We start from the raw sequence: 56,592 nt of genomic DNA, 5'->3' as shown, positions 1-56,592 counted from the left end.
CTGCCGCGGCTGGAACGTGGAACAGGTCAAGGAGATCGTCGCGGAGACCCTGCACGACCTGATCGACCCGATCATCTACGACGAGGCGGCCTCCCTCATCGAGGAGCACCACACCGCGGGCCGCGACGTCGTCATCGTCTCCACGTCGGGCGCCGAGGTGGTCGAGCCGATCGGTGAACTCCTGGGCGCGGACCGGGTGGTGGCGACGCGGATGGTGGTCGGCGACGACGGGTGCTTCACGGGCGAGGTGGAGTACTACGCGTACGGCCCCACGAAGGCGGAGGCGATCCGGGAGCTCGCCGAGTCCGAGGGGTACGACCTGGAGCGCTGCTTCGCCTACAGCGACTCGGCCACGGACGTGCCCATGCTCGAGTCCGTCGGCCACCCCTACGCCGTCAACCCGGACCGGGCGCTGCGCCGTGAGGCCCTCGCGCGCGGGTGGCCGATTCTCGATTTCCACCGCCCGGTGCGGCTCAAGCAGCGGCTGCCCGCACCCCGCCGTCCCGCGCTCGTCGCGGCGGCCGCGGTCGGCGCCGCGGCGGCCACCGCGGGCCTCGTGTGGTTCGCCAGCCGTCGGCGTGCGGCGGCGGGCTGACCTCCTACGACGGGGGCGCGCGCCCCCGCGCTCGGGTGCGCCGCGAGGGGCGGCCGGAAACCTGCGCCCGATTCACCCTTGTTTGAACCTAAAAGTAAAGAAGTGCAGCCAGGGCTTCCGCTTCCTCCAGGACAGGAGTACAAAGGAGTCAACGGCCCGCGAGACCAAGGACATCCGAGAGGATTACCTTTAACCGCATTGTTTGGCCCCACGGACCGAAGCATGGTCATCGAGCACCCACGCGACGTCGACCCGTCGATTACGGGCCAGCCGCACCAGGTGACGGGCAAAGTTCCGACCTGATGGGCAAACTTTCGAGGACGCTTGGTAACCCGGTGGACATGCCAGCGGCGGTACGAATTCTCGTACCGCCGCATCTCTGTTCAGGGCCTCTCGAAGCTCAGGGCCCCATGAAGGTCCCGGCTAGGCCGCCCCGCGCTGCAGCGCCTCGCACACCGCCGTCGACTCCCTGACGCCCAGCTCAACCGCCTTGCCGCAGTGGGCGATCCAGGCAGCCATCCCCTCCGGAGTGCCGGACACGTACGCCTCCAGGGCGCCCACATAGGCGGCGCGCCCCAGCTCCGCGTGACCCGCCTCGGCCGGGCAGATGGACTTCGGGTCGAGGCCGCTGCCCACCAGGACGATGCGCTCGGCCGCGCGCGCCACCAGGCCGTTGCACGAGCCGAAGGGCCGCAGCGCCGCGAGTTCACCGTGCACCACGGCCGCCGTCACCAGGGCCGGCGCCGAACCACCCGCGATGATCAGCTGCGCGAGGCCTTCGAGCCGCCCCGCCACCTCGTCCGCGTCCGGCAACTCCAGCTCGATCAACGGCTCGTCGACCGGTTCACCGGCAAGCCGCGGACGGCCCGCGGCCTCGTCCGCGTCGGCTGCGGCGACCAGGTGCAGCCGCGCGAGGACCCGCATCGGCGACTGCCGCCAGATGGACAGGAGCTGCCCCGCCTCGGCGGTCAGCCGCAGCGCGGCACCCATCACACGCGCGTCGCCCTCGCCGCCGAAGTCGGTGCGCCTGCGCACCTCCTCCAGGGCCCACTCGGCGCCGGACAGCGCCGCGGACCCGCGCGCGCCGCGCAGCGCGGCCTCAGCGGTGATCTCATTGCTGCGGCGCCGCATGACCCGGTGGCCGTACACCCGGTCCACGGCCTTGCGCACGGAGTCCACGGAGTCGGCGACACCGGGCAGCGCGCCCAGGGCCGCCAGCGGATCGGCTTTCGTACTCATGAGTACGACCCTACGCACCAGGGGCCCGCCCGCCACGAAGGAGTGGTCTTCTTCACGCGATCCGGCCCCTCCTGGGGCGAACAGGGCCCGGCGCCAGGGCGCGCGGCTACGCTACATGAACATGAAGATCGCTTTCGTGGGGAAGGGCGGCAGCGGCAAGACCACGCTGTCCTCGCTCTTCATCCGACACCTCGCCGCCACCGGCGCGCCGGTCATCGCGGTGGACGCCGACATCAACCAGCACCTGGGCGCCGCCCTCGGCCTCGACGAGGAGCAGGCCGCCGGGCTGCCCGCGATGGGCGGACGACTGCCGCTGATCAAGGACTATCTGCGCGGCACCAACCCGCGCATCGCCAGCGCCGAGAAAATGATCAAGACGACCCCGCCCGGCGACGGCTCACGGCTGCTGCGGGTCTGCGAGGACAACCCGGTGTACGAGGCGTGTGCGCGGGCCGTGGAACTCGACGGCGGCGCCGTGCGTTTGATGGTCACCGGGCAGTTCACCGAAGCCGACCTCGGTGTCGCCTGCTACCACTCCAAGACGGGAGCGGTCGAACTGCTCCTGAACCACCTGGTCGACGGCCGCGACGAGTACGCGGTGGTCGACATGACCGCGGGCTCCGACTCCTTCGCCTCCGGGATGTTCACCCGCTTCGACATGACGTTCCTCGTCGCCGAGCCGACCCGGAAGGGGGTCTCCGTCTATCGCCAGTACAAGGAGTACGCACACGACTTCGGCGTCGACCTCAAGGTGGTCGGCAACAAGGTCCAGGGCCAGGACGACATCGACTTCCTGCGCGAGCAGGTCGGCGACGACCTCCTGGTGACCGTCGGGCACTCCGACTGGGTGCGCTCCATGGAGAAGGGCCGTCCACCCCGGTTCGAACTCCTGGAGGAGAGCAACCACTTGGCGCTGAAGACGCTCCAGGCAGCGGCCGACTCCGCCTACGACCGCCGCGACTGGGAGCGCTACACCCGCCAGATGGTCCACTTCCACCTGAAGAACGCCCAGAGTTGGGGCAACGAGCGGACCGGTGTCGACCTGGCCGCCCAGGTCGACCCCGACTTCGTCCTGCGGGAGCACGCGCCGGCCACGGCCTAGCCCCGGACCGGCCACCGCCCGGGCCGGACCGGCCACCACCCGCGCCGGGCGGTGGCCGCCACCGGCCCGGGACGGGCTACCGCTTGGCCGGCTCCGCGCCCGGAACGCCCTTGGGCGCCGGGGCGGGCCGGGCGGACAGGAAGGCGGGCCAGCCCTCCTTCGGTGCCTTGCCGACGCCGAGCCGGGTCAGCTTCGCGAGCACCTGCGGGTCCTGCGCGTCCAGCCAGTCGGCGAGCTGCCGGAAGGACACACAGCGCACCTCGCGCTTGGTGCAGACGCGCTCGATCGTCTCCTCGATGGCGCGCATGTACGTGCCGCCGTTCCACGACTCGAAGTGGTTGCCGATGATCAAGGGGGCGCGGTTGCCGTGATAGGCGCGGTCGAAGCCCTTGATCAGGCCGTCTCGCATCTGGTCGCCCCAGTACTCGTGCTTGTCCGGGTCACCGTTCGAGGTCGAACCTGACTGGTTCACCATGAAGTTGTAGTCCATGGTGAGCGTCTCGAAGCCGCGCCCGGGGACCGGGACGAGCTGCATCGACAGGTCCCACAGGCCCTCCTTCTTCTTGGGCCAGAGCTGGTTGTTCACGCCGCTGGTGTCGTAGCGGAAGCCGAGGTCGCGGGCCGCGCGCATGAAGTTGGTGCGGCCTTCGAGGCAGGGCGTGCGGGCGCCGATGAGCTCGCGGTCGTAGTCGAAGGGCAGCGGCTGCGCCTTCCCCATGCCGGTGTTGGTCTTCCAGGCCTTCACGAAGGACTTGGCCTGGTTGATCTCGCTCTTCCAGTCGGCGACGGACCACTCGCCGACGCCACGGCCGGTGCCGCAGAAGTGGCCGTTGAAGTGGGTGCCGATCTCATTGCCCTCGAGCCAGGCGCCGCGGAGCTGGTCCACGGTGTCCTTGATCCCCGCGCGGTCGTTGAAGCCGATGTCCGAGCTGCCGGCGAGATGCTGCGGCGGCTTGTAGAGCCTGCGCTTCTCCTCGGGGAGCATGTACACCCCGCTGAGGAAGTACGTCATCGTGGCGTTGTTGCGCTTGGCGACCTTGCGGAAGTGGGAGAACAGCTTCTGGCCGTCCTCACCCGCGCCGTCCCAGGAGAACACCACGAACTGCGGGGGCTTCTGGCCCGGTTTCAGGCGCTCGGGTCTGGGGAGCAGCGGCTGCTGACCGGTGAACGCGGTCGAGCCGTCGCCGATCAGGCGCACCGCGGCCTTGGGCGCCGGGGCACCGGCGGGCTTCCTCGCGCCGTGCGCGGCCCCGGGCGCTCCCTCCTTCGTGCCGGACGAGTCGTCGGCGCACCCGGCCAGGGCCGCCGTGCAGACCATGAGCGCGGCGAGGCCCGCGGCCGTCCGCCGCACCCCCGCGCGCGTGCTTGGGTTGGCGGCCATCTCCGCCCACCTTCTTCCGTGCAAGTCGGGACAGAACGGCAGCAACTTCGCACGGGGGCTCGAGTGGCGGATTACGACAAGCCGATCAGTATTTTTATTCACTCATTAGAGTGGTCACTTACCCCATTTGCCCTGATGATCCAGCTAAGACCTTTACACTGCATTACGATTCGTTTACCGAGAGTTGAGTCATCCCGCCGCTGCAACGCCGTGACCCACGGCCGCGACCCGCCCTCCGGCCCCCGCCGGAGGACCCCCTGTTCCGCGACCGCGCCGCCCCGGAGGAGACGGGAAACATGTCTGCCTGCGTCCCCACAAGCGCCGCCGACTCGGCGCACGGCCCACGCCCCCAGCAGCCCCACGCGCCACCGCCCCGCAAGAAGTTCCGCATCGCCGGCGCCGACGTGTCCGCGTCCATCGCCGTCTTCCTGATCGCCCTGCCGCTGTCCCTGGGCATCGCCCTCGCCACCGGCGCCCCGCTCCAGGCGGGCCTCGTCGCCGCCGCCGTCGGCGGCCTCGTCGCCGGACGCTTCGGCGGCGCCCCGCTCCAGGTCAGCGGCCCCGCCGCCGGACTGACCGTCGTCACCGCCGACCTCATCCAGCGCTACGGCTGGCGGACGACCTGCGCCATCACCGTCCTCGCCGGACTCGCCCAGATCGGCCTCGGCTGTCTGCGCGTGGCCCGCACCGCGCTCGCCGTGAGCCCCGCCGTCGTACACGGCATGCTCGCCGGAATCGGCGTCACCATCGCCGCCGCCCAACTGCACATCGTGCTCGGCGGCACCCCCCAGAGCTCCGTCACCGCCAACCTCGGTGCACTGCCCGCCCAGTTGGCCGACCTGCACCCGGCCGCGCTGTCCGTGAGCGCGCTCACCATCGGCGTGCTGGTCCTCTGGCCCCGCATCCCCGGCCGCGCCGGACGCGCCGCACGGGCCATCCCCGCGCCCCTCGTCGCCGTCACGGCGGCCACCGCGCTCTCCGGCCTCGCCGCGCTGACCGTCGCCAAGGTCGACCTGCCCTCCTGGCGCACGCACGCCCTCGCCGGACTGCCCGAAGGCCCCGCGCTCGGCCTGGTCGCCGCCGTGCTCACGGTCACCCTGGTGTGCGGCGTGCAGTCGCTGCTCGGGGCGGTCGCCATCGACAAGCTCACCGCCACGCGCACCGGCAGCGAGGAGCGGGTGGGCCGCTCCGACCTCGACCGCGAGCTGCGCGGCCAGGGCATGGCGAACATGGTGTCCGGAGCACTCGGCGGACTGCCCGTCGCGGGCGTGGCCGTGCGCAGCGTGGCGAATGTGCGCGCCGGTGCCGTCAGCAGGAACTCCTCGATGCTGCACGGCGTTTGGGTAGTAGCGGCATCGCTGCTGCTCGTGCCGGTCCTGGAGATGATCCCGCTCGCCTCCCTGGCCGCGCTCGTCATGGTCGTCGGCGCCCAGATGGTCAGCATCAACCACATCCGTACGGTCACCCGCCACCGCGAAGTGCTCGTGTACGCGGCCACCACCCTGGCCGTGGTGTTCCTCGGCGTCCTGGAGGGCGTGGCCATGGGTGTCGCCGTGGCGGTGGCCGTCGCCCTGCACCGCCTCGCCCGCACCCGCATCACCTGCGAGGAGGACTCGGAAGGCGTTCACCATGTGCACGTGCGGGGCCAGTTGACGTTCCTCGCGGTGCCCCGGCTCAGCCGCTGCCTGCACCACATTCCGCAGCGGGCGCACGCCGTCGTGGAGCTGGACGGCTCCTTCATGGACCACGCGGCGTACGAGACACTGCACAGCTGGCTCGACGCGCACGCCGCGCAGGGCGGCAGCGCCGAGGTCACCGGCCGCGGCGGCCAGCGCATCACGGAGCCCGCGGCCACCGCCCACTGCGGCTGCCGCCCCTGGACGCCCTGGCGCAACCACCAGTGCGACGCCCCGCAGGAACCCCCGCGCACCGACCGCCCCGAGCAGCACCAACTGGCCAAGGGAATCAGCGCGTTCCAGCAGAACACGGCACCGCGGGTGCGGGGCGAGCTGGCCCGCCTCGCACGCGAGGGACAGCGGCCCGCACAGCTCTTCCTGACATGCGCCGACTCCCGCGTCGTCACATCGATGATCACGTCGAGCGGCCCCGGCGACCTCTTCGTCGTCCGCAACGTCGGCAATCTGGTGCCGCTGCCCGGCGCCGAGAGCGGCGACGACTCGGTGGCCGCCGCGATCGAGTACGCGGTGGACGTGCTGAAGGTCAAGTCCATCACCGTGTGCGGGCATTCGGGCTGCGGAGCCATGCAGGCCCTCCTGAACACGCCGCCGACCGGAGCGCAGACACCGCTCAAGCGCTGGCTGCGGCACGGCCTGCCGAGCCTGGAGCGGATGGCGGAGCAGACCGCGGAGGCGGCCGAGCAGGGCCTCGGGACGGCGGCCGGGCAGAGCCTCGGGACGGCGGCCGGGCAGAGCCCCGGCGCAGCGCCCGCGCCGAACCGCACGGCGGCCGTCCGCCCCCTGGGCGCGGCGACCGACCACCCCCTCGGCACCGCCAACCACCCCCTCAACGCCGCCAACCAGACCCTCAACGCCCCCGACCACCCCCTCGACGCCGCCGACCAGACCCTGCGCGGGATGCCCCGCCTCGCGGGCCGCGCCCCCGCCGACGCCGTCGAGCAGCTCTGCCTCACCAACGTCGTCCAGCAGTTGGAGCACCTGCGGGCCCACGAGGCGGTGGCAAGGCGGCTCGCCGAAGGGAGCCTGGAACTGCACGGGATGTACTTCCACGTGGGCGAGGCCCAGGCATATCTGCTGGCCGAAGGCGTGGCGGCGGCGGAGGAAGGGAGAGAGGCGGGTGAGACGACGCGCGCGGGGCAGGCACCTGACGAGGTGTTCAGCCAGGTGCCACCCGCCCATCCGGTAGAGGTCTAAACCAATTTTCGGCAAGCCCTTGTCACCGGGGCCGAGTGTCTGATGAGCTGTGGTCTGGGACACAACGGACACCCTGGGAAAGGGAGATGTCGTGAGCAACGAAAGCCTGGCCAACCTGCTCAAGGAGGACCGCAGGTTCGCGCCACCGGCCGAGCTGGCGGCGCACGCCAACGTAAAGGCGGAGGCGTATGAACAGGCCAAGGCTGACAGGCTCGGCTTCTGGGCCGAGCAGGCCCGTCGGCTGACCTGGGCCACCGAACCGACCGAGACGCTCGACTGGTCGAACCCGCCGTTCGCGAAGTGGTTCGCCGACGGCAAGCTCAACGTCGCGTACAACTGCGTCGACCGCCACGTCGAAGCGGGCAACGGCGACCGCGTGGCCATCCACTTCGAGGGTGAGCCCGGCGACAGCCGGTCCCTCACCTACGCGGAGCTGAAGGACGAGGTCAGCCGCGCGGCCAACGCCCTGACCGAGCTGGGGATCAGCGCGGGGGACCGGGTCGCGGTCTATCTGCCGATGATCCCCGAGGCGGTCGTGGCGATGCTGGCGTGCGCCCGCATCGGCGCCGCGCACTCCGTGGTGTTCGGCGGCTTCTCCGCCGACGCCATCGCCGCGCGCATCAAGGACGCCGACGCCAAGCTCGTCATCACCGCCGACGGCGGCTACCGCCGGGGCAAGCCGTCCGCGCTCAAGCCCGCGGTCGACGAGGCCGTCGGCCGCGTGGAGGGCGTCGAGAAGGTGCTCGTCGTCCAGCGCACCAAGCAGGACGTGGCCTGGACCGAGGGCCGCGACCTGTGGTGGCACGACGTCGTCGGCAAGCAGTCGCCGGAGCACACGCCCGAGGCGTTCGACGCCGAGCAGCCGCTGTTCATCCTCTACACCTCCGGGACGACGGGGAAGCCGAAGGGCATCCTGCACACGTCCGGCGGCTACCTGACGCAGACGTCGTACACCCACAACGCCGTCTTCGACCTCAAGCCGGAGACCGACGTCTACTGGTGCACGGCCGACATCGGCTGGGTCACCGGACACTCGTACATCACCTACGGACCGCTCTCGAACGGCGCGACCCAGGTGATCTACGAGGGCACGCCGGACACCCCGCACCAGGGCCGGTTCTGGGAGATCGTGCAGAAGTACGGGGTCACGATCCTGTACACGGCGCCGACGGCGATCCGTACGTTCATGAAGTGGGGCGACGACATCCCCGCCAAGTTCGACCTCAGCAGCCTGCGGGTGCTCGGGTCGGTGGGCGAGCCGATCAACCCCGAGGCGTGGATCTGGTACCGCAAGCACATCGGCGCCGACAGCTGCCCGATCGTGGACACCTGGTGGCAGACCGAGACCGGCGCCATGATGATCTCGCCGCTGCCCGGCGTGACCGAGACCAAGCCGGGCTCCGCGCAGCGGGCGCTGCCGGGGATCGCCGCGACCGTCGTGGACGACGAGGCGAACGAGGTGCCGGACGGTGGCGGCGGCTATCTGGTGCTCACCGAGCCGTGGCCGTCGATGCTGCGCACCATCTGGGGTGACGACCAGCGGTTCATCGACACGTACTGGTCGCGCTTCGAGGGCAAGTACTTCGCCGGGGACGGCGCGAAGAAGGACGACGACGGGGACATCTGGCTGCTCGGCCGGGTGGACGACGTGATGCTCGTCTCCGGGCACAACATCTCCACCACCGAGGTCGAGTCGGCGCTCGTGTCGCACCCGTCCGTCGCGGAGGCCGCCGTCGTCGGCGCCGCCGACGAGACGACGGGCCAGGCCATCGTCGCCTTCGTGATCCTGCGGGGCACGGCGAACGCGGAGGACGCGGAGCTGGTGGGTCAGCTGCGCAACCACGTGGGGACGACACTCGGCCCCATCGCCAAGCCCAAGCGGATCCTGCCGGTGGCGGAGCTGCCGAAGACGCGGTCCGGGAAGATCATGCGGCGGCTCCTCCGGGACGTCGCGGAGAACCGTCAGCTCGGTGACGTGACCACGCTCACGGACTCGTCCGTGATGGACCTGATCCAGTCCAAGCTGCCGGCTGCGCCCAGCGAGGACTGAGGCCCGCGGGGGGCGGCCGCCCCGCTCTGAGAAGCCTCTGAGAAGCCTCCGAGAAGGCTCTGAGAAGGCATCGAGAGGCACTGAGAAGCACTGAGAAGCACTGAGAGGCACCCTGCGCCACCCGCGCCGGGTGCCTCTTTTGTGCTTAAGGTGATTTTCGCCGGATAAGTCCAGGTGCACGGTTAGGTAAGCTAAGGATCAACGTCAACAACGCGACAAGAAACACCTAGGTGCGCCGGGAAGTCTGGTCGGCATGTGCACAGCCCTGCCTACCGACCGGAGGTCGACTCTCGTGGCCGCGCCCAACAGCAGCACCCGCAAAGTACTCGGACGCCTCTCCCTGCCCGAGCGGAACTTCGTCGCGGAGGCGCTGCGCACCGAGACCGTCGGTGGCGTACTCCTGCTCATCGCCGCCATCACGGCACTGATCTGGGCGAACACCCCGATCAAGGAGAGCTACGAGAGCGTCAGGGACTTCCATCTCGGACCCGCCTCGCTCGGCCTCGACCTGTCCATTCAGCACTGGGCGGCCGACGGACTGCTCGCCGTCTTCTTCTTCGTCGCCGGGATCGAGCTCAAGCGCGAGCTGGTCGCCGGCGATCTGCGCGAGCCCAAGGCCGCCGCGCTGCCCGTGATCGCCGCGATCTGCGGCATGGCCGTGCCGGCGCTCGTCTACGTGCTGGTGAACACCTTCGGCAGCGGCTCGACGGACGGCTGGGCCGTGCCGACCGCGACCGACATCGCCTTCGCGCTCGCCGTCCTCGCGGTCATCGGCACCTCGCTGCCGTCGGCGCTGCGGGCCTTCCTGCTGACCCTCGCCGTCGTCGACGACCTCTTCGCGATCATGATCATCGCGATCTTCTTCACCAGCGACCTGAACTTCGCGGCGCTCGGCGGCGCGATCCTCGGCCTCGCGGTCTTCTGGCTCCTTCTCCGCAAGGGCGTGCGCGGCTGGTACATCTACGTTCCGCTGGCCCTGGTCATCTGGGGCCTGATGTACAACAGCGGCGTCCACGCCACCATCGCCGGTGTCGCCATGGGCCTGATGCTGCGCTGCCACAAGGAGGAGGGCGAGCGGCACTCCCCCGGTGAGCACATCGAGCATCTGGTACGCCCCCTCTCGGCGGGGCTCGCCGTGCCGCTGTTCGCGCTGTTCAGCGCCGGTGTCGCGGTGTCCGGCGGGGCGCTCGGCGACGTCTTCACCAAGCCGGAGACCCTCGGCGTGGTGCTCGGCCTCGTCGTCGGCAAGGCCCTCGGCATCTTCGGCGGCACCTGGCTCGCGGCCCGCTTCACCAAGGCCGAGCTGAACGAGGACCTGGCCTGGCCCGATGTGTTCGCGGTGGCCTCGCTCGCCGGAATCGGCTTCACGGTCTCGCTGCTCATCGGGGAACTCGCCTTCAGCGAGGACCCGTTGCTCACCGACGAGATCAAGGCCGCGGTGCTGGTCGGCTCGCTGATAGCGGCCGTGATCTCCGGAGTCCTGCTGAAGCTCCGCGACCGGAAGTACCGCAAGCTGTGGGAGGACGAGGAGCGCGACGAGGACCAGAGCGGCATCCCCGACATCTACGAACAGGACGATCCGGACTACCACCTGCGGATGGCGGAGATCTACGAGAAGAAGGCCGCCGAGCACCGCAGACTTGCTCGACTGTCAGCCGGATCGAGCGACAGGCACGATGGTCCGGCATGATCTGATCTGACCAGAAGGCCCAGAAGAAGTCAGAGGAATGAGGAGCAAGCGATGAGCGCACCCGACGGTCCCGTCGGCACCGAACGCAGCCTCGGTCAGCTCGTCTCCGCGGCGAGCAAAGAGATGTCGGAGCTGGTGCACGATGAGATCGCGCTGGTCAAAGCCCAGCTGACGCAGGACGTCAAGCGCGGTGCGATCGGCAGTGCCGCGTTCATCGCGGCCACCGCCGTCCTCATCTTCTCGCTGCCGATGCTGAGCTTCGCCCTGGCCTACGGCATCCGCACCTGGAGCGGGTGGAACATGGCCATCTGCTTCGTGCTCTCGTTCGCGGCGAATGTCCTGGTGGCCGGAGTGCTCGCGTGGATCGGCGTGATCTTCGCGAAGAAGGCCGCGAAGGGCAAGGGCCCCCAGAAGGCCGCGGCCGCCGCCAAGGAGACCGCCGCCGTCCTCGGGAACGTCAAGCCGCATCCCCGCCCCGTGGCCCCTGCGGGCGCCCTTGAGCTGGAGTCCGGTGGGCGGGCCGACGCTGTGGCACGCTCGACTGCATGACGGACCAAGGCCCACCCCCGGACAGGACCACCGCGGCGACCCCCTCGACCGTACGGATCGAGGGCCCCTGGACGCACCGGGACGTCGCAGCCAACGGCGCCCGCTTCCACATCGCGGAGGCCGGTGAGGGCCCGCTGGTGCTGCTCCTGCACGGCTTCCCGCAGTTCTGGTGGGCCTGGCGGCACCAGCTCGTCGCGCTCGCCGACGCGGGCTTCCGGGCGGTGGCGATGGACCTGCGCGGGGTCGGTGGCAGCGACCGCACCCCGCGCGGCTACGACCCCGCGAACCTCGCCCTGGACATCACGGGCGTCGTACGGTCCCTCGGCGAGCCCGACGCCGCGCTCGTCGGGCACGACCTGGGCGGGTACCTCGCCTGGACGGCCGCCGTGATGCGGCCCAAGCTGGTGCGCCGCCTCGCCGTCTCCTCGATGCCGCACCCGCGGCGCTGGCGCTCGGCGATGCTGCGGGACCGCAGGCAGACGGCCGCCGGGTCGTACGTGTGGGGCTTCCAGCGGCCGTGGCTGCCGGAGCGTCAGCTGGTCGCGGACGACGGGGCCCTGGTGGGGCGTCTGATCCGGGACTGGTCGGGGCCGAGCCTGCCGGACGACGAGGCCGTGGAGACGTACCGCCGCGCCATGTGCATCCCCTCGACGGCGCACTGCTCGATCGAGCCGTACCGCTGGATGGTGCGCTCCCTCGCCCGGCCCGACGGGATCCAGTTCAACCGGCGCATGAAGCGGCCGGTGCGGGTGCCGACGCTGCATCTGCACGGCTCCCTGGACCCGGTGATGCGGACCCGCAGCGCGGCGGGCTCCGGCGAGTACGTCGAAGCGCCCTACCGCTGGCGGCTGTTCGACGGCCTCGGGCACTTCCCGCACGAGGAGGACCCGGTGGCGTTCTCCAACGAACTGGTGGCGTGGCTCAAGGACCCCGAGCCGGACCGGTAACCCGTTCGTCACGGTTCGTCACCCCCACAGGGAACTACTGTCCTACGAACGCCAATTGCCTGCCGCATAGGCCAATTGAGGCCCTTGGGCGCGGTTACCGACCTTGAGGCACGGGCACACGTCCGGGTATGGGCTGGACGCACGACTACAGTGACGTAGCACGCAAGCGCCGGACGGCCACCGTGGTGAACGGCCACGAGAGGGGCGGCCCGCACGATCCGGGACGCCCCGGTGAGGCGGCTGCCGCCGAGGCCATCGGCATCCCCCGCATTCTTCGCCGCCGGGCCCGCTGGATGTCCGCGCGGCTGCGGCACACCCGCGACTGACCCGCACCCGCTCCCACACCCGCGCGGCGGATCCTCCCTGGGGGGGATCCTCCCAGGGGCGCGCCTAGAGCGCGCACCCCTGGCTGTCGACCTCCTGGTTGGCGGTGCGGCCGCGCTCGATGTCCTCGCGCACCTCGTCCACCGTCAGGGCGTACCCGGTGTCGGGGTCGTCGAGCGACTTGGCGAACACCACGCCGTAGACCTTGCCGTCCGGGGTGAGCAGCGGGCCGCCGGAGTTGCCCTGGCGGACCGTGGCGTACAGCGAGTACACATCGCGGCGGACCGTGCCCCGGTGGTAGATGTCGGGGCCCTTGGCCGTGATGCGGCCGCGCACGCGCGCGGAGCGCACGTCGTAGGGGCCGTCCTCGGGGAAGCCCGCCACGATCGCGCTGTCGCCGCTCTGGGCGTCGCGCGAGGTGAACTGCAGGGGCGGGGCAGGCAGCGTCGGCACGTCCAGTACGGCGATGTCGCGCTCCCAGTCGTAGAGCACGACCTTGGCGTCGTACTTCTCGGCCTCGCCCCCTATCTGCACCTTGGGCTCGTCGACGCCGCCGACGACGTGGGCGTTGGTCATCACGCGGCGCGGCGCGAACACGAAGCCGGTGCCTTCGAGGGCCTTGCCGCAGCTGTGCGCGTCACCGCTGATCTTCACGATGGAGCGCTTGGCGTCGGCCGCGACCTTGCTGCCCACGAGCTTGGGGTCCGGGGGCTGGACGTCCTTGATGGGCTCGTTCGAGAACGGGCTGAAGACCTGCGGGAAGCCGTTCTGCGCGAGGACGGAGGAGAAGTCGGCGAACCAGGTGTCGGCCTGGTTCGGCAGGGTGCGGGAGACGCCGTGCAGCACCGTGGAGTTGCGCACCTCCTTGCCGAGCGTCGGCAGCGTGGTGCCCGCGAGGGCGGAGCCGATCAGCCAGGCGACGAGCAGCATGGCGACGACGTTGACCAGCGCGCCGCCGGTGGCGTCCAGGGCCCTGGCGGGCTGCCAGGTGATGTACCGGCGCAGCTTGTTGCCCAGGTGGGTGGTGAAGGCCTGGCCGACGGAGGCGCAGACGATGACGACGACCACGGCGACGACGGCCGCGGTCGTGCTGACCCGCGCGCCCTCGTCGGTGAAGGCGTCCCAGATGACCGGCAGCAGATACACCGCGACGAGGCCGCCGCCGAGGAAGCCGATCACCGAGAGGATGCCGACGACGAAACCCTGGCGGTAGCCGACGATCGCGAACCACACGGCGGCGAGCAGCAGCAGGATGTCCAGCACGTTCACGGAATTCAGTCCTCGCCTCGCATCATTCCCCGCCTCGCCTCGCGGTCTTCGCGCGTCACTGCCCTCGCGCCCGCCCCGCGAGCGGTACGCACCCTCACGGGCCCCGGTCGGCCCGGTCCCCGCAACCTTGTCATGAGCCCCAGTCGAGCGGGACCTCGCGGCCGCGGTCCCAGGGGCGCTCCCAGCCCGCGTAGTGCAGCAGTCTGTCGATGAGCCCGGCCGTAAAACCCCAGACCAGCGCGGACTCGACGAGGAACGCCGGGCCGCGGTGGCCGCTCGGGTGGACCGTCGTCGCGCGGTTCGCCGGGTCCGTGAGATCGGACACGGGGACCGTGAACACCCGGGCCGTCTCGGCCGGGTCGACCACGCCGACGGGGCTCGGCGCGCGCCACCAGCCGAGCACCGGCGTCACGACGAAGTCGCTCACCGGGATGAACAGGCTCGGCAGCACGCCGAAGAGCTGCACGCCGCTCGGGTCGAGGCCGGTCTCCTCCTCGGCCTCGCGCAGCGCGGCCCGCAGCGGGCCCGCCACGCGCGGGTCGCCGTCCTCCGGGTCGAGGGCGCCGCCGGGGAACGACGGCTGGCCCGCGTGCGAGCGCAGCGAGCTGGCCCGCTCCATGAGCAGCAGCTCGGGGCCCTGGGCGCCCTCGCCGAAGAGGATGAGGACGGCGGACTGCCGCCCCGCGCCGTTCGCCGGCGGCAGGAAGCGGCTGAGCTGGTCGGGGCGGACGCTCTCGACGGCGCGCAGCACGGGGGTCAGCCACGCGGGCAGTCCTTCGGCGGAGAGCAGGCCCTCGGCGGTGAGGGCGTGGTGGCCGTTGCGGCGCGCGGGGGCGTGGGCGGAGTCGTGGGCGCGCGCGGCGTCGGGCGCGGGGCCCTGGGGGCGTGCCGGGTCCTGGTCCTGGCCGTCGCTCATGTCCGTCTCGCCTGAGTGCGTATCGCTCTCGCCTGTGTGCGTATCGCTCGCGTGCGTCATCGGCACCCCCGTCCGTCTCTGCACAACGCCTGTCGGCCCGCTGATGGTTCCTCGTCCCGGGGACCGTCCGGGCGCGCTCCCGGCCGCCCGGTCACCCGGCGGCTCCCAGGGGCGGCGCCGCCTTGCCCGGATAGTCCGGCGGGGGGTTGAGCCGCTGGCCCGGCATGCCCCCCATCTCGTACTTCAGGAGCTTCCTTGCCTTGTCGGGGTCCGTCTCGCCCTCTCCGTACGAAGGGCAGAGGGGGGCGATCGGGCAGGCGCCGCAGGCGGGCTTGCGGGCGTGGCAGATGCGGCGGCCGTGGAAGATCACGCGGTGCGAGAGCATCGTCCAGTCGCTCTTCGGGAACAGCCCGCCGACGACGGCCTCGACCTTGTCCGGGTCGGTCTCCTCGGTCCACTTCCAGCGGCGCACCAGGCGGCCGAAGTGCGTGTCCACGGTGATGCCGGGGACTCCGAAGGCGTTGCCGAGCACGACGAAGGCGGTCTTGCGGCCCACGCCAGGCAGCTTGACCAGGTCCTCGAGGCGGCCGGGGACCTCGCCGCCGAAGTCGTCGCGCAGCGCCGCCGACAGGCCCATGATCGACCGTGTCTTGGCGCGGAAGAAGCCGGTCGGGCGGATCAGCTCCTCGACCTCCTCGGGGTTGGCCGCGGCCAGGTCCTCCGGGGTGGGGTAGCGGGAGAAGAGCGCCGGGGTCGTCTGGTTCACCCGCAGGTCCGTCGTCTGGGCCGACATGACGGTGGCGACCAGGAGCTGGAAGGGGTTCTCGAAGTCCAGCTCCGGGTGGGCGTACGGATACACGTCGGCCAGCTCGCGGTTGATGCGGCGGGCCTGGCGCACGAGGGCGGTGTGGGACTGCGGGGGTTTGGGCTTTTTGATCCGGGTGGCCGAGGCCGCCTTCTTCGCCGTCTTCGGCGCAGCCCTCGTCGTCTCTTCCGGCACCGTCCCGCCTCCGTCCCTGGAGCCTTCTGACACGCCACGTTTCGCCATGGCGCCAGCGTACGGGCCGTCACTGACACGGACGGGGGAGATGCGCAGTTGTCACGCGCCGGAGATCATCGAGCGGACCGGAAGCGACCACCACGCCCCCGGCCACCACCCCACCTCCCCCCAACCCACCGCGCCCCCATTGGCGGAAAGTCGACGCACCCGGCGGAGCACACCGAGAAGCACGCTCCGGCACGCACTCCGACACCACGCCCGGCGCGCCCCCAACACGCCGAACGAACCCCGCCCACACCTCGCCCACACCCCACCCAACGCCCGATATGTCGGGTTCCTCGGGGTAACGTAAGCGTGTTCGCCCACAGCAGAATCGCCGGAGGTGCCCGTGACCGCTGCCGCCGTGGCCTGTGCTCTCACGGGCCAGGGAGCAGGTGTCCGACCCACGTCCGGACGTCCGTATCCGTCGCCGGTCCCCCGGATCGGCCCCCAATTGGCCCCCTTCCGCATTGCCCCCGTCGCAAGTGCGGCAGACTTGAGTGACTGATCACACTGTTTGAACCGTCCGGCAAACTGGGGGCACGGTCCCCTGATGCAGGTCGACAAGGAGAGAACTCGTGGACGACGTTCTGCGGCGCGCCCCGCTCTTCGCGGCGCTCGATGACGAGCAGGCCGCGGAGCTCCGCGCCTCCATGAGTGAGGTGACGCTCGCGCGCGGGGACGCGCTTTTCCATGAGGGCGACCCCGGAGACCGCCTGTACGTGGTCACCGAGGGCAAGGTGAAGCTCCACCGCACGTCCCCCGACGGCCGCGAGAACATGCTCGCGGTGCTCGGCCCCGGCGAGCTGATCGGTGAGCTCTCGCTCTTCGACCCGGGCCCGCGCACGGCCACGGCCTCCGCCCTCACCGAGGTCAAGCTGCTCGGCCTCGGTCACGGCGACCTCCAGCCCTGGCTGAACGCCCGCCCGGAGGTGGCCGCCGCCCTGCTGCGCGCCGTCGCCCGGCGCCTGCGCAAGACCAACGACCAGATGTCGGACCTCGTGTTCTCCGACGTCCCCGGCCGCGTGGCCCGCGCCCTGCTCGACCTGTCGCGCCGCTTCGGCGTGCAGTCCGAGGAAGGCATCCACGTGGTGCACGACCTCACCCAGGAGGAGCTGGCCCAGCTGGTCGGCGCCTCCCGCGAGACGGTCAACAAGGCCCTCGCGGACTTCGCGGGCCGCGGCTGGCTGCGCCTGGAGGCCCGCGCGGTGATCCTGCTCGACGTGGAGCGCCTGGCCAAGCGGTCACGCTGACGCTGTTTCTTTCGTACGGGCCCGGCGCTCCGTACGCGTTCGGGGCCGCCCCTGGAGTCAGGGTGCGGCCCCGCCGTCGTAGTCCCTGCGGAAGTCCCCAGGGAAAGCTCTGCGGAGGTCCCCTGCGGAGGCGCCAGCACCCGAGCCCAGCCGCCCGCGCCACGCCACCAGGCGGCCTCAGGGCGGAATTTACGTGCCCCGGGGCCCGGCACGCTGCACAGTGGGCCCATGGGCACCGTCAGTCGGGGACTGGACAGTCAGGGCTACATCGAGCGTGAGGGCTCGCTGGGGCGGGTGGGCGACGCGTTCAGGCCCGTCGTCGCCGCCGCGCGCGACCGCGTCGCGGAGACCTTCGGCAAGCGCCTCGACAGCGCGTACCTGTACGGCTCCGTGCCCCGCGGCGCCGCCCGCGCGGGCCGCTCCGACCTCGACCTGCTGCTCGTCCTGCGCGCGGAGCCGACGCCGGAGGACCACGCCGACGCGGACGCCGTCGCCACCGCCGTCGACAAGGAGTTCACCGAGGTCGACGGCGTGGGCATCCTGCTCGCGAGCCGCACGGCCGTCCTGAGCGACCTGGAGACGTGCGACCTCGGCTGGTTCGTGGCCTGCCTCTGCACGCCCCTGCTCGGCGAGGACCTGGCCGAATTCCTGCCCCGCTACCGGCCCGACGGCCTCCTCGCCCGCGAGACCAACGGCGACCTCGCCCTGTTCCTGCCCCGCTGGCGCGAGCAGGCCGCCGCGGCCGCCGACGACCCCCAAGCCCTGCGCGCCCTGGTCCGCCGCGCCTCCCGGCACCTCGTCCGCACCGGCTTCACGCTCGTCATGCCGCGCTGGGGCGGCTGGACCAGCGACCTCACGGAGATGGCGGCCGCGTTCGCGCGGTACTACCCCGAGTGGGCCGACCCGATGCGGGCGGCGGCCGCCCTGGCCCTCGACCCGGTCGCCGACGCCGCCGCGCTGCGGGAGTACACCGACGTGATCGGGCCCTGGCTCGCCGAGGAGTACACGGCGGTACACGGAGCGAAGACCCCGCGCCCGCAACAGGCCGGGCCCGGGGCGCACTAGAGAGTCCTCCGGCGCGTCCGTCGGGCCGCGCACCGGGACCTGATCCCGTGCGACGCCGTACCGACGACTGACCGGACGGACCCCGGCCGACCGCCCGGCCCCACCGAACTCGCCGAACCCCCCGAACCAGCCGAACCCCCCGAACCAGCCGAACCAGCCGAACCAGCCGAACCAGCCGAACCCGCCGGACCCGCCCTAGATGAGCCCGTGCTCCCGCAAGTAGTCCAGCTGCGCCCGCACCGAAAGCTCCGCCGCGGGCCACAGCGAGCGGTCCACGTCCGCGTACACGTGCGCCACCACGTCGCCCGGCGCCACGTGCCCGTCCTCGACCGCCGTCTCCACCTGGGCCAGGCGGTGCGCCCGGTGCGCCAGATAGAACTCGACGGCGCCCTGGGCGTCCTCCAGGACCGGGCCGTGGCCCGGGAGCACCGTGTGCACGCCGTCGTCGACGGTGAGGGAGCGCAGGCGGCGCAGCGAGTCCAGGTAGTCGCCGAGGCGGCCGTCGGGGTGGGCGACGACCGTCGTGCCGCGCCCGAGGATCGTGTCGCCCGTCAGGACGGCCCGGTCGGCGGGCAGATGGAAGCAGAGGGAGTCGGCGGTGTGCCCGGGCGTCGGTACGACGCGCAGCTCCAGGCCACCCGTCGTGATCACGTCGCCCGCCGCCAGGCCCTCGTCGCCGAGGCGCAGCGCCGGGTCGAGGGCGCGGACCTTGGTGCCCGTCAGCTCCGCGAAGCGCGCGGCGCCCTCGGCGTGGTCGGGGTGGCCGTGCGTGAGCAGGGTGAGTCCGACGCGCGTGCCCTGCTCCTCTGCCGTCGCGATCACGTGGGCGAGGTGCGCCTCGTCGAGCGGGCCCGGGTCGATGACGACCGCGAGGCCGGAATCCGGCTCCGCGACGATCCAGGTGTTGGTGCCGTCCAGGGTCATCGCCGACGGGTTGGGCGCGAGGACGTTGACGGCGCGGGCGGTGGCGGGGCCGCTGAGTACGCCGCCGCGGGGCTGGCCGGGGAGGGCGGCTGCTTCGGTCATGCGGGGGTGACTCCCGTCGGTTCCGGGTGGGTGCGGTGCCGTGGGGCGGCGGCGGGTCGCCTCATGCGGTGCCGCCCACCGGGATGTGCTTGGTGAACTCGTCGTGGCCCGGCCAGGACAGGATCAGCTCGCCGTCCTCCAGGCGGGCCCTGGCCAGGACCGGGGTGAGGTCGCGGGACCCGGCGGCGGCCAGGGCGTCGGCGGCGGTGGCGCAGCCGTCGAGCTGGCGCAGCGTGGAGATGGTCGGCGGCATCATCAGGAGCTCGCCGCGGTCGTAGCGCTCGGCGGCCTGCCGGGGGCGGATCCAGACGGTGCGGTCCGCCTCCGTGGAGACGGCGCGGGTGCGCTGGCCGGCCGGGAGCACGGCGACGAAGAAGAACGTGTCGTAGCGGCGCGGTTCGAACTCCGGGGTGATCCAGCGGGCCCACGCGCCGAGCAGATCGCTGCGCAGGACCAGGCCCCTGCGGTCGAGGAACTCGGCGAAGGAGAGGTCGCGGGCCACCAGGGCGACGCGGTCCGCCTCCCAGTCGTCGCCGGTGGTGTCGTCGATGACGGTGTCCGGGGTCGGCCCGGCGAGCAGGACGCCCGCCTCCTCGTACGTCTCGCGCACGGCCGCGCACACGATGGCCTGGGCCGCCGTCTCGCCCACGCCGAGGCGGGCCGCCCACGCGGTGCGCGGCGGGCCCGCCCAGCGGACGTGGTGGTCGTCGTCGCGGGGGTCGACGCCGCCGCCGGGGTAGGCGTAGGCGCCGCCCGCGAAGGCCATCGAGGTGCTGCGGCGCAGCATGTGCACCTCGGGGCCCGCGCCGGTGTCCGGTCGGCCACCGGTGTCTCCGGTGCCTCCGGTGTCCCGGGGGTCTCCGGTGTCCCGCAGGAGCATGACCGTGGCCGCCCGGCGGGGCGCGGCAGGCGTCAGTTCGCCTGCCGCGAGGGCGCGGACGCGGTCGGGCCACTCCGGTGGGTACCACTGCCCATTTGCCATGGGCGGAGGCTATCCGGTGTGGTGCGGATGTTCGAGGGGCCTCTGGTACGCCGACCTGTACGGCGACCGCGTCGGCGCCCCCGACCCGCTACTGCGGCAGCAGCTCCACCTGGATCTCGACCTCGACCGGCGCGTCCAGCGGGAGCACCGCCACGCCCACCGCGCTGCGGGCGTGCACGCCCTTGTCGCCGAGGACCTCGCCGAGGAGTTCGCTGGCGCCGTTGAGGACGGTCGGCTGGCCGGTGAAGTCGGGGGCCGAGGCGACGAAGCCGGTGACCTTCACGACGCGCGCGATGCGGTCGAGCTCGCCCGCGACCGACTTGACCGCCGCGAGGGCGTTCAGGGCGCAGGTGCGGGCCAGGTCCTTGGCCTCCTCCGGCGTGACCTCCGCGCCGACCTTGCCGGTGACCGGCAGCTTGCCGTCCACCATGGGCAGCTGTCCTGCCGTGTACACGTACACGCCGGACTGGATCGCCGGCCGGTACGCCGCGAGCGGCGGGACGACGCCGGGCAGGGCCAGGCCCAGCTCGGCGATCCGGGCCTCGACCACGCCGCTCATGCCTGCTTCTCCCGCTTCAGGTAGGCCACCAGCTGCTCGGGGTTGTTCGGCCCGGGCACGACCTGGACGAGCTCCCAGCCGTCCTCGCCCCAGGTGTCCAGAATCTGCTTCGTGGCATGGACGAGCAGCGGCACGGTTGCGTATTCCCACTTGGTCATACGGCGACTGTAATGCCTGGCACCAGGGGCCTCGCGAACACCCGCTGTCCGGCGCCCCTAAGGGGCGGGTCAGGGGCCGGTGGGGGGCAGCCACATGCGTAGCCCGCCGGGCGACTGGTTAGGCTCGAATACGTGAGCAGGCTCCAGGTCGTCAGCGGCAAGGGCGGTACCGGCAAGACCACGGTGGCCGCGGCCCTCGCGCTCGCCCTCGCGACGGAGGGCAAACGCACCCTCCTCGTGGAGGTCGAGGGCAGACAGGGCATCGCGCAGCTCTTCGAGACAGAGGCGCTGCCCTACGAGGAGCGGAAGATCGCCGTCGCTCCGGGGGGCGGGGAGGTGTACGCCCTCGCCATCGACCCCGAACTGGCCCTTCTGGACTACCTCCAGATGTTCTACAAACTGGGCAGCGCGGGCCGCGCCCTGAAGAAGCTCGGCGCCGTCGACTTCGCGACCACCATCGCGCCCGGTCTGCGCGACGTCCTGCTGACCGGCAAGGCCTGCGAGGCGGTGCGCCGCAAGGACAAGCGGGGCCGGTACGCGTACGACTGCGTGATCATGGACGCCCCGCCGACGGGCCGCATCACGCGCTTCCTCAACGTGAACGACGAGGTGGCGGGGCTCGCCAAGATCGGGCCGATACACAATCAGGCGCAGGCCGTCATGCGGGTCCTCAAGTCCCCCGAGACGGACGTGCACTTGGTGACGCTCCTGGAGGAGATGCCCGTCCAGGAGACCGTGGACGGCATCGCCGAGCTGCGCGCCGCCGGCCTCCCGGTCGGCCGCGTCATCGTGAACATGGTGCGCCCGGCCCTCCTGGACGAGGCGGATCTTGAGCTCGGCCTGGAGCGCACGCCCCGTACGGCCATCGCCAAGACCCTGGCGGCCGCGGGGCTCGGCGGGGCCCGCGGCGCCGCGGGACGGCTCGTGGACCCGCTCCTGGCCCAGGCCGCCGAGTACGCCGAGCGGTACGCCCTGGAGGGCGCCCAGCGGGCCGTGCTCGGCGAGCACGGCCTGCCGCTGCACGAACTGCCCCTGCTGGCCGACGGGTTGGACCTCGGGGGTCTGTACGAACTCGCCACCGAACTGCGACAGCAGGGGGTTTCATGAGCCTCGACCCGGCAGGTGACCCGCTCGACGTCGACGCCCTGCTCGACGACCCGAAGACCCGCATCGTGGTGTGCTGCGGCTCCGGCGGCGTCGGCAAGACGACCACGGCGGCCGCCCTCGGCCTGCGCGCCGCCGAGCGGGGCCGCACGGTGGTGGTCCTGACGATCGACCCGGCGCGCAGGCTGGCGCAGTCCATGGGCATCGACTCGCTGGACAACGTGCCGCGGCGGGTGAAGGACGTCCAGGGCGCCGGGGAACTGCACGCCATGATGCTGGACATGAAGCGCACCTTCGACGAGATCGTCGAGGCGCACGCGGACGCGGACCGGGCCAGGGCGATCCTCTCCAACCCCTTCTACCAGTCGCTCTCGGCGGGCTTCGCGGGCACGCAGGAGTACATGGCGATGGAGAAGCTGGGGCAGCTGCGCTCCCGCGACGAGTGGGACCTGATCGTGGTGGACACCCCGCCGTCGCGCAGCGCCCTCGACTTCCTGGACGCCCCGAAGCGGCTTGGTTCTTTCCTGGACGGGAAGCTGATCCGGCTCCTGATGGCCCCGGCGAAGGTGGGCGGCCGGGCCGGGATGAAGTTCCTGAACGTCGGGATGTCGATGATGACGGGGGCGCTCGGCAAGCTGCTCGGGGGCCAGCTCCTGCGGGACGTGCAGACCTTCGTGGCCGCGATGGACACGATGTTCGGCGGCTTCCGCAAGCGGGCCGACGCGACGTACCGGCTGCTTCAGGCGCCGGGGACGGCATTCCTCGTGGTGGCGTCGCCGGAGCGGGACGCGCTGCGGGAGGCGGCGTACTTCGTGGAGCGTCTCGCTGCGGACGACATGCCGCTGGCGGGGCTCGTCCTGAACCGGGTGCACGGCAGCGGTGCCGCCGAGCTGTCGGCGGAGCGGGCGCTGGCCGCCGCGGAGGGGCTTGAGGAGGAGGTGGCGGAGAGCCGCGGGGCGAAGGCGGCGGCGGGCTCCGGGGCGGACGCCGGGGGCGCCGTCGAGGAAAATCTTGGGGCGGGCGGCATTGTGGATCAGGAGGGCGGGAATGTTGGTCTGCGTAACTCCTCAGAGTCCGAGGCTCCCAACTCCCCTGAGGCGATCGGTACTTCTCCTTCAACCAAAGACGACGACTCCGGCGCGTCCGTCGAGCAGCTGACCGCGGGCCTGCTGCGGCTGCACGCCGAGCGCATGCGGCTGCTCGCCCGCGAGCGGCACACCCGGGACCGCTTCACCGCGCTGCACCCGGAGGTGGCCGTGGCGGAGGTGGCCGCGCTGCCGGGCGACGTGCACGACCTCGACGGCCTGCGCGCGATCGGCGAGCGGCTCGCCGCGGCCACCGGTGACCACGCGTGACCGCCCGTCCAGGCGTGCGCGCACGCCCTTCGTACCTCTGCCGCACAGGACACCGCCCGTCCTGACACGCGCTGTCGAATCACCTGGCGTACAGCCCATACGTCAGGTGTCGCACAGCCCGTGTGTCAGGCTGCCCGGCGGCCCCGGTGCCGCCTGTGAACGGCGGCACTCCTGGGGGCCGGTGGTCGGCGGTGGTGCTGCGACGGATGCCGCGTGGTGCCACCTGGCATGGCGTTACGACGCGGCGTGGTGCTGCGCGACGAGGGCTCAGCCCACGGCCGCGTAACTCTCGTAGGTCTCCTCGTCGTCCAAGTCCACGGGCAGCAGGCCCGTGCCACGCTCGTACTCGGAGCGTGCTGTCTCAAGGAGCCTGCGCCACGAGGTGACCGTGGGACGCCTGCGCAGCAGTGCGCGGCGCTCCCGCTCTGTCATGCCACCCCACACGCCGAACTCGACGCGATTGTCCAGCGCGTCGGCCAGGCACTCCGTGCGCACCGGGCAGCCGGTGCACACCGCCTTGGCCCTGTTCTGCGCTGCTCCTTGTACGAACAGTTCATCCGGATCGGTAGTGCGGCAGGCGGCCTGCGCACTCCAGTCGGTTACCCAGCCCATACCGGCGCCGTCCTCTCCCGAATCGAGGCTCCCCCACGGCGGCAGCGGCATATTCACCGCCGCCAGTTGAGGACGTTACGGAAGGTGGGCACAGCGCAACACCCCCTGCGGGCCCAATCTTGAATGGCCCGAACGGACTATGCGTAAGCGGCAGATCACCCGACGGAGTGAGCTGGCGACATGCGTGACCAACCCGGCAAATGCGGGCAGTTCAGCTGGGTCACAGCGGACGCGAGGAGACGGACGAGGCGGATTCGGACATCGCTTCCGGCTGTACTCGTCCTGCGCTCGTCCCGCACTCGGCGTGGCACGAGGCTTGTTGCGCGACCGCACTGCTGTGACAGTTGAGAGCAGCTTAGGCCAAGGCATATACGCGTGTCCGGCGAATCAGAACGTAGGCTGCCCCCATGGCAAACAAGCGATCGGGCGGTGGTCTCTCCCCCGCGCAGCAGGCCGCCAAGTTCCTGGGCGTGAGCGTGCTCGCGGGCGCGGTGCTCGCCGGGATCGCGCTGCCCGCGGCGGGCGTGATCGGCCTCGCGGCCAAGGGGTCGGTCGAGGGCTTCGACGAGATCCCGGCCAACCTGAAGCAGCCGCCGCTGAGCCAGCGCACCACGATCCTGGACTCGGCGGGCGGCGCCATCGCCACGGTGTACTCGCGCGACCGCACGGTGGTGCCGCTGAAGGGCATCTCGCCGTACATGCAGAAGGCGATCGTCGCGATCGAGGACTCCCGTTTCTACGAGCACGGCGCGGTGGACCTCAAGGGCATCCTGCGCGCGGTGAACCAGAACGCGCAGAGCGGCGGCGTCGCGCAGGGCGCCTCCACGCTCACGCAGCAGTACGTGAAGAACGTCTTCGTGGAGGAGGCCGGCGACGACCCGGACAAGGTCGCCGAGGCCACCCAGCAGACCCTCGGCCGCAAGATCCGCGAGCTGAAGTACGCGATCCAGGTCGAGGAGGAGCTCGGCAAGAAGCGGATCCTCAAGAACTACCTGAACATCACGTACTTCGGTCAGCAGGCGTACGGCGTCGAGGCCGCCTCCCAGCGGTACTTCTCCAAGCCCGCCAAGGACCTCAAGCTCCAGGAGGCCGCCCTCCTCGCCGGCATCGTGCAGTCGCCGAGCCGCTACGACCCGGTGAACGACCCGGCCGAGGCCAAGCAGCGCCGCAACGTCGTGCTCCAGCGCATGGCCGAGACGCACGACATCTCGCAGCGTGAGGCCGACGAGGCGAAGCAGACCAAGCTCGGCCTGGACGTCAGCCGCCCCAAGAACGGCTGCATCACCGCCGTGAAGGGCGCCGGCTTCTTCTGCAAGTACGTCGAGAAGACCTTCCTGAACGACCCGGTCTTCGGCAAGACCAAGGAGGCCCGGGCCAAGCTGTGGAACCGCGGCGGCCTGCGCATCAGGACGACGCTCGACCCGCAGACCCAGACCTCGGTGCAGGCCTCGATCAAGGATCACGTCTACCAGACCGACGACGTGGCGACCGCCGCCACCATCGTCGAGCCCGGCACCGGCAAGATCCTCGGCATGGGCCAGTCCCGCCCGTTCGGCTACCGCAAGAACGAGACGGAGATCAACCTCTCCGTCGACGACAACATGGGCGGCGGCGCGGGCTACCAGCCCGGTTCGACGTTCAAGCCGATCGTGGCCGCGGCGGCCCTGGAGCGCGGCATGTCTCCGGGCAAGCGGTACGACTCGCCGTACGAGATGCCCTACCCCGACCGGGTCTCCGCCTGTGACGGCAAGACCTGGAAGAACTACGGCAACCAGAAGCTCACCAACGAGAACGAGTCCGAGGTCGGCCCCTACCGCATGCGGGAGGCCACCGCGAAGTCGGTCAACACCTACTTCGTGGAGATGATCGGCGACATCGGCATCTGCCCGGTGACGAAGATGGCCGACAAGATGGGCGTCCAGCGCGCCAACGGCAAGCCGATGGACCAGGCGCCGTCGATCGCGCTCGGCACCCAGGAGGTCTCGCCCCTGACGATGGCCAGCGCGTACGCGACCTTCGCGGCGCGCGGCAAGTACTGCACGCCGATCGCCATCGAGTCGATCCGCACCCTCGGGGGCAAGTCCCTGCCGGTGCCGAAGTCCACGTGCTCGCAGGCCATGTCCGAGCGGACCGCCGACACGATCAACACCCTCCTCAAGGGCGTGGTCGAGGACGGCACCGGCAAGCAGGCCGGCCTCGGCTCCCGCGACAGCGCGGGCAAGACCGGTACGACGGACTTCCGCTACGCCGCCTGGTTCGCGGGCTACACCCCGAACATGTCCGGCGCCGTCTGGGTCGGCGACCCGGCCCACGACCGCCGCATGGTCAACATCACCATCGGCGGCCGCCCCTACGGCAAGGTCTTCGGCGGCGAGGTCCCGGGACCGATCTGGCGCGACGCCATGAGCGGCGCCCTGGAGGGCAAGCCCGACCCCGACTTCGAGACGGTGCGCCTGCCCGGCGACAAGGACCGGGACCGGGACCGGGACCGCGGGGACGGCGACGGCGGCAACGGCGGCGACGACGGGAAGCCGGGCAACGGCAACGGCGGCCACAACGGTGGCGGTGGCGACGACGATGACGACAGCCCGTGGCCGGACCTGCCCGGGGTCATCGGCGGTGGGGGCGGCGGGCCCGGGGGCTGGCGGGACTAGGCCGGGCCGGGGGCCTCGGGGCCTCTGAGCACGCCGCCCCACGGGTCAACCGCATACGCATAGACAGAACAGATGGGGCGCCGCCCGAGTCGGGAAGTTCGACTCGGGCGGCGCCCCACCGACGTACGAGACGGCACCCCACGACGTACGAGACGGCACCCCGCCGACGTACGAGAGCGCGGAAACTCAGCTTCCGGCCAGGAGCTTCTTGACCGTGGCGGCGACCCGGCCGCCCTCCGCGCGCCCGGCGACCTTCGGGTTCACGATCTTCATGACCTGGCCCATGGCACGCGGCCCCTCGGCGCCCGCGCCCTTGGCCTCGGCGACGGCCGCGGCGACGATCTGCTCCAGGTCGTCGTCGGAGAGCTGCTGCGGCAGGTACTCGGCGAGCACCTCGCCCTCCGCCATCTCGCGCTCGGCCTGCTCGGGGCGGTTGCCCTGGGAGAAGGCGTCGGCGGCCTCGCGGCGCTTCTTCGCCTCGCGGGTGATCACCTTCTGCACCTCGTCGTCGGAGAGCTCGCGCTTCTCCTTGCCCGCGACCTCCTCCTTCTGCACGGCGGCGAGCGTCATCCGCAGCGTCGAGGAGCGCAGCTCGTCGCGCCCCTTGATCGCGGCGTTGAGGTCGTCCTGAAGCTTCGACTTGAGCGTGGTCATGGGGCAATTGTGGCAGGTGGACCGCGTGTGTGGCCCCCTCATTTCCGGGGGCGGCCGCCCGGGGGCCCCGGGGCGGCCGGCGGGCGTACGGGGTCTGACACGATGGAGGCATGCGCGCGCGATACGCAGTACCTCTGGGAATCACGGCGACGGCCGCGGCCGGAATCGCCTACTCGGTGGGCATCGAGGCCCGCTTCTTCCGGCTGAGGCGGGTGACGGTCCCGGTGCTCCCCGCCGGAATGCGCCCCTTGCGCGTGCTCCAGGTCTCCGACATCCACATGGTGTCCGGTCAGCGCAAGAAGCAGCGCTGGCTGCAGTCGCTCGCGGGCCTCCGCCCCGACTTCGTGATCAACACGGGCGACAACCTGTCGGACCCGCAGGGCGTGCCCGAGGTCCTGGACTCGCTCGGCCCGCTGATGTCCTTCCCCGGGGCGTACGTCTTCGGCTCGAACGACTACTACGGCCCGACGCTCCGCAACCCCGGGCGCTACTTGATCGAGAAGATGCAGGGCCGCCACGGCCTCAACGGCAACAAGCCCGTGGTCGGGGCGGTCCACAACCCGTGGGAGGACCTGCGGGACGGCTTCGACGCGGCGGGCTGGGTGAACCTCACGAACACCCGCGGCTCGCTGAAGATCGACGGCTACGACATCGCGCTGACCGGACTGGACGACCCGCACATCAAGAGGGACCGGTACGCGCGCGTGGCAGGCGGCCCGGTGGCCGACGCGGACTTCTCGATGGGCGTCGTGCACGCCCCGTACCTGCGCGCCCTCGACGCCTTCACGGCCGACGGCTATCCCCTGGTCCTCGCCGGCCACACCCACGGCGGCCAGCTGTGCATCCCCTTCTACGGGGCGCTGGTCACCAACTGCGATCTGGACACGGACCGGGTGAAGGGCCTGTCGACGCACGAGGCCGAGGGCCACACGTCCTACCTGCACGTCTCCGCGGGCTGCGGCACCAGCCGCTACACCCCCCTCCGCTTCGCGTGCCCCCCGGAGGCCACCCTCCTGACCCTCACGGAACGCTCCCCGGCCGCCTGAGCCTCACCCGCGCCCCACCCCGCAAAACCGGATTTCGTCTCCGGCCACCGGTCCGCTAAAGTAATCGATGTCGCCGCGACCTGCCCAGCAGGACCGCCGGAACAACGACATCGGGGTGTGGCGCAGCTTGGCAGCGCGCTTCGTTCGGGACGAAGAGGTCGTGGGTTCAAATCCCGCCACCCCGACAGTGAAGTACCAGTTCAGGGGCATGATCCGAGAGATCGGATCATGCCCCTGACTCGTTTCTCGAGCCTCTTGGGAGCCATGGGGGAGCCGACCTCCCTCCAGCGAGGTCAGCGACCCTCAGCTCCGACAGCGCACCGCGGATCGAGGCAATGCGGGCAGCGCCCACCAGGGCCATGGCCTGAGCTGGAGACCACGTCAGCCCTCAGCGCGGAGGCATGCGCGGGCGCGGAGCCCTCTTCCACCACGAATAATCCATGGCTAGCCCAACCAACTGTCTTGAGAAGAGTCAGGCACCATGGCGTCTCTCCAGTTCTCGCTGCTCGACCCCCCTGCGCATCCTCCGGGACAGCACCTCGTTGCCCGTGGGATATCCGCAGCAGCAGGCGATGCTCGCCACGCTCCTGCTCAGACCGGGGCGCCGCGCGCTGCGTGCCGGAGCTCACCGAGCTGACCACCGAGCATTCGTTGCGCGAGCGGCCCTACGGGCTGCTGATGACGGCCCTGTATCAGGCGGGGCGGTCGGCCGACGCCCTTGCCGTCTTCCGCGACGCCCGGCGACTGCTCATCGACGAGCTCGGGGTGGAGCCCGGGCCGGAGCTGGAGGGACTGCACCGGCGCATCCTCGAGCGCGACCCCACCCTCGTCCCCGCCTCCCCGGAGTCGCTCAGCCTCGTCGGATCCGGTGCGGAGACGGACGAGGCACCGGAACAGCCGGAGCAACCGGAGCCAGCGCCCGGCCCCCGCCAGAAGTCCACCGCGCCACTGCCGACTGCGCCGAGACCGTGATCGATCTTCTGCTGCTCGACCGCCTCATGGAGGCCAATCCGCGACTGCGGCTCACCTTGGTGCCCAAGTCCCTGCCCTGCTACACCGACGCCGACGCGCCTCTCGTGCTCCGCCTGCTCGACTCGCCGCGGCTGCGGGCACTTGGCGTCGACCGGCTGCGGGCAACGGACGTGTGCACGACTGGCCCGAGCATGGCCACGGCCAACCTGCGCAAGCTGTCCCCGGAGCTGGCCCGTGCCCTGCACGAAGCGGACTGCGTGTTCGTGAAGGGCACCAATGTCCACGAGATGTTCCAGGGCGGCATCAGCAAGGTGACGTACACCGGATTCGTGCTGGTCAGCGAGTTCAACGAAGGGGCGATGGGGGTGAACGCGGCCACGGCACCGCTGTTCCTGGTCCGCTCCGAGCCTGGTGAGTACACGAACTGAGGCTTCGAAGGACGCCGCTTCCGTACGCGGCGCTACGCCGACGGTCGGCACGTCAGGTTGTGCTGGAGCACTTTGACGGACCGTGAGCGGCGCAAGGAGTGCACCGCACCCGCCGCGCTCCGCGACGAGTGGCGTCGGCTCGACGCGCTCGCCGAACGGGTCGCACCCAGAACGCGCGTTGCGCTGGAGAGCGAGCGGGGAAGGGTGCGCAGGAGGCTGCAGCAGCTCACCGGAACACCCGTCGTCCCCACCCCTTCCTGGAGTCCCCATGCCTGACCTCGAAGCCGACTGGCTGGACGAAGTGGAACGCCTCGCCGCCGGGGCGATCGCCCGCTTCCCCCGCCACAACGAGATCTTTCACCTCGTCTCCCGCCTCGCCGAAGAGACGGGGGAAGTCGCCCAGCAGGTCAACCACTTGGAGGGCATGGGGCTCAAGCGCGACCGCCACGGCGAACCGGACGTCGGAGACCTCACCAAGGAGGTGCTCGACGTGGTGCGCTGTGCCGTGACGATCGCCATGCACTACGGCTGCGTCGACGACCTCCGGGAGCTCACGTCGCAGAAGCTGGCCTCGTACCGCCGGGAGGGGTGGGTGAACTGACGGCGCCCCGCGCCGACCGTGAGCGCCGACGACGAGCAGGCGTGAACGGCGAGCTTGTTCGCTGTGGTCAGGCCTCCGCGCGCCAGACGGTGCCCCTGCGTTCGTACTCCAGGATCATCTCGGCGAGCAGCGCGGTCTTCGGGCCGTAGAGGCGCTCGGCGAGCCAGAGGGCCAGGTCGAGGCCCGAGGTGACGCCGCCGCAAGTGATCAGGTCGCCGTCGTCCACCACCCGCCCGAACGTGAGCTTCCCGCCCTGATCGGCCAGATCCTCGCGGGCCGCGAAGTGCGTCGTGCACGGACGGCCTCGGGTGATCTTCGCCGCGGACATGAGCATGACGCCGGTGCATATCCCGCCCATGATCAGACCGGGCCGCTCGGCTCTGGCCAGGGCACGCGGGAGTACGCCGCGCTTGATCTCGTCGTCGACCCCGGACCCCTTCCCGTAGCCCCCGCCGGGCACCAGCAGGACGTCCGCGTCCTCCGGGGCCCAGGGGTCGCGTACGTCGATGTACATGCCGGAGGACGTCCGTACGGTGCGGGGGCCGTCGGCGGTGACGAAGCTCTGCGTGATCCGGCACTTGCCCGCGTCCCTGAGGATGCCGAGCACCTCGACGGGGCCCGCGAAGTCCTGCTCCTCAACGTCGTCGAACAGGACCGTGTGCACGCGCAGTTCACGGGTGCGCCCGCTCTTCCCCTCGGCGGTGGCGGCAGAGGCGGTGGCGGAGGAGGTGCCGAGGCCCAGTGCGGTCGCGGCCGTGGCCACGGCGCCCGTACGGAGAATGTGTCGTCGCTGCATGTCATGTGCTCCTTGGGTCGGTCGGGGTCGGAGGGGTGACGGCCCCGGACGACTGTCTCCTCGGGCCTGCGACGTGTGGAAGGGGATGTCCGGATGTGTGGGCTGCTGGTCCTTGAGGACCTGCTGGCCGGGTGCCGAGACTGAGGGGCATGAGGACCGAGGTCGATGTGGTCGTGGTCGTGGGGGACGGCGTGGTGCTGCTCGATGTGGCGGGGCCGGTGCAGGTGTTGCACGGGACCGGCTACCGGGTGCGGCTCGCCTCGCCCCGCGGGCGTTCCGTGGTGACCGACACGGGGATCCCGCTGGGGGTCGAACTGGCCGTGGAGGACGTCCCCGAGACCGTGGACACGGTGCTGGTGCCGGGCTATCCGACGGTGAGCGGCCACGGGCATCCGCCGGAGCTGATCGCGCACGTACGCCGCATCGGCGCGGGCGCGCGGCGCACGGCGTCCGCCTGCACCGGCGCGTATCTGCTCGCGGAGGCCGGGCTGTTGGACGGCAGGCGGGCCACGACGCACTGGGCCGAGTGCGAAACGCTGGCGAGGCTCTTCCCGCGGGTGCGGGTGGAGCCCGACTCCATCTACGTACGCGACGGGCCCGTCATCACCTCCGCCGGCGTGACGGCGGGCATCGACCTGGCGCTTGCGCTGGTCGAGGAGGACCACGGCCCCGAGGTGGCGCGCACCACCGCCAAGAACCTCGTCGTCTTCCTCCAACGCCCCGGCGGTCAGTCGCAGTTCAGCGTACGGAGCGCGGTGACCCCGCCCCGCAGCCCCGGGCTGCGGCGGGTCCTGGATGCCGTCGTGGCCGACCCCGGTGGGAACCACACCCTCGCCGCCATGGCCGAGCGGCTCGCCGTCAGCGAACGCCACGTCACCCGCCTCTTCCGCCGCGAAGTCGGCGGCACCCCCGGGCAGTACGTGGAACGCGTCCGTCTGGAGGCCGCGCAGGCGATGCTCGAATCCTGCGACGCCGGTGTGCACACCATTGCACGCGCCTGCGGGTTCGGCACGGACGAGACGATGCGGCGGGTGTTCCTGCGCGTGCTCAACGCGCCGCCCGCGGTGTATCGGGAGCGGTTCCGCGCGTCGGCCTCCTCCGCCCGTGCCTCACGTCCCGACAGACCGAGGAGAGAAGAGAACTGATGCCCGCACATCCGCCGCACCGCGATGCCCTGGCCACCGGCACCAGCAGCGACGCCGACACCGACCCCACCCAGGACCTGTCGTTCCCCGGCACGGACCTCTCCCGCAGCGCCCTCGGCCTCGTGGACGAGGCGGCGCCGCCGTACCTGCGCAATCACAGCCTGCGCGCCTTCCTGTTCGGGCGCGCCGCCGCCGCGCAGGCCGGGTGTCGGCCCGGGGAGGACTACGACGAGGAGGTGCTGTTCCTCATCTGCGCGCTGCACGACCTGGGACTGACCGAGCGGGCCGCGGACGATCGGCAGCGGTTCGAGGTCGCGGGCGCCGACCTGGCGGCGCGCTTCCTGGAGGACAACGGCATCACCGACTCCCGCGTGGACGCCGTCTGGGACGGCATCGCCCTGCACACCTCGCCCGGATTCGCGGCCTCCCCCGTCCACCGGAACCGCCGCCCGCCGGAGATCGGTGCGGCGCAGCGCGGCATCCTCCTCGACATCGAGGGCGGCCCCGACGACCTGCCGCGCGGCTACGCCTCCCGCGTGCACGCCGCCTACCCCCGCCTCGGCGGGGCCCGCGCCCTCGGCGCGGCCCTGGAGTCCCGCAGCCTCTCCGACCCGGCCACGGCCCCGCCGATGACCCTGCCGGGCGAGATCCTCCACCAGCTCCACCCCGAACTCCCCTACACCACCTGGCAGATGGTCCTCGACGCGAGCGGCTGGGGCGACTGAGCGGCGCGTCAGGCGCCGGCGAGGGGCAGCATCAGCCGGCGCTCGCGGCACTGCGGGACGCCGCGTAACCGTGCCGGGAAGCCACGCCGGCGGAACGCCGCCCCGTTCCCGTGTCAGCGGAACGCCGCCCCGTTCCGCCGCGCCCACTCCGCGTACGTGTGCGGCGCGCGGCCGAGGATCCGCTCGGCGTCGGGGCTGACGCGGGCCTCCTCGGGGGTGGGGGTGCCGAGGATCGCGAGGGTCGTGTCGGCGACGGGCTCGGGCATGAAGTGGAGCAGCTGGGCGCGGGCCTCGTCGCGGGTCTGTTCGGTGAAGCGGATCGGGGTGCCGAGGGCCGCGGCGATCGCCTCCGTCTGCTGGCGGGGGGTGATCAGGGCCGGGCCCGTGAGTTCGTAGGTCCGGCCCGCGTGAGCGGGGTCGCGCAGCGCCGTCGCGGCCACCTCCGCTATGTCGGCCGGGTCGATCACCGGCAGACCCACGTCGCCGAACGGCGCCGCGACGGTACGTGACGTACGTACCGAATCGGCCCAGGCGTAGGTGTTGGACGCGAACCCGCCGGGGCGCAGGATCGTCCGCTCGACCCCCGACCGCCGCACCGCGTCCTCGATCGACCGCATCAGCGCGCCGTGCGACGGTGAGTCCGGCCGGGTCGCCACCCCTTGCGAGGACAGCAGCACCACCCGCTCCACACCGCCCGCCCCGGCCGCGTCGAGGATGGCCCCCGGGTCGAGCAGGTGGGCGCTCGCGCCGCCGCTCTGGAGGAACAGGGCCCGCGCGCCGTCGAAGGTGGCGCGCAGACTCTCGACGTCGGCCAGGTCCGCCCGGCGCCAGTCGACCCCGTCCGGCACGTCCCGCGCCGAGATCCCCCGGGATGTCGCCCTGACCTTCTCGCCCGCCGCCGCGAGCGTCCGCACCAGCGATCGGCCCACGTTTCCCGTCGCTCCGGTCACCACGATCATGTCGTCTCCCTGCGTGATTGCGAGTTGGTTGGCTGGTTAGCCGGTTCGCTTGTTAGTTAGTTGACTAACTCATGCGGACGCTAGCACGAGCTCCGGGGCAGTTGTCTATAGTTAGTCAGGTGACTGACTCAGGGAAGCGTCGCGGCTCCGGGAAGCGGCAGCGGCTCATGGCCGCGGCCGCCCAGGTCCTGCACCAGCAGGGCGTCGAGCGCACCACCATCGCCGACATCGCGGCCGCCGCGGACGTGCCCGTCGGGAACGTCTACTACTACTTCAAGACCAAGGACGAGCTGGTCCAGGCCGCGCTCGCCGAGCACTCCGGGCATCTCGCCGCGCTCACCGCAGGGCTCGACGCGCTGCCCGATCCGCGGGAGCGGCTCAAGGCGCTGGTCGGTATGTGGGTCGAGCGGCGGGACACCGCGGCGCGGTACGGCTGCCCCACCGGCACCCTGGCCGCCGAGCTCGACAAGCGGTCCGTGGGCGGGCTCGACGAGGAGGCGGGCCGGGTCGTCCGGCAGCTGCTCGACTGGGCCGAGCGGCAGTTCCGTGAGCTGGGGCTGCCCGATCCGGGCGGGCTCGCGCTCGCCTTCGTGGGCGCGTACCAGGGCATGTCCCTGCTGGCCAACGCCCTCCGCGACCCGGAGGTGATGGTCGGCCAGGGCGCACGCCTGAACGACTGGCTCGACGGCCTCGGTGGCGTCGGCGGTCCGGGCGGCCCCGGTGGGACCGGCGGCGCCTGACCGGCCTACCGGCAAGAGCCGCCGCGTCGTATCGGTACCGGTCCCTCCCCTCGTGGGGACCGGTACCTAACGAGGCGGGCGGCGTCGACCCGCGCCGGAGCGGCGTGGATCGATGAGGTCCGGAGTCACGGTCGACGTGGCAGCGGTCCGGGTGCGACCTGTTCTCCACGTGTCTGGCGAGTCCGTGAACCGGAACCCTCGCCACCGCTTATAACTCCGGCGAAAACCAGCCAGGAGGGTGCAGCGCCATGAGTCACCTCTCCGGGCGCAGGGCCCGGTGGCCTGCCCTGACGCCTCGCGGTTGGTTCGCTACTGCGCCGCGATCCTGCCAGTTGAGGGTCCGGCTGAGGAGCTTCCGGTCTCATCCGGCCCACTTCGCCGCAGGTCAGGCGTATAAAGTGAGTTTTCCGGTCCGGATGACCAGGTGTGGCGGAGTGAAGGGGTGGAGGCCTTGGGTTCCGACTCGGGGGCGCGTACGGCCTTCGCGGAACGCCTCGCGCTGCTGTATCAGGAGGCCGGAAATCCGCCCCTCAAGCGCGTCGCCGAAGCGGTCGGGCAGCTCCAGCGCGTCGACGATCGCGGGCGGCCCGTACGGGTGTCCGCGCAGCGCATCAGCGACTGGCGGCGCGCCAGGAACGTGCCCGCCCACTTCGCCGCCCTCGCCGCGGTCCTGCACGTCCTCATACCCGAGGCCCGGCGCAAGCGGCCCACTCCGGTGTCCGCGGGACTGTACGACCTCGCCCAGTGGCAGCGCCTCTGGGAGCTCTCCGTCGCCGACCCCGCCGACCGGGCCGCGGCCGCCGGTGAGGACGAGGAGCGGCCCCCCGCCGACGCCCCGGCCGTGCCCGCCGTGTGCCCCTACCGCGGGCTCGCCCCGTACCGCGAGCAGGACGCGCAGTGGTTCTTCGGCCGGGAGCGCGGCGTCGACGCCCTCGTCGCCCAGCTCCGCGCGGCCGAGCGGTCCGGCGGCCTCGTCGTGCTCGTGGGCGCCTCGGGGGCGGGGAAGTCCTCCCTGCTCAACGCCGGTCTTGTGCCCACCTTGCAGGGCGGCGCCCCGGGTGCGGGGTACGGCCCGGTGGTGCAGCTGGTGCCGGGCGCCGAGCCCGTCGGTGAGCTGACCGGTCGCATACCGGGGCTCGCCGACGCCGTCGCGGACGGGGACGCCGATACGCCCCGGTTCGCCGCCGCCGTACGGGCGTCGCTCACCGCATGGGCCGAGGGGCAGGGCGACGCCGTCGCGTCCGAGGGCCAGGACACCCCCGAGCCCGAGCCCGAGGCTCCCCCCTCCCCCCGGCCCGTCCTCATCGTCGACCAGTTCGAGGAAGCCTTCACCCTCTGCTCCGACGAGGCGGAACGGCGCACGTTCATCCAGCTCCTGCACGCCGCCTGCTCGCCCGGCGAACCAGGTGGCCAAGGTGGCCCCGGCGACCCCGACCCCGCCCTCGCCCTGGTCGTCCTCGGCATCCGCGCCGACTTCTACGAGGAGTGCCTCGGCTACCCCGAGCTGGCCGACGCGCTCCAGCACCGGCACATGGTGCTCGGCCCCCTGACCACCACGGAGCTGCGGACCGCGGTGACCGGACCGGCCAAGGCCGTCGGGCTCGAACTCGAACCCGGGCTCGCGGAGCTGATCGTGCGGGAGGTGAGCACGGGCGGGCCGCGCGGCGCGCACGACGCGGGCGTCCTGCCGCTCCTCTCCCACGCCCTGCTCGCCACCTGGCAGCGGCGCAAGACGGGGAAGCTGACGCTGGCCGGGTACCGCGCGGCGGGCGGCATCCAGGGCGCGGTGGCCGCGACCGCCGAGCGCGCCTGGTCCGGCCTCGACCCGGCGGCACGCTCCGCCGCGCGGCTCCTGCTGCTCCGCCTCGTCCACCTCGGCGAGGACACCCAGGCCACCCGCAGACGAGGGACGCGGCGGCAGCTGGCGGCGGAGTCGGCGAACCCGGACAAGACCGAGGAGTCCCTGGAGGCGCTCGTCCGCGCCCGGCTCGTGACCCTCGACGCGGACACCGTGGAGATCACGCACGAGGCACTCCTGCACGCCTGGCCGCGCCTGCGCGACTGGATCGACGCGGACCGCGGCGACCATCTGCTGCGCCAGCGCCTGGAGGAGGACGGCAGGGCCTGGGAGGACTCCGGCAGGGACGCGGCGCTGCTGTACCGGGGTTCGCGCCTGGAGCGGGCCCGCGCCTGGGCGGAGTCCGCCGGTGACACCTTCCTGACCCGCGGCGCCGCTGAGTTCCTGGCCGCTTCGGCCGGTCTTCGCCGGCGCATCCTGTGGATCAGCCGGGGCGCGGTGGCGGCACTGGTCGCCCTGGCGCTGGTGGCCGTCGTGTCCGCGGTGGTCGCCTCGCAGCAGCGCAACGACGCGGTGGCGGGGCGGAACGACGCGGTCTTCGAGCAGGTGACCGCCCAGGCCGACCGCGCCCAGTCCACCGACCCGTCCCTGTCCGCCCAGCTCGACCTGGTGGCGCACCGGCTCCGGCCGGACGACGAGGGCACGAGGAACCGGCTGATCTCCATCGTCAACGCGCCCCTCGCCACCCCCTTGCTCGGCCACACCGGCGCCGTCTACCTCACCTCCTTCAGCCCGGACGGACGGCTCCTCGCCACCGCCAGCTACGACCGGACCGTCCGGCTGTGGGACGTGCGCGACCGGTCCCGCCCCAAGCCCCTCGGCAAACCCCTCACCGGCCACGGGAGCTGGGTGAGCACCGCCGTCTTCAGCCCCGACGGCACCACCCTCGCCAGCGCGTCCGACGACGGCACGATCCGGCTGTGGGACGTACGGGATCCGCACCGCCCGCGCCCGCTCGGGAAGCCCGTGACCGGGCACGGCGGCACGATCTACCTGCTCGCGTTCAGCCCGGACGGGCGCACCCTCGCCTCCGCGAGCGAGGACCACACCGTCGGCCTGTGGGACGTGCGCAGGCCGAGCCGTCCGAAGGCGCTCGGCTCCCTCACCGGCCACACCGCCGCCGTGCGCTCCGTGGCTTTCAGCCCCGACGGGCGGACCCTGGCGGCCGGGAGCGACAGCGGCGCCATCAGGCTGTGGGACACCGCGGACCCGCGCCGCCCGAAGCCGGTCGGGCGGGTCCTCACCGGCCACAAGGACACGGTGCACTCGGTGGCGTTCGACCACGAGGGCCGCACCCTCGCCAGCGGCGGCTCGGACAACACCGTGCGGCTCTGGAACGTCACCGACCCCCGCCGCGCGACCTCCCTCGGCCCGCCCCTGACCGGCCACACCGGACCCGTCTGGTCGGTGGCCTTCAACCCTGCAGGGACCATGCTCGCGGCCGCCAGCGCGGACAGCACAGCGAGCCTGTGGAACGTCCGCGATCCGGCGCACCCCTCGCAGGTCGGCGTGCCGCTCGCGGGCAGCGGCGGCGAGGTGTACGCCCTCGGGTTCAGCCCCGACGGCCGCACCCTCGCGACGGGCAGCGGCGACAACAAGGTCCGCCTGTGGTCGATCCCGACGTCGGACATGATCGGCCGCATCGGCTCGTTCCGCCCCGACGGGAAGGTGCTCGCCACCGCCGCGCGCGACGAGAAGGTCCGGCTGTGGGACGTACGGCGGCCCGAGCGGCCCGAGGCGCTGAGCAAACCGTTCAAGCCAGGGTCGGGGGCCGTGCGCACGCCGACGTTCTCCCCCGACGGGGACACCCTCGCCGTGCTCACCGGGGCCCGCGCGGTGCGGCTGTGGAACGTGAGCGACCCGTCCCGCCCCGTCTCCTACGGTCCCGCCGTCGAACTGCGCACCCGCTTCGCGGCCGCGATGGCCTTCAGCCCCGACGGGCGCGTCCTCGCGACGGCCTACGACGACCGCACCGTCCGGCTGTGGAACGTCAGCGACCCGGCCCGCCCCCGCCCCCTCGGCGCCCCCCTCACCGGCCACAAGGGGTACGTCAACGACCTCGCGTTCAGCCCCGACGGCCGCACCCTCGCCAGCGGCAGCTCGGACGCCACCCTCCGGCTCTGGAACGTGGCCGACCCACGCCGCGCCACCCCGCTCGGCAAGCCCCTCACCGGCCACCTCGGCCCCGTCAACACCCTCGTCCTCAGCCCGGACGGCAAGACCCTGGCCAGCGGCAGCGACGACAGCACCGTCCGGCTCTGGGACATCACCGACCCGCGCCGCGCGACCCGCCTCGGCAAGCCCCTCACCGGCCACACCGACGCGCTCGTGTCCCTGACGTTCAGCGAGGACGGCCGCACCCTGGCAAGCGGCGGAAACGACAACACGGTCCGGCTCTGGGACGTGCGCCGGCCCGCGCGGACCGCCCCGATCGGCCAGTCGATGAGCCCCAACGCCAAGACCGGAAGTTTCCTGTCGTTCAGCCCGCACGGCCACATGCTCGGAGTTTCCAGCGGCACGGATACGGTCCGGTTGTGGAACCTGGACACCGACGAGGCCATTCGCCGTATTTGCTCGACCACACAGGGTGTCCTGACGCCGGAGAATTGGCGTGAGTATCTGCCCCGGCTCTCGTACGCACCGCCGTGCGAAAGGTGACGGTTCACAGTTCTTCCACCGCGGCCGGGGGGCGTGATCCCGCTCACAACTGGCCAACTCCCGCTCATTCCTTCCCCCCACGCAAGCAGGCTTGTTACGGTTGGGCACAGCCCGATCGCTGGTGCATCCCCCGTCGCCAGCGATCGGGCCCTTCCATGCCCTCGTCGACCTGTGCGTTTACCGCGATTGCGCCCTCCGCAATGCGTCAATGTGCCGATGCCCCGACGCGCCGAATTGCAGAGCTCTTTCAATACTCGCGGCACCGGGCCGGATTACGGCAAAAGATCTGTTCCGCCTACATGCAACCCCTGTTACCCCCTGTCCGAACCCCTGTCGGCGAATATCTCGTTGAGGGGTGTACGTCACCCCTTCACCGTTCCCACGGAAAGGTGGTGCGTGCCGTGCGCAGGCGCGTCGTCATCATCACGGCAGTCCACGGCCCCTCCGCCCCGTACCTCACGGGCGCCTACGAATCGCTGCGCGCGCAGCGGCTGCCCGAGGGGTGGGAGTGGCACTGGGTGATCCAGCAGGACGGCACCGGCGACGGCGTCGCCCCGCACGTCCCGGACGACGGCCGCGTGACGTTCCGCCAGGGCCGTCGCGGTGGGCCCGGCGTCGCCCGCACGTTAGCCCTGGGCCACGCCGACGGCCCGTACGTGAAGGTCCTCGACGCCGACGACCAGCTCTCCCCCGGTGCGCTGGCCCGCGATCTGGCCGCGCTGGAGAGCGACCCGACGCTGGGGTGGGCCACGTCCCGCGTCCTCGACCTGCTGCCCGACGGCAGCACCGTCGGGTTCCCCGGGGACCCCGGGCAGGGCCCGATCGAGCGCCGGACCGTCCTCGACCACTGGGCCGCGCACGACTACCGCGCGCAGGTCCACCCGGCGACGCTCTTCGTACGCCGCGACCTGCTCGTCGCCCTCGGCGGCTGGATGGCGCTCCCCGCCTCGGAGGACACCGGTTTACTCCTCGCCCTGAACGCGGTGTCCCGCGGCTGGTTCTCCGCCGAGGTGGGCCTGCTCTACCGCAAGTGGCCCGGCCAGGCGACGAGTCAGCCCGCGCACACGGACGCCGCGGAGCGGGACGTGCGGATGGCGGTGGTGCAGGCGCGGGCGCGGGCGCTCGGGGGGTTCGAGTGGCGCTACTGAACCGGCCCGCGCCCGACCGCGCCACCGCCACCGTCTCCAACGCCGAGGTCTACGACGCCGACGCCCACGACGCCTCCGCCTACAACGTCTCCGCGTCGACCCGCGAGAAGATCAGGTCGCTCTCCTCGGCCACGGACCCCCGCAGCCGTACCGGAGCGACGGCCGGGCCGCGCAGGGCCGCCGGGTAGGTCCCGACGGCGTACTCGTTCGCGATCCGATAGGCGTGAAACCCGTGATCGCTCATGGTCCTCATCAACTCATCGACGGAATCACCGAGTTGGCGCATGCGGTCCGGGGTCACCTCCACGGTCACCTCGGCGTCGGGGCGCAGCCGGTCGAGCATCGGGGCCAGGCCCCGGACGACGCCGCCCTCGGCGCCCTCGACGTCGACCTTGACGACGCGGGCGGTGGCGATCTCCTCGTCGTCGAGCAGCTCCGGCAGCGGCCGGGCCTCGATGTCGAACGTGGACTCCGCGGGCCCGTCGTAGGGGACGATGCTGTTCGCCCCCATGTTGTGCGAGCTGGCCAGGACGAATGTCAGCGTCCGCGCCCGGTCGGACACGGCGGCGTTGAGCGCGCGGACGTTCCCGCAGCCGTTGAGCCGCACCTGCCGCAGCAGCCGCTCGTGGAACACGGGCGAGGCCTCGACCGTCACCACCCGCCCGGTCGGCCCGACGAGCCGCGAGGCGAGCACGCCGTAGTAGCCGATGTTGGCGCCGACGTCGACGAACGTGTCCCCGGGGCGGAGCCGGCCGCGCAGCCACCGCGTCATGTGGGGCTCCCACGCGCCGAACAGATAGAGGTAGCGCTGGATGAGGTCCTGGGTGTCGACGGCGAACCGCGCCTCCGGCGCGCCCTCCGCCCCGCGCGCCCCGAAGTCGACGTCCACCACCCGGCGTCGGGGATGCTCGCGCAGGCGGGCGTTGAGGTACCGGGAGGCCAGCGCCGCCTTGCCGAAGTCACCGGGCGCCCGGCGCACGTACGCCCGCGCGAGCGTGGTCAGGGCCTCCGAGGCAGGACGGCCCTCCGAGACGGGACGGCCCTCCGAGGCGGGACGGCCCTCCGCCGTGGGGCACCCCTCCGAACTTGGACGCGACATCCGGTCCGCCTGCCTCTCCGCACGGTACGGCGCGGACCGTGGCGTCAGGCCGTGGCCGCGGCCGTCCGGTCTTGGTCAAACGGCAGCTCCAGCATACGAATCGCGTTGCCGCGCAGCAGCTTGTAGGCCACGTCCTCCGGCAGGTGACCCACGTGGTCGGTCGCGACCTGCTTGGTGTGCGGCCAGGTGGAGTCGACGTGGGGGTAGTCGGTCTCGAAGGTGGCGTTGTCCACCCCGACGGTGTCGATCGCCTCGATGCCGTGCTTGTCGCGGAAGAAGCAGCAGAAGATCTGCCGGTAGTAGTACGTCGAGGGCGGCTCGGGGATCAGGTCCTTCACGCCGCCCCACGCCCGGTGCTCCTCCCAGACGTCGTCGGCGCGCTCAAGGGCGTACGGGATCCACCCCATCTGCCCTTCGCTGTACGCCAGCTTCAGCCGGGGGAACTTCACGAGCACCCCGGAGAACAGGAAGTCCATCATCGAGGCCATCGCGTTGTTGAAGGACAGCGAGGCCTGGACGGCGGGGGGCGCGTCCGGGGACGCGGCGGGCATCTGCGAGGACGAGCCGATGTGCATGTTCACGACCGTCCCGGTCTCCTCGCAGGCGGCGAAGAAGGGGTCCCAGTAGCCGGAGTGGATGGAGGGCAGCCCCAGATAGGTGGGGATCTCGCTGAAGGTCACGGCGCGCACGCCACGGGCGGCGTTCCGCCTGATCTCCGCGACGGCGAGGTCGACGTCCCACAACGGGATCAGGCACAACGGAATCAGCCGCCCCCCGCTGTCCCCGCACCACTCCTCGACCATCCAGTCGTTGTACGCGCGGACGCAGGCGAGCCCCACCTCCTTGTCCTTGGCCTCGGCGAAGGTCTGGCCGCAGAAGCGCGGGAAGGTGGGGAAGCAGAGCGAGGCCTCGACGTGGTTCATGTCCATGTCCGCGAGGCGCGCCTTGGGGTCCCAGCAGCCCCGGCGCATCTGCTCCCGGGTGATCCCGTCGAGCGTCATCTCGTCCCGGGAGAAGCCGACGGCGGCGATGATGCGCTTGTACGGGAAGATCTCGTCCTCGTACCGCCACCAGTCCGTGACCTGGCCCTCCGGGTCGGTGGTGAAGCGGTACTTCCCGCCCACGTACGCCAGTTCGCCGATGCCCGCGGTGAAGGGCTGCGGGCCCCGGTCGCGGTACTTGGCCGGGAGCCAGGTCGCGAAGAGGTGCGCGGGCTCGATGACGTGATCGTCCACGCTGATGACCTTCGGGATGTCCCTGGCGCCGCTCTCGTTGCCGCTCACGCTGTGTCCCCTCACCGCCCGCCGGATCGACCGGCCCGAATCTGACGACCCATCAGATCGAGGCTATGGCGCGAAGGGCCGCACGGCAAGCGGCAGTGCGGAGTCGGGCGCGGGGGCCTTGGGGGGGGGGCGCCTCGGGTTGCACGGGGCCTTGCGGTCTCGGCGGGCATCCGCTGAACTGACGGATCGTCAGACATGGGCGGGAGCGGGGACGGACACCGGGCGGCGGGAAGGGCACGCGATGCAGACGATCTGGCTCAGCGGCGCGGAGTGGTTCGCGATCCTCCGGATCGGGCTCGGGCTGTGGTGGCTGGAGAGCTGGCGCCACAAGGACAAGAAGACCTGGTTCACCGGCGGGGGCATCGGCTGGGCGGCCGGCATCGCCGAGAAGCACCGGTGGCCCGTCGTGCGCCGCGGCTTCGACACCGTGGTGAAGCCGCGCCCACGGCTGATGGCCTACGTCGTCGCGTACGCGGAACTGGCCCTGGGCCTCGGCCTGATCGCCGGCTTCCTCACTCCGATAGCGCTGGCCTGCGGCCTCGTCCTGAACCTGATCTACCTCGTCCTCATGATCCACGACTGGGCGGAGCAGGGTCAGAACCTGATGATGGCGCTGATCTCGGCGGTGGCGCTGCTCGCGATGAGCTGGCAGGTGTGGTCGGTGGATGAGGCGGTGGGGTGGTTCTTGTGAGGGGGCGCCGGGGGCAGCGGTCGGGGAGGGCGCGGCCGAGGGGACCTCGTGGTCGGGAAGGAGATGGGGCATGAGTGGATCCGGGTGGGATGAGGGTTCGGGCGGGATGCCTGGGGGTGGGGTGGTGCATGAGGCCGGGGGCGCGACCGGGGACGAAGTCACGGCCGGAGCCGAGGCTGGGGTCGGGGTCGAGGGCGCGGCCGGCCGGGCCCTGCGGGCGGGGCACGCTGCTCGGGCGCGGAGTGCTGCTGCGCGGGCTGCCGCGGTGAGCCGGTACATCGAGCGGGGGCGCGAGGCGGACGGTGCTACCGAAGCAGACGGAGGCGCGGACGGTACTTCCGAAGCAGACGGAGGCGCGGACGACGCTTCCGAGGCGGCCGACGTGGACGAAGGGGTCGCCTGGAAGGCGGCCCATGCGGCCCGGGTGTCCGCGCAGGCCGTCGCCGTACTGGCCGAGACCGACCCCGACCCGGCGGCGGACTCGCGCTGCGCGCGGAACGCCGCCGCGTCCGCCGCGCAGGCCGCCCGCATGGGGCAGATCCACGACGGCGACAGCGAACTCGCCGTGGCCGCCTGCGAAGCGGCTCTGAAGGCGGCGCAGTCGGCGGGGGCGGCCTCGAAGGCGGGCGAGCTGGGCGCGAACCAGGAACTGAACGCGGCGGCCGACGTGGCGGAGGCGGCGGCGGTCGCCGCGGCGGAGCGGGCCGGGTGGGTGCGCCCCGGGGAGGAGGCGCCGCGGGTGGCGACGGGGGTGCGGAGCGGGGAGTTGATGCGGATGCTGCATCTGTGAGGGGGGCGCCGGGCGCCTGGGCCGGGACGGGAAGTGAGGCCGGGGTTGGCGCCGGACCCGTGGGCCGGGACCGGGAGTGAGGCCCGGCCGGGTCCCGGGGCCGGGGGCACGGGTCAGGGCAGGAACGCGTTCACCGCCGCGCGGGTCAGGGTGCGGAAGCGTTGCTCGCCCCGGCCGTCGGGAAAGTGGCCCCCGCGTTCCAGGCTGATCACCCCGTGGGCCGCCGCCCACAGCGTGTCGGTGATCTCGTCGACGTCCGCGTCCGGACGCAGTACGCCCGCCTCGACACAGCCGCGAGCCGCCTCACGCAGGACGTCCAGACTCGCCGCAGCCGCGGCACGCGCCTCCTCGTCCGGTACGAAGCCGGGGATGCCCTCACCGTGCATGACGCTGTAGAAGTGGGGCTCCGCCAGGGCGTTGGCGCGGTAGGCACGACCCACGGCGGCCAGGTACGCGGCCGGGTCGTCGCCCCGCGGCACCTCGGCGAGGCGGCGGTGCAAGCGGGTGAACCCCTCCCGGTACAGCGCCGCGGCGATGCCCCCCTTGGCGCCGAACAGCCGGTAGAGGACCGTCGTCGAGCAACCCGCCGCCGCGGCGAGGCGACGCATGCTCAGGGCGGACGGTCCCTCGTCCGCCAACAGCCCGGCGGCGAGGTCGAGTACGGCGGAGCGGAGGGCTTCCTCGCCCTGGGCTTGAGCTTGGGCGAAGGGGGTGGAGGGCGAGGCAGGGGGCACCGGAGGCATGAAGGGCTCGATTCTCGGGGGTGTTCGGGTGGGGCGGGCTCTTGGAGGGCTTGGAGGGGAGACCGTCCGGCCTCCGCGCCGTCGGATATGCGTACCCCCGAGCATGCGTATCCTCAGGCCTTCGTACCCGCAGCACCTCGCCCCCCCCGCAGCCGGGGCAACCGCCCCCTACTGCCAGTCCGGCAGCGGCCTGTAGATCGGCACGCCCGCCTCCTCCAGCTCGGCCCGCCGGGCGAAGTACTCCTCCCCCATCGGGTCCACCCCGAGGAGCGGCATCGCGCTGCGCCACGTCGTCACGTCCTCCGGCGCGAGCTCGGCCGCCGTCGCGAAGTGCCTTTCCGCGGCGCCTCGGTGGCCGTCGCGCAGGAGCCACAGCGCCAACGCCGCTTCGGTACGGGCACGTTGGCGGTCCGGCGTGCTCGGCCCGGTCAGCTCGGCGACCGCGCTACCGCCCAGGCCCGTGTCGCCGGTCCGCACCCAACGGCGCAGCGCGTCCAGCGCCTTCGCGGAGTCCAGGCCGCTCATGGAGCGGAACAGGTCGGTCGCGAACTGGGTGTCGTTCGGGCGCGCGATGCGGCCCTCCTCGTCGATCCACACCACGGTGGGAACGTTGAGGAGCTGGTACTGGTCCGCCACGCGACCGTCGACGTCGATCAGCGCCGGGTGCGTCGGCGCGGCCTCGGCGATCCAGGGCGCCGCGTCCTCGGTCCTGCGGTCCACTGCGACGCTGAGCACCGAGAAGCCCTCACCCGCGAGCGCGGCGTGCTGGCGCTCCCACTCGGGGAGGTCGTAGCGGCAGCCGCACCAGGAGGCCCAGAAGACCAACGCCACCTTTCGGCCGCGCAGTTCGCTGAGCCGGTGCTCGGTGCCGTGGGCGTCGGGCAGCGCGAAGTCGGGGGCGGTGCCGCCGGTCAGCGTCGCGGCCCGGTCGTCGGCTGAGACGCCGAAGGCGACGACGCCCGAGCCCGCGCCGCGATCCAGTTCCATCGCGACCGGACGGTTCAGGAGAGCGGCGAAAGCGGTGACGTCCAGCGTCCCGGCGCCCGCGGTCGCCCCCGCCTCCTCGAGCGCGGCGACGACCGCTGCCGGGACACAGAGGTCGCCCCGGCACCAGCCCTGCGGCTTGCGCGTGAAGCCCAGGGCGCGCTCGACGTCGGCGAAGGCAAGCCGTACGTGCGAGGTGGCGCCGTCGACGGCGGGGCGGACCTCGGCCTCGACGCGGCTCTCGACGTGGTCGTCGAGGACCGTGAGACGAACGGTGCCCCGCTCGAACGGGACCGAAGGGCCGGGCATGGTGCCTCCTCCATCGAATGCAGTAACACCGTTTTTAAAACGTAACAGCGTTGTCGCTGCAGGACAACGGTAATCCGGCACCCCCGTCACCCCCAATGGGCCGGATGAACGACACCGAGCGACTTGTGGCGCATTCGTTCGGCTCATGCGGCTGGAAACAGCCCAACAACTCTCGGGGGTTCCGCCCCCAGCTCTCGTGAGGGATCCGCACCCGCGCCCTTGGCGGGCTTCCTCGTGTGGGCCCCCTCGCCCAACTCCCCGTATCTGAACAGGAGTACAGACGCGATCAAGCGTGCAATGGCGGCGCCGCCCTCGCCACCACAGCCGGGATGGCGGTGGCAGGGCCCACGGTCGCGGCCACCGGCCACGCACCCGCAGCCGGGGCAGCCACCTCCGCACCGGCCGACCCAGCGGACAGGCCCTAGCGCGCCTCGTTCCGCCGCCTCTGGCGAGCGTCCCGCTCCGCCGCCTCCGCGATGCGCTTGATGTCCGCGAGGCGCCGGTCCCAGTCGGCCGCGAGCGCGGCCATCCAGCGGGCCGTGACGTCCAGCGCCGCGGGCCGTACCGCGTACCGCATCTCGCGTCCGACCCGGTTGCCGGAGACCAGACCGGCGGCGTCCAGGACCGCGAGGTGCTTGACCACCGCCTGGCGGGAGACGGGGAGTTGGTCCGCGAGCTTCGTCGCGGTGGCCTCGCCCCGCGCGGCGAGCTGGTCGAGGAGGCGCCGCCGGGTCGGGTCGGCCAGCGCGGCGAGGACACCGTCCACGGTTTCGCCCCCGCCCCCGCCCCCGTCCACGGTTTCGCCCCCGGCGCTCCCGTCCACGGATTCGTCGGCGGCCGGGTCCCGTTCGGTCACGCGGTCGGCTGCTCGGCCCGCTGCTTGAGCGCGTCGAGCTCCTGGGGCCAGCCGCCGGTGTTGTCCCGTACCGCCTGGGCGCGCAGTTCCTCGGACCCGGCGAGGGCCGCGAAGCCGCTCTCCACGACGCGCAGCCGCGTCTTGTCGCCCTCCGGGGTCAGCGTGAACTCCACGAGGGTGCTGTTGTCGGCCCGCAGTTCCTCGCCCGGGAACGCGCTGGCCCAGCGGTACGCCACATACGTCTGCGGCTCGACCTTCTCCACCCGCACCGGGTAGTCCCCGTACTCCGGATTCCTCGCCAGCGTCGACTCGCCCTCCCGGGCCGTGGTCCCCGCGAGGCTCGCCTTGTCGGCCACCCAGAACCCGGGCTCGGTCACCAGGGACCAGACCCGGTCCAGGGAGGCGGCGATCAGGGCGTCGGGATCCGCCGCCCGCCGTGATGTGGATCACCTCAGGGTGGCGATGAGCCCTGAGGGCAGCGGCGGTCCCTATGGGTGAAAGAACCAACGAGCGTGCGAACGAGCACGCACGAGGCCTGGGGAGGGCGTCGAGATGTCTGCTGCCGCTGTGAAGGGGCCCGCCAGCTACTTTCCTTCGATCGAGGCGAAGTACGGGCGGCCCGTCGCCGAGTGGGTGGAGCTCATCCGGGGGTCCGAGCTGAGCAAGCACATGGAGCTCGTGAAGTGGCTCAAGGCCGAGCACGGGCTCGGGCACGGGCACGCCAACGCGCTGGTGGCCCACACCCTGGCCGGGGGGAAGTGACGCCGGGGCGGTCCGGACGTCAGGCCGCCACGCGCTCCGCGGCGCGCGCCGACGTGCGCCGCCCGAGCACGGCCGCCGCCCCCGCGAGCACCGCCGCCGCGATCGTCAGCGTCAGCGCCGCCGGATTGACGTACTCGGGCACACCCACCGAGTACGTCGTGCCGTCCGCCGCGTGGCAGCCGAAGCGCAGCGGGACGTACGTCGCGCTGTAGCGGTCGATCGTCGTCACGTCGGCCGGGTCCTCCGCCCGGACGCAGGCCGCGCCCCGCTCCGTGTCGTCGAAGGCGAGCAGGCTCAGGGCGCCCCAGGCGTAGACGGCCAGGGCGCCCGCGCCGGCCAGGGACGCCGTGGCGCGCAGGGCGTGGGGGGTACGGGGAGTCCGGGCCCGCGCGGGGTTCGCGCTCGTCGTGTGCGTGCGGCCCGTGGCCATGCGTACCAGCGTGATCGTCGCGTACGCCGTCAGGCCCACGGCCAGCACCGCCGCCACGAACACGATGCCCATGAGTGAGATGACGCTGTGGCCGTCCATCGGATCCGTGGACATGTTCCCCCGCTTGCTCGCCCTGCCTGGATCCCACCGCCTGTGTGTCCCGCGTATGCGTTCCGATTCCGGGCTGTTGTCCGAATATCGGTGGGTGGCTGGGAATCTACCAGGGCATGGAATGTCCCGAGTCGCGGCATGCGTACCGCTTCGGCGCGCGGGCGCGCGGGCGCGCGGGCGCTCGATGCGCCTGCGCGGCCGCTCCCCTGCGGCCGCGCAGGCGGGTGCGGTGGTCGCTGGACATGTACTCAGCCATGCCGCACCGGAACGGACCCGGTGCGGCGGAGTGCGGCTCCGCTGCGGCACCGGAATCCCGTGTCGAGGGTTGTTCCGGACTCAACAATGCCCGGTGCGGGGCGCGTTGCGCGAGGGCCGAGTGGCCCTCGTACGGGGCCGCTCGGCCCCTGCGTCCGGGCCCTGCCGGGCCGTTCGGCCCCTGGCAGGGAGCAAGCCCTTACCGTCACCCTCGAAGGGGCACGGTTCACCGCCCCCGTACGGACATGAATGCCCTGCCGTACGGGCACGGACACGGACACCGGCGCCCCCTCCGCGTGGCAGAGCCGCCGACCGGCAGACCGATGGACACGCCCGGGCCGACCAAGGGGTAGACATGGACAGCACTGCCGCAGCACCGGACCCTGCCCCCACCGACCCCGGCGACCCCGCCGAACCCGGCACCCCGCCACGCCCCATCCGTGTCTTCCTCCTCGACGACCACGAAGTCGTCCGGCGCGGCCTGCGCGACCTGCTCGGCGGCGAGCCCGGCATCGAGGTGGTCGGCGAGGCCGCGAGCGGGGAGCAGGCGCTGGCCAGGGGACCCGCGCTGCGGCCCGACGTCGCCGTCCTCGACGTCCGCCTGCCCGACGGGAACGGCATCACCGTCTGCCGTGAACTGCGCGCGCTCATGCCGGGGTTGGCGTGTCTGATGCTCACCTCGTTCGACGACGAGGACGCGCTGCTCGACGCCATCATGGCCGGCGCCGCGGGCTACGTACTCAAACAGATCAAGGGATCCGACCTGGTGACGGCGGTGCGGACCGTCGCGTCCGGGCAGTCGTTGCTCGACCCGGCCACGACCGCCCGGCTGATGCGGTCGCTGCGCGGCCCGGAGAGCGAACTGCCGCCCGAGGACGCCCGGCTCTCCGTCCTCAACGAGCGCGAGCGTGCCATCCTCGCGCTCATCGGGGAGGGACTCACCAATCGCCAGATCGGCGGGAAGCTGTATCTGTCCGAGAAGACCGTGAAGAACCACATCTCCCGGATGCTGGCCAAGCTGGGCGTCGAACGGCGGGTGCAGGCTGCTGTCATCGCGGCGCAGGTCGCTCCGCTGGGTGAGCGGCCCGGGGCGGGGCCGGGGGCGCCGTCGTCGCGGGGGCGGCCCGCCCGCTGAGCTCCCCCCGTCCCGCCCCTTTCCGAACGGGGGCTGCGCCCCCTGGCCCCCGCTCATCGGCGCTCCGCGCCTCGTCCTCAATCTCCCCCAAGCTCTTAAGGAGCAGGGGGGACCCCCATGACGGGCTAGAAACTTCCCCGGGGCGGGCTGGAACCTTGCCGCAGCGGCGAGATATCTAGCCCCTCCGGCGTTTGAGGAGCGGGGTCTGGGGCGGAGCCCCAGTTACGGGAAGGGGTGGGACTGGGGCGCCCCCGCGAGGACCCCCGCACCCGCGAGCCTCCCCCCGGGAATGGATCAAGGCACCCCATCGCTGTCCTGCATGAACCACTCCACCGCCCCCAAGGAGCGTCATCAGGATGTCCACTGCCCAGCCCCCCGCCGAGCGCGTGCGCGTCACCGCGGATCCCGACTGGTACGAGTCCGCGGGCATCTCGCTCGGCGTCCGCGTCGGCAACCTGGTCTTCACCTCCGGCCAGGCCCCGATCGACGCCCAGGGCGCCACCGTCGGCGCCGGGGACTTCGAGGCGCAGGCCCGGCAGGCGCTCGCGAACCTGTCGACCGTCCTCACGAACGCGGGCTCCAGCCTCGCCGACGTGGTCAAGGCCACCGTGTTCGTCACCGACATAGCCCGGCAGGACGTCTTCGCCGAGCTGCGCGCCGAGCACTTCCCCGACAAGCCGCACCTCGCGGAGTCGTTCGTGGAGGTGTCCTCGCTCGCCGACCCGGAGTGGATGATCGAGATCGAGGCGATCGGTCTCGTGCGCTGAGGGCGACCGTCCAGGGGTGACGCGGCCTGTGCGGGCGGCGGCGGGCCCGGGCCCGCCGGAAGCCGGACCCACAGGCCCCAGACCCACAGGGACCGGGGCCCTACCTCGCCCCCGACACCGCCACCGGCACCGGCACCCGCCACTCCAACCGCGTCCCCCTCCGCTCCCCCGCCCGCACCACCAGCTCGCCCCCGAGCCGCTCGGCCCGCTCGGCGAGGTTCCGCAGCCCCGCGCCCTGCTCGGCCCCGGCCTCAGCCCCGTCCCCGTCCCCAGCCCCGGACCCGGACCCGGCCCCGGCGGCCTCCCCCACCCCCGCCTCGATCCCCACCCCGTCGTCCACGACCGCCAGTTCGAGCACCCCTTTGCGTACGACCAGAGAGACCTCGGCCCGGCGGGCGCGGGCATGCCGGGCGACGTTGGAGAGGGCTTCGTTGAGGACGGCGACCACGTCGTCGGCGACCGCGCGGGGGACGTCCGTGTCGACCAGGCCCTCCATCCGCAGGGCGGGCGTGAAGCCGAGGGCGGCGGCCGCGTCCTCGATCGCGCGGACCGCGCGGACGCGCAGACCGGCCGCGCCGCCGGGCGCCTCGTGGTCGCGCAGGCCGAAGATGGTGGAGCGGATGATCTTGATGGTGGCGTCGAGGTCGTCGACGGCCCTGTGCAGCCGCTCGGCGGCGCCCGGGTGCTCCACGAACCGCTGCACGCTCTGCAGCGTCATGCCGGTCGCGAACAGCCGCTGGATCGCCAGGTCGTGCAGGTCGCGGGCGATGCGGTCGCGGTCCTCGAGGAGGCTCATCTGCTCGGCGTCGCGGCGCCGGTCGGCGAGTTCCAGGGCGAGCGCGGCCTGGCCCGCGAAGCCGATCAGGGGGGTGGTCTCGGCCTCCGAGAAGCCGGGGCGGCCGCTGCTGCGGGCGAGCAGCAGGACTCCGCGCACGTCGTCGCGCGTGCTCATCGGTACGGCGACGGCGGCGCCGAGCCCCTCCCAGCGGTCGGCCTTGAACGTCACCCGCGCGTCCTTGCGCACATCCGACGCGGACACCAGGGCCTGGGCGTCCAGCGCGGCCCCCGCGAACGAGCCCTCGCGCGGCAGGGTGGCGCCGCGGTGCGCCTCGGCGCCCAGACCGAGGGCGATCTCGACCCGCAACTCGCCCTCGCCCCGCACGAGTTCGATCACGCCGAGGTCGGCGGACGTGATCTCCCGGGCCCGCTCCACCATCAGCTCAAGGACCTGTGCCTCCGGCGCGCCCGAGAGCACCGCGCTGGTGACCTCCGCGCTCGCCTGCAGCCAGCGCTCGCGCAGCCGCGCCTCCTCGTACAGGCGGGCGTTCTCCACGGCCACCCCGGCCGCGACCGCGAGGGTGGAGAGCACCGACTCGTCCTCGGCGTCGAACTCCGCGCCGCCGTGCTTGCCGGTCAGGTAGATGTTGCCGAAGACCGTGTCCCGTACGCGGATGGGGACGCCGAGGAACGAGTGCATCGGCGGGTGGTGCGGCGGGAAGCCGGACGACGCGGGGTGGTCGGAAAGATCCGCGAGGCGCAGCGGCTGCGGGTTGCGGATCAGCTCGCCGAGCAGGCCGTGCCCGGAGGGCAGGTCGCCGATCTCGGTGCGCAGTTCCTCGCTGATGCCGACGGGCAGGAACTCGTCCAGCATGCGGCCCCGGCCGATCACGCCGAGCGCTCCGTACTCGGCGTCGACGAGGGCGACCGCCGTCTCCACGATGCGTCTGAGCACCTGGGCCAGGTCCAGTTCCCTGCCGACCGAGAGCACCGCCTCCAGGAGGCTGTGCAGGCGGTCCCGGGTGCCGCGGACGGCGCTGATCCGCGCGGCCAGCTCCTCAAGCAGTTCGTCGAGGCGCAGCCGCGTCAACTGGCCGGCGTCCGCTCGCTGTTGGCCCATCAGCCCCTCCGCCCGAGCAGACGTGCGCTCACCGCCCCGCGTCCAGACGCTCACCGTAGCCGGTGCGTGGCGCTGCGTGGAGGTTCTTCACATGCTTGGCTCCCGCACCGGAATCTTCCGGACGACGGGAACCCCATCCGCGTACCGCACGACCAACTGTCCATACCCGTACGGGAGTTGGACAAGAGCGAGGACGGCGGCGATGGCCGTGGGAGCGAGGAGGGCCGGGATGGACCGCAGGGGTCTGCTGAGGTCGACGGCCGCCGTGGGGGCGGCGGGGGCGACGGCGGGGAGCGTGGGAAGCGCTGCGGCGCGCCAGCGGCGGGACGAGGGGCGCGGGCCGGGTCCGCTGCGCGTGCACATCGTCGTCTTCGACGGCGTCGAGGAGCTGGACTTCGCCGGTCCCCTGGAGGTTTTCGGCGCCGCGCGCTCCGTCGGGCAGCGGGTCGAGACGGAACTGGTCACGAGCGGCGGCCCGGGCGGCTTCACCGGCCGCTTCGGTACGCGCGTGACGGACGTCGGCGCCTGGGACCCGGACGCGGCCGACGTGATCGTCGTGCCCGGCGGCGGCTTCGCGCAGCGGGACGGCGCCGGCATCTGGGCCGAGATCAAGAAGGGCCGCCTGACCCGCGCGCTCCGGGACGCCGTCCGTCCCGACCTCACCCTGCTCGGCGTCTGCACCGGCGTGATCGTGCTGCACGCGGCCGGCGTCATCGGCGACCGCGCCTGCACCACGCACCACCGCGCGAAGGACTACCTGCGCGAGCGGGGCGCCGACGTCCGCGACGCACGCGTCGTCGACGACGGGAACCTGGTCTGCGCGGGCGGGGTCAGCTCCGGGATCGACGGTTCGCTGTGGCTCCTGGAGCGGGCGCTCGGGACGGCGCCCGCCGGGCAGGTGGAGGCGCTGATGGAGTTCGAGCGGAGGGGGACGGTGCTGCGGACGTGAGGCGGGGGGCTGTCGGCGCCGACCCGCGTACCGATCCGGGCGCTGACCGGGGCGCTGCCTCGCGTACCGACCCGGGCGCCGACCCGCGTACCGATCCGGCCGCGTCGAGGGCCACGGCGTACGAGCCACAGCGCGCGCCCGGGCGCGAACTCGGCGCGAACTCCCCGCAGCTCGTCGTTCGCGCGTAGTTCCGCGAGCGGTCCTGTGGTGTCACCATGCGGAGTCCAGGTGCGGCGCGCGGGGCGGGGCGGCTCGGGGTCGCGGGGCACGGGGTGGGAGGCGTGGATGACTGAGGTGTTCTTGCGACGGCTGACTCGGTGGCAGGCGGAGCAGCAGCGCGAGTCGATCGCGAACGTGTACGTGGAGTGCTACGGGCCGCCGGGCGGGACCGGCGAGCCCGGCGGCGCCGACCGGAAGGCGTTCCTTGAGCGGTTCGAACGGCACGTCCAGGAGCCCGACTTCGACATGGTGACGGCCGACTCCGGTGCGGTGCTCGCCGGTTGTCTGTACGGGTTCCGGGGCACCCGGGGCAGCGCGCTCCTGGAGTCCCTGCGGGACGTCCTGCCCGCGGACGTGGCCGGGCGCGCCGCGGTGGGCCGCCTCTTCGTGCTCACGGAGCTGATGGTCCTGCCGGACTACCGTCTGGAGGGCGTGGCCACCCGACTGCGGGACCTCCTGCTGTCCCGGCACATGACCGACGTCGTCGTCGCCGCGGTGCCGCCCGGGGACGGGGTCGCCCACGAGGTGCTCCGCGCCTGGTCGTACACCAAGCTGGGCGAGTTCGGGCCGCCGCAGCGGGAGGCGTGGCTGCGGGTGGGACCGGGCTGAGCGGGCCCGTCCGGAAAGTTATCCACAGGCTGGGGGCCCTCGCGAGCGGGCGGGCGCTCCGGCCAGGCACTATGGGGCCATGAGTGACACGGGTACGCAGCCGAACGCGGGTACGCAGCCGAACGCAGGGCCGGGTGAGGGCGAGGGCACGACGTCGTCCGTGACCACGTCGTCGGGGACGGAGGCGTCGGGGGCCACGTCGTCCAGGACGGGGTCGACGCCCGACTGGGAGAAGCGCTTCCGCGCGCCCCGCGTCTCCCTGCCGGACTGGGCCGAGGACGCCCCCGACCACTGCCTGTTCGTGTCGAACGCCACAGGGACGTACGAGCTGTACGCGTGGGACCGCGCCACGGGCGAGCAGCGCCAGGTCACCGACCGTCCGAACGGCACGACGGACGGCCTGCTCGCGCCGGACGGCCGCTGGATCTGGTGGTTCAACGACAAGGACGGCGACGAGTTCGGCGTCTGGATGCGCCAGCCGTTCGACGGCGGCGGCACGGACGAGCCCGCGGTGCCTGGCCTGGAGCCGTCGTATCCGGCGGGCCTCGCCATCGGCCGCGACGGGCGCACGGTCGTCGTGGGCCGGTCCACGGACGAGGTCGGCACCACGATCCACGTCGTCCGCGCCGACGCCGCCCCCGGCGAGACGCCCGCCGAGATCTACCGCCACCGCGAGTCCGCGGGCCTCGGCGACCTCTCCCACGACGGCACCCTCATCGCCATCGAGCACACGGAGCACGGCGACGCGATGCACCCCGCGCTGCGCGTCGTGCGCACCGACGGCTCGACCGTCGCCGAGCTCGACGACAGCGAGGGCGGCACGGTCGAGCTTGGCCTTGAGGTCCTCGGCTTCGCCCCGGTGGACGGCGACACCCGCCTCCTGGTGGGCCACCAGCGCCGCGGCCGCTGGGAGCCAATGGTGTGGGACGTGGCCACGGGCGAGCAGACCGACCTCGCCCTCGACCTGCCCGGCGACGTCTCCGCCGAGTGGTATCCGGACGGCTCCGCGCTGCTCGTCGGGCACGGCTTCGAGGCCCGCGGCGACCTCTGGCGGTACGACCTCGCCGACCGCGAGCTGACCCGGGTCGAGACCCCCCGCGGCTCCGTCTCCGGCGCCACCGCCCGCCCCGACGGCACCGTCGAGTACATGTGGTCGTCCGCCGCCGAGCCGCCCGTCCTGCGCTCCACCTCCGGCAAGGTCGTCCTGGACCCGCCCGGCATGAAGGCGCCGCGGTCCGTGCCCGTCGAGGACGTGTGGGTGGACGGGCCCGGCGGCCGCATCCACGCCCTCGTCCAGAAGCCCGCGGGCGCGAGCGGGCCGCTGCCCACCGTCTTCGAGGTCCACGGCGGGCCCACCTGGCACGACAGCGACTCCTTCGCCGCCGGGCCCGCCGCCTGGGTCGACCACGGGTACGCGGTCGTCCGCGTCAACTACCGCGGCTCCACCGGGTACGGCCGCGAGTGGACCGACGCCCTCAAGCACCGCGTCGGCCTCATCGAGCTGGAGGACATCGCCGCCGTCCGCGAGTGGGCCGTCGCGTCCGGGCTCGCCGACCCCGACCGCCTCGTCCTCTCCGGCGGCTCCTGGGGCGGCTATCTCACCCTCCTCGGGCTCGGTACGCAGCCCGACGCGTGGGCCCTCGGGCTCGCCGCCGTGCCCGTCGCCGACTACGTGACCGCCTACCACGACGAGATGGAGGCCCTGAAGGCCATCGACCGCACCTTCTTCGGCGGCACCCCCGAAGAGGTCCCCGACCGCTTCTCCGCCTCCTCCCCCCTCACCTACGTCGACTCCGTCAAGGTGCCCGTCTACATCTCCGCCGGGGTGAACGACCCCCGCTGCCCGATCCGACAGGTCGAGAACTACGTCGACCGCCTCGCCGCCCGCGGGGCCGTCCACGAGGTCTATCGCTACGACGCCGGCCACGGGTCACTGGTCGTGGACGAGCGGATCAAGCAGGTGGCCCTTGAGCTGGACTTCGCGGGGCGGCATCTGGGGTAGTGGGGGCACCGTCCCTGCCGGGGGCTCCCCAACCCCACCCCTCCCCGACCCCGGGGGCTCCGCCCCCGGCCCCCCCCGCTTCATCGGCGCTTCGCGCCTCGTCCTCAAACGCCGGACGGGCTTTCTCCCACCCGCCCGCCCGAGCTCGGACTGGCTTTGCCGACTGCCCCGCACCTTCAGCCCTGCCCGGGCTGAAGGGGCGCCGGGCCGG

At 72.3% G+C, this 56,592-nt stretch carries 51 protein-coding genes and 1 tRNA gene (1 of these 52 only partly in view); 31 read left to right on the top strand and 21 right to left on the bottom strand.

Annotation, left to right across the window (positions count from 1 at the left end; genetic code table 11):
* Nucleotides 1–595, top strand: the 3' portion of a protein-coding gene (locus tag OO63_RS10970; protein ID WP_030359659.1) for an HAD family hydrolase. 230 nt of this gene lie to the left of the window's left edge; the window shows 595 of its 825 coding nt (coding positions 231–825); the start codon falls outside the window, past its left edge; it ends in the stop codon at nt 593–595.
* A 423-nt stretch (nt 596–1,018) separates the two neighbouring features.
* Here the strand turns inward: OO63_RS10970 and OO63_RS10965 are convergent, their stop codons facing one another.
* Complete coding sequence (locus tag OO63_RS10965) at nt 1,019–1,834, bottom strand: Fic family protein (protein ID WP_030359658.1); 816 nt, start codon at nt 1,832–1,834, stop codon at nt 1,019–1,021.
* A 115-nt stretch (nt 1,835–1,949) separates the two neighbouring features.
* Here OO63_RS10965 and OO63_RS10960 point away from each other — a divergent pair, with 115 nt between their 5' ends.
* Complete coding sequence (locus OO63_RS10960) at nt 1,950–2,936, top strand: ATP-binding protein (RefSeq protein WP_078619072.1); 987 nt, start codon at nt 1,950–1,952, stop codon at nt 2,934–2,936.
* Nucleotides 2,937–3,012: 76 nt separating this feature from the next.
* Here the strand turns inward: OO63_RS10960 and OO63_RS10955 are convergent, their stop codons facing one another.
* The gene (locus OO63_RS10955) at nt 3,013–4,317 is read right to left on the bottom strand and encodes a polysaccharide deacetylase family protein (RefSeq protein WP_030359656.1); all 1,305 of its coding nucleotides are present in this window, start codon (nt 4,315–4,317) and stop codon (nt 3,013–3,015) included.
* A 296-nt stretch (nt 4,318–4,613) separates the two neighbouring features.
* Here OO63_RS10955 and OO63_RS10950 point away from each other — a divergent pair, with 296 nt between their 5' ends.
* The 6 genes from OO63_RS10950 to OO63_RS10925 all read left to right on the top strand — a co-directional run bounded on the left by OO63_RS10950 (nt 4,614) and on the right by OO63_RS10925 (nt 12,770).
* Complete coding sequence (locus tag OO63_RS10950; RefSeq protein ID WP_078619071.1) at nt 4,614–7,208, top strand: bifunctional SulP family inorganic anion transporter/carbonic anhydrase; 2,595 nt, start codon at nt 4,614–4,616, stop codon at nt 7,206–7,208.
* A gap of 49 nt (nt 7,209–7,257) precedes the next feature.
* On the top strand, nt 7,258–9,258 hold the full coding sequence (gene acs, locus OO63_RS10945; RefSeq protein WP_078619070.1) for an acetate--CoA ligase: 2,001 nt from the start codon (nt 7,258–7,260) through the stop codon (nt 9,256–9,258).
* A gap of 292 nt (nt 9,259–9,550) precedes the next feature.
* A complete protein-coding gene (gene nhaA, locus OO63_RS10940; RefSeq protein ID WP_030359653.1) occupies nt 9,551–10,948 on the top strand; it encodes a Na+/H+ antiporter NhaA in 1,398 nt (465 codons plus the stop codon).
* A gap of 51 nt (nt 10,949–10,999) precedes the next feature.
* A complete protein-coding gene (locus OO63_RS10935) occupies nt 11,000–11,497 on the top strand; it encodes a phage holin family protein (RefSeq protein ID WP_030359652.1) in 498 nt (165 codons plus the stop codon).
* Entirely contained in the window at nt 11,494–12,444 is a 951-nt protein-coding gene (locus OO63_RS10930; RefSeq protein WP_030359651.1) for an alpha/beta fold hydrolase, read from the top strand. The genes OO63_RS10935 and OO63_RS10930 overlap by 4 nt, the downstream gene beginning before the upstream one ends.
* A gap of 128 nt (nt 12,445–12,572) precedes the next feature.
* A complete protein-coding gene (locus tag OO63_RS10925; RefSeq protein WP_030359650.1) occupies nt 12,573–12,770 on the top strand; it encodes a hypothetical protein in 198 nt (65 codons plus the stop codon).
* Nucleotides 12,771–12,834: 64 nt separating this feature from the next.
* On the opposite strand, the gene OO63_RS10920 is transcribed toward OO63_RS10925, so the two are convergent.
* The 3 genes from OO63_RS10920 to nth all read right to left on the bottom strand — a co-directional run bounded on the left by OO63_RS10920 (nt 12,835) and on the right by nth (nt 15,953).
* Nucleotides 12,835–14,037, bottom strand: a complete 1,203-nt coding sequence (locus OO63_RS10920) for a MarP family serine protease (protein ID WP_030359649.1) — start codon at nt 14,035–14,037, stop codon at nt 12,835–12,837.
* Between the two features lie 130 nt (nt 14,038–14,167).
* Nucleotides 14,168–14,953 carry an NUDIX domain-containing protein gene (locus tag OO63_RS10915; RefSeq protein ID WP_078619069.1) on the bottom strand — a complete coding sequence of 262 codons (786 nt, stop codon included), beginning with the start codon at nt 14,951–14,953 and terminating at the stop codon, nt 14,168–14,170.
* Nucleotides 14,954–15,104: 151 nt separating this feature from the next.
* A complete protein-coding gene (gene nth / locus OO63_RS10910) occupies nt 15,105–15,953 on the bottom strand; it encodes an endonuclease III (RefSeq protein WP_030359647.1) in 849 nt (282 codons plus the stop codon).
* A gap of 617 nt (nt 15,954–16,570) precedes the next feature.
* On the opposite strand from nth, the gene OO63_RS10905 reads away from it, so the two are divergent.
* On the top strand, nt 16,571–17,245 hold the full coding sequence (locus OO63_RS10905; RefSeq protein WP_016642758.1) for a Crp/Fnr family transcriptional regulator: 675 nt from the start codon (nt 16,571–16,573) through the stop codon (nt 17,243–17,245).
* Nucleotides 17,246–17,473: 228 nt separating this feature from the next.
* Nucleotides 17,474–18,310: a nucleotidyltransferase domain-containing protein gene (locus OO63_RS10900; RefSeq protein WP_033264016.1), complete on the top strand. Its 837-nt coding sequence runs from the start codon at nt 17,474–17,476 to the stop codon at nt 18,308–18,310.
* 195 nt (nt 18,311–18,505) lie between these two features.
* Here OO63_RS10900 and OO63_RS10895 read toward each other — a convergent pair whose 3' ends face one another.
* From OO63_RS10895 to sp36, 4 genes are all read right to left on the bottom strand, one after another.
* Nucleotides 18,506–19,336: an MBL fold metallo-hydrolase gene (locus OO63_RS10895; protein ID WP_030359645.1), complete on the bottom strand. Its 831-nt coding sequence runs from the start codon at nt 19,334–19,336 to the stop codon at nt 18,506–18,508.
* A gap of 61 nt (nt 19,337–19,397) precedes the next feature.
* On the bottom strand, nt 19,398–20,318 hold the full coding sequence (locus OO63_RS10890; protein WP_030359644.1) for an NUDIX hydrolase: 921 nt from the start codon (nt 20,316–20,318) through the stop codon (nt 19,398–19,400).
* Nucleotides 20,319–20,406: 88 nt separating this feature from the next.
* Nucleotides 20,407–20,877, bottom strand: coding sequence for a RidA family protein (locus OO63_RS10885; RefSeq protein WP_030359643.1), 471 nt, complete (start codon nt 20,875–20,877; stop codon nt 20,407–20,409).
* On the bottom strand, nt 20,874–21,035 hold the full coding sequence (gene sp36, locus OO63_RS44625) for a Sp36 family protein (RefSeq protein ID WP_003975360.1): 162 nt from the start codon (nt 21,033–21,035) through the stop codon (nt 20,874–20,876). The genes OO63_RS10885 and sp36 overlap by 4 nt, the downstream gene beginning before the upstream one ends.
* A 132-nt stretch (nt 21,036–21,167) precedes the next feature.
* On the opposite strand from sp36, the gene bagA reads away from it, so the two are divergent.
* Together bagA and bagB are read left to right on the top strand one after the other, a co-directional pair.
* Complete coding sequence (bagA, locus tag OO63_RS10880) at nt 21,168–22,142, top strand: ATPase BagA (protein ID WP_030359642.1); 975 nt, start codon at nt 21,168–21,170, stop codon at nt 22,140–22,142.
* A complete protein-coding gene (gene bagB / locus OO63_RS10875; protein ID WP_030359641.1) occupies nt 22,139–23,494 on the top strand; it encodes an ATPase BagB in 1,356 nt (451 codons plus the stop codon). The genes bagA and bagB overlap by 4 nt, the downstream gene beginning before the upstream one ends.
* A 267-nt stretch (nt 23,495–23,761) precedes the next feature.
* Here the strand turns inward: bagB and OO63_RS10870 are convergent, their stop codons facing one another.
* Complete coding sequence (locus OO63_RS10870) at nt 23,762–24,106, bottom strand: WhiB family transcriptional regulator (RefSeq protein ID WP_170316297.1); 345 nt, start codon at nt 24,104–24,106, stop codon at nt 23,762–23,764.
* 407 nt (nt 24,107–24,513) lie between these two features.
* Here OO63_RS10870 and OO63_RS10865 point away from each other — a divergent pair, with 407 nt between their 5' ends.
* Nucleotides 24,514–26,760: a transglycosylase domain-containing protein gene (locus OO63_RS10865; protein WP_030359639.1), complete on the top strand. Its 2,247-nt coding sequence runs from the start codon at nt 24,514–24,516 to the stop codon at nt 26,758–26,760.
* A 186-nt stretch (nt 26,761–26,946) separates the two neighbouring features.
* Here OO63_RS10865 and OO63_RS10860 read toward each other — a convergent pair whose 3' ends face one another.
* Nucleotides 26,947–27,414 carry a GatB/YqeY domain-containing protein gene (locus tag OO63_RS10860; RefSeq protein WP_030359638.1) on the bottom strand — a complete coding sequence of 156 codons (468 nt, stop codon included), beginning with the start codon at nt 27,412–27,414 and terminating at the stop codon, nt 26,947–26,949.
* Between the two features lie 110 nt (nt 27,415–27,524).
* On the opposite strand from OO63_RS10860, the gene OO63_RS10855 reads away from it, so the two are divergent.
* From OO63_RS10855 to OO63_RS10835, 5 genes are all read left to right on the top strand, one after another.
* The gene (locus OO63_RS10855; RefSeq protein ID WP_030359637.1) at nt 27,525–28,460 is read left to right on the top strand and encodes a metallophosphoesterase; all 936 of its coding nucleotides are present in this window, start codon (nt 27,525–27,527) and stop codon (nt 28,458–28,460) included.
* Nucleotides 28,461–28,571: 111 nt separating this feature from the next.
* Nucleotides 28,572–28,645 (top strand) — tRNA-Pro (locus OO63_RS10850).
* Nucleotides 28,646–29,075: 430 nt separating this feature from the next.
* The gene (locus tag OO63_RS46715; protein ID WP_030359636.1) at nt 29,076–29,432 is read left to right on the top strand and encodes an AfsR/SARP family transcriptional regulator; all 357 of its coding nucleotides are present in this window, start codon (nt 29,076–29,078) and stop codon (nt 29,430–29,432) included.
* The gene (locus OO63_RS10840; RefSeq protein WP_030359635.1) at nt 29,429–29,860 is read left to right on the top strand and encodes an ARMT1-like domain-containing protein; all 432 of its coding nucleotides are present in this window, start codon (nt 29,429–29,431) and stop codon (nt 29,858–29,860) included. Before OO63_RS46715 ends, OO63_RS10840 begins: the two co-directional genes overlap by 4 nt.
* 268 nt (nt 29,861–30,128) lie before the next feature.
* Nucleotides 30,129–30,461, top strand: a complete 333-nt coding sequence (locus OO63_RS10835; RefSeq protein WP_030359634.1) for a nucleoside triphosphate pyrophosphohydrolase family protein — start codon at nt 30,129–30,131, stop codon at nt 30,459–30,461.
* A gap of 67 nt (nt 30,462–30,528) precedes the next feature.
* On the opposite strand, the gene OO63_RS10830 is transcribed toward OO63_RS10835, so the two are convergent.
* Entirely contained in the window at nt 30,529–31,257 is a 729-nt protein-coding gene (locus OO63_RS10830; RefSeq protein WP_030359633.1) for a DJ-1/PfpI family protein, read from the bottom strand.
* Nucleotides 31,258–31,406: 149 nt separating this feature from the next.
* Here OO63_RS10830 and OO63_RS10825 point away from each other — a divergent pair, with 149 nt between their 5' ends.
* Nucleotides 31,407–32,402 carry a GlxA family transcriptional regulator gene (locus OO63_RS10825; RefSeq protein WP_030359632.1) on the top strand — a complete coding sequence of 332 codons (996 nt, stop codon included), beginning with the start codon at nt 31,407–31,409 and terminating at the stop codon, nt 32,400–32,402.
* On the top strand, nt 32,402–33,127 hold the full coding sequence (locus tag OO63_RS10820; RefSeq protein ID WP_051810743.1) for an HD domain-containing protein: 726 nt from the start codon (nt 32,402–32,404) through the stop codon (nt 33,125–33,127). The genes OO63_RS10825 and OO63_RS10820 overlap by 1 nt, the downstream gene beginning before the upstream one ends.
* Before the next feature lie 113 nt (nt 33,128–33,240).
* Here OO63_RS10820 and OO63_RS10815 read toward each other — a convergent pair whose 3' ends face one another.
* Nucleotides 33,241–34,086, bottom strand: coding sequence for an NmrA family NAD(P)-binding protein (locus tag OO63_RS10815; protein WP_030359630.1), 846 nt, complete (start codon nt 34,084–34,086; stop codon nt 33,241–33,243).
* A 167-nt stretch (nt 34,087–34,253) separates the two neighbouring features.
* Here OO63_RS10815 and OO63_RS10810 point away from each other — a divergent pair, with 167 nt between their 5' ends.
* The 3 genes from OO63_RS10810 (at nt 34,254) to OO63_RS10800 (ending at nt 40,490) form a co-directional block, all read left to right on the top strand.
* Complete coding sequence (locus OO63_RS10810; protein WP_199819512.1) at nt 34,254–34,826, top strand: TetR/AcrR family transcriptional regulator; 573 nt, start codon at nt 34,254–34,256, stop codon at nt 34,824–34,826.
* Nucleotides 34,827–35,268: 442 nt separating this feature from the next.
* Nucleotides 35,269–39,342, top strand: a complete 4,074-nt coding sequence (locus OO63_RS10805) for an nSTAND1 domain-containing NTPase (RefSeq protein ID WP_030359628.1) — start codon at nt 35,269–35,271, stop codon at nt 39,340–39,342.
* 401 nt (nt 39,343–39,743) lie between these two features.
* Nucleotides 39,744–40,490, top strand: a complete 747-nt coding sequence (locus OO63_RS10800; protein ID WP_033264026.1) for a glycosyltransferase family 2 protein — start codon at nt 39,744–39,746, stop codon at nt 40,488–40,490.
* A 79-nt stretch (nt 40,491–40,569) separates the two neighbouring features.
* Here OO63_RS10800 and OO63_RS10795 read toward each other — a convergent pair whose 3' ends face one another.
* Both OO63_RS10795 and OO63_RS10790 read right to left on the bottom strand, forming a co-directional pair.
* Nucleotides 40,570–41,469, bottom strand: a complete 900-nt coding sequence (locus tag OO63_RS10795) for an FkbM family methyltransferase (RefSeq protein WP_033264025.1) — start codon at nt 41,467–41,469, stop codon at nt 40,570–40,572.
* A 164-nt stretch (nt 41,470–41,633) separates the two neighbouring features.
* Entirely contained in the window at nt 41,634–42,872 is a 1,239-nt protein-coding gene (locus OO63_RS10790) for an amidohydrolase family protein (protein ID WP_030359625.1), read from the bottom strand.
* Between the two features lie 241 nt (nt 42,873–43,113).
* Here OO63_RS10790 and OO63_RS10785 point away from each other — a divergent pair, with 241 nt between their 5' ends.
* Together OO63_RS10785 and OO63_RS10780 are read left to right on the top strand one after the other, a co-directional pair.
* Nucleotides 43,114–43,563 carry a DoxX family membrane protein gene (locus OO63_RS10785; protein ID WP_030359624.1) on the top strand — a complete coding sequence of 150 codons (450 nt, stop codon included), beginning with the start codon at nt 43,114–43,116 and terminating at the stop codon, nt 43,561–43,563.
* A gap of 382 nt (nt 43,564–43,945) precedes the next feature.
* Nucleotides 43,946–44,353, top strand: a complete 408-nt coding sequence (locus OO63_RS10780) for a hypothetical protein (protein WP_157853979.1) — start codon at nt 43,946–43,948, stop codon at nt 44,351–44,353.
* 113 nt (nt 44,354–44,466) lie between these two features.
* Here OO63_RS10780 and OO63_RS10775 read toward each other — a convergent pair whose 3' ends face one another.
* From OO63_RS10775 to OO63_RS10760, 4 genes are all read right to left on the bottom strand, one after another.
* Nucleotides 44,467–45,096 (bottom strand): TetR/AcrR family transcriptional regulator, encoded by a 630-nt coding sequence (locus tag OO63_RS10775; protein ID WP_051810740.1) that lies wholly within the window; start codon nt 45,094–45,096, stop codon nt 44,467–44,469.
* Nucleotides 45,097–45,264: 168 nt separating this feature from the next.
* On the bottom strand, nt 45,265–46,389 hold the full coding sequence (locus OO63_RS10770) for a TlpA disulfide reductase family protein (RefSeq protein ID WP_051810739.1): 1,125 nt from the start codon (nt 46,387–46,389) through the stop codon (nt 45,265–45,267).
* Between the two features lie 421 nt (nt 46,390–46,810).
* Nucleotides 46,811–47,185: an ArsR/SmtB family transcription factor gene (locus OO63_RS10765; RefSeq protein WP_030359620.1), complete on the bottom strand. Its 375-nt coding sequence runs from the start codon at nt 47,183–47,185 to the stop codon at nt 46,811–46,813.
* Nucleotides 47,186–47,241: 56 nt separating this feature from the next.
* Nucleotides 47,242–47,658, bottom strand: a complete 417-nt coding sequence (locus tag OO63_RS10760) for an SRPBCC domain-containing protein (protein ID WP_030359619.1) — start codon at nt 47,656–47,658, stop codon at nt 47,242–47,244.
* 139 nt (nt 47,659–47,797) lie between these two features.
* Between OO63_RS10760 and OO63_RS10755 the strand changes: the two genes are divergently transcribed.
* Nucleotides 47,798–48,007, top strand: a complete 210-nt coding sequence (locus tag OO63_RS10755; RefSeq protein WP_030359618.1) for a DUF4287 domain-containing protein — start codon at nt 47,798–47,800, stop codon at nt 48,005–48,007.
* A 19-nt stretch (nt 48,008–48,026) separates the two neighbouring features.
* Here OO63_RS10755 and OO63_RS46710 read toward each other — a convergent pair whose 3' ends face one another.
* On the bottom strand, nt 48,027–48,551 hold the full coding sequence (locus OO63_RS46710) for a hypothetical protein (RefSeq protein ID WP_030359617.1): 525 nt from the start codon (nt 48,549–48,551) through the stop codon (nt 48,027–48,029).
* Nucleotides 48,552–49,158: 607 nt separating this feature from the next.
* Between OO63_RS46710 and OO63_RS10745 the strand changes: the two genes are divergently transcribed.
* Both OO63_RS10745 and OO63_RS10740 read left to right on the top strand, forming a co-directional pair.
* A complete protein-coding gene (locus OO63_RS10745) occupies nt 49,159–49,938 on the top strand; it encodes a response regulator (RefSeq protein ID WP_234311244.1) in 780 nt (259 codons plus the stop codon).
* 356 nt (nt 49,939–50,294) lie between these two features.
* Nucleotides 50,295–50,705, top strand: coding sequence for a RidA family protein (locus tag OO63_RS10740; protein ID WP_030359615.1), 411 nt, complete (start codon nt 50,295–50,297; stop codon nt 50,703–50,705).
* Nucleotides 50,706–50,805: 100 nt separating this feature from the next.
* On the opposite strand, the gene OO63_RS10735 is transcribed toward OO63_RS10740, so the two are convergent.
* Nucleotides 50,806–52,602, bottom strand: coding sequence for a sensor histidine kinase (locus OO63_RS10735; RefSeq protein WP_031192649.1), 1,797 nt, complete (start codon nt 52,600–52,602; stop codon nt 50,806–50,808).
* Nucleotides 52,603–52,831: 229 nt separating this feature from the next.
* Between OO63_RS10735 and OO63_RS10730 the strand changes: the two genes are divergently transcribed.
* The 3 genes from OO63_RS10730 (at nt 52,832) to OO63_RS10715 (ending at nt 56,381) form a co-directional block, all read left to right on the top strand.
* The gene (locus tag OO63_RS10730) at nt 52,832–53,551 is read left to right on the top strand and encodes a DJ-1/PfpI family protein (protein WP_030359613.1); all 720 of its coding nucleotides are present in this window, start codon (nt 52,832–52,834) and stop codon (nt 53,549–53,551) included.
* A 285-nt stretch (nt 53,552–53,836) separates the two neighbouring features.
* Nucleotides 53,837–54,379: a hypothetical protein gene (locus OO63_RS10725; RefSeq protein WP_051810737.1), complete on the top strand. Its 543-nt coding sequence runs from the start codon at nt 53,837–53,839 to the stop codon at nt 54,377–54,379.
* Nucleotides 54,380–54,539: 160 nt separating this feature from the next.
* A complete protein-coding gene (locus OO63_RS10715) occupies nt 54,540–56,381 on the top strand; it encodes a S9 family peptidase (protein WP_030359611.1) in 1,842 nt (613 codons plus the stop codon).
* The last annotated feature ends 211 nt before the right edge of the window (nt 56,382–56,592 follow it).

The organism is Streptomyces alboflavus (assembly GCF_000716675.1).
Lineage (GTDB): Bacteria > Actinomycetota > Actinomycetes > Streptomycetales > Streptomycetaceae > Streptomyces > Streptomyces alboflavus.
Note: the sequence above shows the minus strand (reverse complement) of the source record. Positions and strands in the feature narration are given on the sequence as shown.

Bases quoted from the DNA above. Each gene is read 5' to 3' on its own strand.
- OO63_RS10885 (WP_030359643.1), bottom strand. From the start codon at position 20,877: ATGAGCGGCGTGGTCGAGGCCCGGATCGCCGAGCTGGGCCTGGCCCTG.
- OO63_RS10925 (WP_030359650.1), top strand. From the start codon at position 12,573: ATGGGCTGGACGCACGACTACAGTGACGTAGCACGCAAGCGCCGGACG.
- OO63_RS10735 (WP_031192649.1), bottom strand. From the start codon at position 52,602: ATGGGCCAACAGCGAGCGGACGCCGGCCAGTTGACGCGGCTGCGCCTC.
- OO63_RS10895 (WP_030359645.1), bottom strand. From the start codon at position 19,336: ATGACCGAAGCAGCCGCCCTCCCCGGCCAGCCCCGCGGCGGCGTACTC.
- OO63_RS10965 (WP_030359658.1), bottom strand. From the start codon at position 1,834: ATGAGTACGAAAGCCGATCCGCTGGCGGCCCTGGGCGCGCTGCCCGGT.
- OO63_RS10900 (WP_033264016.1), top strand. From the start codon at position 17,474: ATGGGCACCGTCAGTCGGGGACTGGACAGTCAGGGCTACATCGAGCGT.
- OO63_RS10745 (WP_234311244.1), top strand. From the start codon at position 49,159: ATGGACAGCACTGCCGCAGCACCGGACCCTGCCCCCACCGACCCCGGC.
- OO63_RS10775 (WP_051810740.1), bottom strand. From the start codon at position 45,096: ATGCCTCCGGTGCCCCCTGCCTCGCCCTCCACCCCCTTCGCCCAAGCT.
- OO63_RS10725 (WP_051810737.1), top strand. From the start codon at position 53,837: ATGACTGAGGTGTTCTTGCGACGGCTGACTCGGTGGCAGGCGGAGCAG.
- OO63_RS10960 (WP_078619072.1), top strand. From the start codon at position 1,950: ATGAACATGAAGATCGCTTTCGTGGGGAAGGGCGGCAGCGGCAAGACC.
- OO63_RS10740 (WP_030359615.1), top strand. From the start codon at position 50,295: ATGTCCACTGCCCAGCCCCCCGCCGAGCGCGTGCGCGTCACCGCGGAT.
- OO63_RS10930 (WP_030359651.1), top strand. From the start codon at position 11,494: ATGACGGACCAAGGCCCACCCCCGGACAGGACCACCGCGGCGACCCCC.
- OO63_RS10770 (WP_051810739.1), bottom strand. From the start codon at position 46,389: ATGCCCGGCCCTTCGGTCCCGTTCGAGCGGGGCACCGTTCGTCTCACG.
- OO63_RS10815 (WP_030359630.1), bottom strand. From the start codon at position 34,086: ATGATCGTGGTGACCGGAGCGACGGGAAACGTGGGCCGATCGCTGGTG.
- OO63_RS10810 (WP_199819512.1), top strand. From the start codon at position 34,254: ATGGCCGCGGCCGCCCAGGTCCTGCACCAGCAGGGCGTCGAGCGCACC.
- OO63_RS10830 (WP_030359633.1), bottom strand. From the start codon at position 31,257: ATGCAGCGACGACACATTCTCCGTACGGGCGCCGTGGCCACGGCCGCG.
- OO63_RS10835 (WP_030359634.1), top strand. From the start codon at position 30,129: ATGCCTGACCTCGAAGCCGACTGGCTGGACGAAGTGGAACGCCTCGCC.
- OO63_RS10730 (WP_030359613.1), top strand. From the start codon at position 52,832: ATGGACCGCAGGGGTCTGCTGAGGTCGACGGCCGCCGTGGGGGCGGCG.
- OO63_RS10865 (WP_030359639.1), top strand. From the start codon at position 24,514: ATGGCAAACAAGCGATCGGGCGGTGGTCTCTCCCCCGCGCAGCAGGCC.
- OO63_RS10870 (WP_170316297.1), bottom strand. From the start codon at position 24,106: ATGGGCTGGGTAACCGACTGGAGTGCGCAGGCCGCCTGCCGCACTACC.
- OO63_RS10785 (WP_030359624.1), top strand. From the start codon at position 43,114: ATGCAGACGATCTGGCTCAGCGGCGCGGAGTGGTTCGCGATCCTCCGG.
- OO63_RS10915 (WP_078619069.1), bottom strand. From the start codon at position 14,953: ATGAGCGACGGCCAGGACCAGGACCCGGCACGCCCCCAGGGCCCCGCG.
- OO63_RS10755 (WP_030359618.1), top strand. From the start codon at position 47,798: ATGTCTGCTGCCGCTGTGAAGGGGCCCGCCAGCTACTTTCCTTCGATC.
- OO63_RS10825 (WP_030359632.1), top strand. From the start codon at position 31,407: ATGAGGACCGAGGTCGATGTGGTCGTGGTCGTGGGGGACGGCGTGGTG.
- OO63_RS46710 (WP_030359617.1), bottom strand. From the start codon at position 48,551: ATGTCCACGGATCCGATGGACGGCCACAGCGTCATCTCACTCATGGGC.
- sp36 (WP_003975360.1), bottom strand. From the start codon at position 21,035: ATGACCAAGTGGGAATACGCAACCGTGCCGCTGCTCGTCCATGCCACG.
- OO63_RS10855 (WP_030359637.1), top strand. From the start codon at position 27,525: ATGCGCGCGCGATACGCAGTACCTCTGGGAATCACGGCGACGGCCGCG.
- OO63_RS10950 (WP_078619071.1), top strand. From the start codon at position 4,614: ATGTCTGCCTGCGTCCCCACAAGCGCCGCCGACTCGGCGCACGGCCCA.
- OO63_RS10890 (WP_030359644.1), bottom strand. From the start codon at position 20,318: ATGGCAAATGGGCAGTGGTACCCACCGGAGTGGCCCGACCGCGTCCGC.
- bagB (WP_030359641.1), top strand. From the start codon at position 22,139: ATGAGCCTCGACCCGGCAGGTGACCCGCTCGACGTCGACGCCCTGCTC.
- OO63_RS10935 (WP_030359652.1), top strand. From the start codon at position 11,000: ATGAGCGCACCCGACGGTCCCGTCGGCACCGAACGCAGCCTCGGTCAG.
- OO63_RS10955 (WP_030359656.1), bottom strand. From the start codon at position 4,317: ATGGCCGCCAACCCAAGCACGCGCGCGGGGGTGCGGCGGACGGCCGCG.
- OO63_RS10820 (WP_051810743.1), top strand. From the start codon at position 32,402: ATGCCCGCACATCCGCCGCACCGCGATGCCCTGGCCACCGGCACCAGC.
- OO63_RS10860 (WP_030359638.1), bottom strand. From the start codon at position 27,414: ATGACCACGCTCAAGTCGAAGCTTCAGGACGACCTCAACGCCGCGATC.